Source organism: Ruegeria sp. CDSC025 (genome assembly GCF_059610805.1).
Genome location: NZ_JBXWOJ010000010.1, coordinates 1 through 55,524, shown reverse-complemented (window position 1 = coordinate 55,524; position 55,524 = coordinate 1). Strand labels below are relative to the sequence as shown.

Sequence of the window (55,524 nt, the reverse complement as noted above, 5' to 3'; positions counted from 1 at the left end):
ATCGCTTATATCGAGGTCCCCGACGTGGACGTGGCGGCCAAGCGTGTCGCCACGCTCGGAGGCAAGATCGTTCGTGAGCCATTCGAGGTGCCAGGTGTCGGTCGCAATGCACTCGTCCGCGATCCGCTCGGTGCTCTGGTGGGGATTTCGCTGTCTCGGCACAGCTTCCCTGTTCCGCGGCGGCAGTTCGGCCCTGACGTGTACGTCGGCAACGGGACTGACTTCCCGCTGGCGTTCTATGCAGAGCTTTTTGGATGGCAGGTCTCTCCCGAGCAGGACACGGATTGTCTCGCACTCCTCGGGCCTGGCGGCGATCTTGTTGCACTCCAACATGCCGCGACCTGGCCAACCGGTTCAAATGCAGCTTGGGTCCCGTGCATCAAGGTTGCTTCAGTCTCCGATGCCCGCCGAGCTGCTGAAGCCAAAGGGGCGCGTCCGGCTTCCGTAGATTTGAATGAAACCGTTCAAGCCCATAACCCCATTCTGCGTGATCCAGACGGCACGCTGTTTGTTCTTGGCGTCGGGCAGACACCCACTTTCTAGCAGCGCGCCTCTTCTTCGCGGATGCTGCAGAGCGGATATTTGTTCGTTCTGCCGCATGCGTGACTCAGGGCTCGGACCCGACCCCGATGCAACGCAGCATCCTGTGATATGGTGGTTTGGTCAACGTCGGGTTGTCGTTGTGGGAGGGAATGGCGGATCGGAGGATCAGTCATGGAAACACCAAACTTACCGGCCATTCGTGCGCTTCGCCCGGCTTGGAACAAGGGGCGCATCGTCGGGCAGAAAAGGCCGCTGAAACCAAAACAGTTTTGGGCAATCCGGGTGCGACTTGAACTGGCGGAGAACCATCGCGACCTCGCGCTGTTCAATATGGCCATCGACAGCAAGCTGCGCGGCTGTGACCTGGTGAAGATGAAAGTCGTCGACGTCATGGCGTCTGGTCAGATCAAGGAAAGGGCTTCCGTGTTGCAAAGCAAAACGCAAAAACCGGTACGTTTTGAGATATCCGAGGGCACACGCGCCTCTGTCGAAAAATGGATGGAAGATGAACTCATGGTAGGCTCAGAATACCTTTGGCCCGGCCGCTTCCACGAGCGCCTGCATATATCGACACGCCAGTATGCCCGGATCGTCCGCGACTGGGTCACATCAATCGGTCTGGAGGCGAGCGCATATGGCACGCATTCGATGAGGCGAACAAAGGTGACCCAGATCTACAAGAAGACAGGTAACTTGCGGGCGGTTCAGCTTCTGCTTGGTCATACCAAGATGGACAGCACAGTCAGGTACCTGGGCGTCGAGCTGGAGGACGCACTAGCAATCGCCGAGGCCATTGAAATCTAGCAACTTCGGGCCGTCTTCGCTGGCGGCCCAAAGCTGCCATTCATCGGGTCAGGCCACGCCGCAACGCAGCTTCATCAAACCGGCCATTCGCTGCGCGGGCGAGATCCGTGCGTCGTGATAGGTAAGCACCGCGGACGAAGGGGGCTTTCGCATTATCTCGGACAACGACGCCAGGCAACCCTAAAAACAATCAAGGGATCTATCACGACCGGCCGCCAGAGCGGCGGCGACCTTGACCGACGCCTTCCGGCACAGCCGCGCGCCAAGCTGAGGTGCCCTTGCAGCGGGAACAGATGCGCTCGCCAAAACCTTCACTCCAGAAAGAGGATTTGCAGCGCAAGCAGAACCGTTCCTTGGGCGCATCTGCAAGCGCACGCTTTGGCGGTTCCGAGACGATGAATTCCTTCTTCTTTTGCATCAGTTCCTCGCGTATCGTTGATTCAGGCATTCGCTTCTTCAACCTCATTCGGGCATAGGCGAAGTGGACTGTTGGCATGGCATCCCTTCATTTTCGGCGTTCTGAATTTCAGAGCTGTCCTGCGAAAAAACTTGCGGGGTATCGTCTTTGGAACTTTGGTCAACGAGATCGATATTCTCCCGTGTTGTCCGCGATCCCGAGTAAAGATGGCGCAATTGGGCCTCGGATACCCCGTCGGCCTGCATCACAAGCTGCACCATTGGGTCTGCCAGCATTTCTTCCAGAAAAACATCAGACAGCTCTCTTCCTGAAAGCTTGTCCTTCGCGCGGGCATTGTCGAGATCAATCAATGAAACGGTTAGGCTCCGGGTTAATCCCGGATGGGAAAAGCGTGGATGCAGGTGGACAACAACCGAAGCCTTCCAAGCTTCCGGGTTTTGGTGATCCGGAGGCGAGGCGAGTTCGGTCTCGATTTCATACTCGCCGGCGGGGAGCGTTTCTGCGAAACCGGGCACTGTGAATGGCCCGTCGAAAACTGCGATGGTCTTGCTGAATTGGTCATCCATTGCGGTGGTCCTTTCGATTAAGGGCCAGGTAGGGCTCGTCAGCCCGCTCCGGCGCGACTCTCGGGATTTTTCGAGATTGGCTGAACCGGCCTTTGCCGCCCTGATTGTCGGTTTCCTTATTCGACGGTTCAGCAGGACGGCAGACCTAATAGCCAGGTCATTGAAAGACTTGATCCCAATCGATTTCGGATTTTCCACTGAGACCTCGGTGCGTCGGTCAGACCCGAAAATTCGCACGTAGCCTATCAGTATATGGGGTTTGAAGTGCCGATTTACTACGGCGCGTTGCCAAGCAAATCAGCACACGAGGCTCGGTATCGGACCAAGGAGCGCTATTTGAGAAGTTACAACAACTTCAAATTTAGGCAGGCTTCGCTATCCCCGTTAGTTTTGGCAAGTTTTCCTTGCATAATCGAATTCTCGCGACATCCGGCGCGTTTGTTTCCCCAATAAGAGCGCTGTAGTTCATGCCTATTTTCATTTCGGACCTGACGGGCCCGGTTGGTTTGGCTGAGCCGGTGTGATCGCTTGTTGCGCTGCGATAGATTGTACCTGAGGGAAATTTCAGACTGCTTGCATCGGTATCCCGCTTTCTAACATCAAGGGTCGAACAGGTTCCATGGTCACTTTCCAGTTGCAATCTAAGCATCCCACTGACCGTAGCAAACCAGTGTAAATTGATGAGGGCGGCATTAACGCAATCATACTAAGATGCATCAAGGTTCAGTCCTTCAATGCACGCTTTGGCGAGATCGCGGTTCGGGGAATCGGAACCAGGCATGGTCGCCCAACCCGCATCCATCACGGCGTCGCGTCGCTTGTACGACGTGGCAGCCTGGATCGTCGCGAGCTTTGCTAAACGCTGATTATCCGTGCGGGACATGTCGTGGCAAATTGGCACGAGCGCCGCGATCACCTGGTCCCGCGCCATTTCGCTTGCCAACTTGTTCGCGCTTCCGCCGGTCATCCAGCCGCCCCAAGAGAATCCAACGACGCCGACAAACACCGCGCCGAGCAGTGCGCCATACATACCGGGTTTCAGCCATTCAGGATTGGTCATATCAAGTCCTCCAGCGGAGAAAGCGCCGCTTCGCTATGTTGAATTGTTTCACAACGGGCCTAGTCGCAGGCAATGGCGTGCTCCAGATCCTTTTGTGTTGTCATGTGCATCGTTGTTTGACCGACATGACTCCCTCGACCCCTGACCATTAAGTAGGTCGCAGTGCGTCGGTAAGCCTCAAAGCTGAGGCCCTGCAGCAACTCCTCCTCGAAGAGAATTTCATACGCGCCAGCCGGAAACACGATGTCGCTGTTTCCCAACCTGAAGGCATTGGTGAACGTCACCTTTGACCTGATCGAACGCGTGAGCATCCCATACCTCCGTTGAATTGATCGCTGGATTTCCGGTACCGACCATGGTCGGCCGCATCAGTCCAGATGCCCCGTCAAGTCACAGCACTTAGGGCTATATTATTCCCAACCCATGGGCTTTATGCTGATCGAAGTTAGCACCCATCAGGTTCTTTACTGTCAGGATGTGAGCAACAGCCTCACCCCCAACAACCGGGGCTTGAAGGTGGCGCATTCAGGTAGATGCAAGTCTGTGCGCCTTGCAGCAATCAAGCAATATTGAATGCGGTATCCAACGCGTTGGTCGGTATCTTTGTCCCAACGATTTTTGTCGAGCGCCGCTCCCCTAGTCCGAAAGGAAAAATCATGTCTGTATCAGATGTTCTTCGCCCGGATGGCTCCGACTACGACCCTTTCCTGCTTGCAGAAGTGGGTGAAGACAAAACCGGTGCAACAGTCACGGTTTTGTCAGCCCTTGCGCGTCTCGGGCTCGAGCCTTGGACCGAGGCTCGTGAGCTTGCACTTCTGGGCCGCGATGCAGCGCATGCCCGGCTGAAAGCACATCTTTCAACAGTCAGGGATGTACCCACGCTTGATCATGCGAGCGGCAGTGTGGCGACAAAGTTGGTGGCCTTGTTACCTAAGCGCGTGTCGCATCGCGTTTCGAAATTGCCTGAGACAATAAAGTATACCGGCCCCCGGATCCCGATCTATTGGATGCTGATTTCACTCATGGGCGCTCTGATACTTGCGCGGATCTTTTATCTGGCTCAAGCGGGCTAACCTGCGTCAGTACGAAGGCGCTCCGAAACCCGTTAGGTAACATGTGTCCGCTGTGTATTTGGTTGGCATTTTTTTTGAGTATCTGAGGGGCGCGGGGAACATGGAGTTCCCCAAAAGAGCTGTATGAGTCTCGTGCTTCTTATTCTCAGACCGTCCAGGAAAGGACATTCCAATGAATGATGAAGACCAGAGTCAGGAAAACCACACCGTCAAACACATGGCCTCCGTCAAGGCCGCCTGGGACCAAGCGCCTGAAGGCCCCAAAAAGGCGACGGCATTGAAACACTATCAGGCCGCTGAAAGTGCCCATGAAGCCGAAAATGACGAAGAGGCTCACAAGAAACTCAAGGAAGCCAGTCGGGCGCTGATGTAACGTCACCCGTTAGAGATGTAAGCAGGATCGTCCAAAACCAGATTGTGGGACCCAATCAGGCCAGAAGTGGCCGCTTCTGATCCAGATACGCTGGATCGAAATCCGCCAGTTTAACCAGACCCTCATAGTTATTGAACGTCACAAACCCATCCCGAAATGTAACCAACTCGTCCTCCCTGAGTTTGCGCAGGACGCGGTTGACGTGAATGGCGCTCAATCCCAGTGCATCGGCAAGATGGTACTGTGTGAGCGGGCAGGCATAGCCTTTCTTGCTGCCCATCCCTACAAGCGACAGCCTGACTCCTAGTTCCAGTAGGAAATGTGCCATGCGCGCATCCGCATCACGCCGTCCAAGCCCGACAAGATGTTCGACAACCATCGCTTCGTCGCGTGACACGGCCCATAAAATTGCAGTGGCCAGCCGAGGTGTCTCTGCGAAGGTTTGCAAAAGATCACTCACCAGAACCTCGGCGGCTTCGATATCAACAATCGGCTCAATGCCATGGTCTGACGTGTGCAACAAAACGCTGCGCAGCCCAAGGAAATCCCCTGGAATCTGGAAATCGACGATTTGGCGTGATCCGTCAGGCTGAATCTTATATGAAACAACCCAGCCAGCGGCGAGGATATAGGCAGCCTGTTCCGATTGTCCCTGATGAACAAGATCTCGGCCAGCCTCAAAGGTTCTCCTCCGCTGGTGCAATTGTTCCAAAACTGCCAGTTCCGCCTCTGCCAAGGCAACAAATGCCGAGAGTTTCTGTGTTAGCGGGCTGGTGTTGGTGTTCATCGTTGGATTTCCCCGAGCCTGCAAAGACTCTACGAAGAATTTGGTATTGAGGCTACTTTCGATCAGTCCAAAATACCAAAACTCATGTGACAATAGAAAAACCATCACCACCTCGCCTGGTCACGAATCCAATGACTTTAAAAGGAATGACCCCAATGTCAGACCACCAAGATCCCGCAGGCATGGCTGCACTCTCGATCTGCGAGGCTCTTCTACTTGCCTTGAACGATCTCAATCTTCTTCAGGAACGTGAGATCGTCGGGGTTTTGCGCGATGCTGCCGTGACCCACGAGTGTGCCAATGGTTCGGAATTAGAGCTAGAAACCCATTCGGCAGTCGCCAAATTGATCAACGAGATTATTATCAGCGGTAACTTTTCGCGCCGATCTTAGATCACGCGGCCGGGTACTTGGACGTCCTGTTGTTCGTGTTTCTACCGACGATGCTCCTCGCTGCAATTGCCGGCATGTGGTTCTTTCACATGCAACACCAGTTCGAAAAAACCAGTTGGCAGCGGGAGCATGATTGGAACGTTCAGAATGCGGCGCTTGAAGGTAGTTCAAACTAAGCACTGCCCGGAATGCTGAGCTAGATCACCGGGAAAGTCTGAGTTCACCATGTTCATAATCTGGCCAGCCGTATCCCGTTCTATCGTCTTCTCGAGGTCCTTCGAGGTCATGACGTCCTTGCCAACACCCGGCGCAACACTCTCCGCGATAGCTTGCGCTTCACAAGCCTCGCGCTCTGGGAGGAATCCTAACGCATCGTTATAGTGAGTTATGAATCAATCCGGGTATAGATCAGAAACTTCAGAAACCAAATTGCGAAGCATGCCAAAGCGGCGCTCCAATGGCCTTCGGACACCATGGGCCGGAGTTGCGGCTATTGCCCATGTCTCCATCCCTTCCTGACGACGGGAATCCTGCACGCACCGCCTTGGTTGCAATCTTCGTCTTGCGACAATGGAAATTACTTTTTCTTACTCCCTATCTTGACCGGCTTCTGACCCTTTGAGAAATCGGCCGTCGCCACGATTTTTTCCTTTGCTTTCTTTGGTTTTTTAACTTCGCGGTTGCCGCGCCTCTTGTCACCTTTTGACATCTGAGTTCCTTTCAGGTTGGATTCTCTCAATACGTTTGCATGTCACAGACCAACCGACTGCATTGTGGTGGTCCCGTAGTTGGGTCAAAAGACCTGCGTCACGCCCTCAAGGATCCCAAATCTGACGCAGTTCCAGACCTGTAGGGTTTTTGTGCGACCATCGCCTCGGTTGTGATCAGAAGGCTTGCAATCGACGCCGCATCTTCCAGAGCAACCCGGACAACTTTGGTGGGGTCAATGATCCCCGCTTTCAACATGTCGACATAAGTTTCCGTTTGAGCGTCGAACCCGAAGGATGGGTTTTCGCTTTCGATGATCTTTGCCGCGACGACCGATCCGTCCACGCCGGCATTTTCGACAATCTGGCGCAGCGGTGCCTGGATTGATCGCCGGACGATCCTGATGCCGGCATCCTGGTCGGAGTTGGCACCTTTAAGGGTCGCAAGCGCTTTGTCTGAATGGAGCAGCGCAACACCACCGCCTGGAACAACACCTTCCTGAACCGCTGCGCGAGTGGCGTTCAACGCGTCGTCAACCCGGTCTTTGCGTTCCGTTACCTCAATCTCCGTGGCCCCTCCGACCCGGATGATGGCGACCCCGCCTGCCAGTTTAGCAAGACGATTCTGCAGCTTTTCCCGTTCGTAGTCGGACGTCGTATCTTCGATTTGGGAGCGAATCCGGGCGACCCGTGAAGAGATTGCTGATTTGTCGCCCGCGCCATCAATGACGGTCGTATCATCCTTGGAGATGACGACTTTTTTTGCGGCACCGAGCATGCCCAGCGTGACGGTTTCAAGCTTGGTCCCCAAATCGGTCGAGATCACTTGGCCACCCGTCAGGATCGCGAGATCCTCCAGCATCTCCCTGCGGCTATCCCCAAACCCAGGCGCCTTCACGGCGGCTACTTTCAATCCGCCTCGAAGCTTGTTGACCACAAGCATGGCCAGCGCATCGCCCTCCACGTCCTCGGCAAGAACCAGAAGCTGCTTTTCGGCTTCCATGACTGCTTCGAGCAACGGCACCATGTCGGCAAGAGACGACAACTTGCTCTCGTGGAACAGGATAACGCAGTCTTCCAGCTCTACGCACATCTTGACCACATTTGTTATGAAATATGGGCTAAGGTAACCGCGATCGAAATTCATACCTTCGACCACTTCGGTTTCGGTCTCCAATCCCTTGCTCTCTTCAACCGTGATTACGCCTTCAGTGCCGACCGCAGCCATCGCATGGGCGATCTGACGGCCAATCGCTACATCTCCGTTGGCGGAGATAGCCCCTACCTTCGCAATTTCAGCACTGTCGCCAACCGGTCGGGACAGGTCCTTGATCTTTGCAACGACGACCCGGACAGCTTGTTCAATACCTCGCTTCAGATCCATCGGATTCATGCCAGCGGAAACGGCCTTCATCCCTTCCTTGACGATTGCCTGAGCCAGAACGGTAGCAGTGGTTGTGCCATCGCCAGCCTCTTCGTTGGTGCGGGACGCGACTTCCTTCACCATCTGGGCTCCCATGTTTTCAAAGTGATCCGGAAGCTCGAATTCTTTGGCAACAGTAACGCCATCCTTAGTGATACGCGGGGCACCGTGGGATCTGTCCAAAATGACGTTACGACCTTTGGGACCAAGAGTTATCCTGACGGTGTTCGCCAGCATGTTGATCCCTGTTAGGATTCGGTTGCGCGCATCAGCACTGAATTTGACGTCTTTGGCGGACATGTCGGGAACTCCCTGAGACAAGGATTGGATGATGGTCTGCAGCGTCGGAAAAGACCGACTGGTCCATGGTCTTTTCGTCTTCGTCGAAAAGGCGACGTCGAGTGAATGGCCTCGAAGCACTTTTTTTAGTTTTGCCGAGCAGAACAGCACTGGACGGAGGCGTGCTGATCGAGTGAGTTTCATTCGGGCGGGAGCGGTGGCGGTTTCTTTTTCGGGTCCACTTCAAAGGTCGGGAGCCAAACCACTACCGCGCGGTGTCACAAACATCGAACCGTGTTTTTGGTGACTATGATCGCGTTAATCAAGTCAGCAACGGCCTGATGGCATTTTGTTTCCAATCCTATTGTTGGAGCGTTTTCGTGAGCCGTCGCCGCGGCGCGTAATACCCTCGCGACATGGCGTTCCGGAAGCAATTTTTTGATTATTCAAGGAGAGCGACGGTGCCTCGCTGGTCGAGAGTGCCGCCATTCCTGCAAACTCTGTTGGGTCAGACATCATGGGCGGTTCCTGTTGCGTGAATTCATCAGGATCAGAATTGGGCCCGATGAATTCAAACATCGTTGCAGAATTTTCTGCATGTTGGACTGATTGAAAGCAGCTTCACGGCGAATTTTCTTATGAAATTTTCGTCGCACTTAGAGTACTCAATAAAAACAAGCGAAAACAGGCCTCTCATTCGAAAACTATCTGCAATCGTCGCTCTTTCGGGTGCTGAACGGTTGTTTGCAAACTTTTAAAACGGCCAGAGTTAGCGACATGCTGGACACATTTGTCCAGCGATCACAGCAAACAACCGAAAGCCCGAAGTTGTAGCGCTAGAGAACTGCTTCATTCAGATCATATGGACGACTTCGATGCCATCCGGCTTAGCGGGTGCGGATGCGAAGGATCCGAACACACACATGCGCGGAACACACAGATATGTTTAGTCCATGCGGCAGGAATTCAGCGCAGGGCGCTTTTTCGATTATGCTCGCGCGGCGATCATCGGCGAGTATTTGGGAACATACCTAATCAATGTGGCATGATCTACGCGCATGACCGACTGCTCTGCGGGCTAAGCGGACATAATATGCTCCTTCAACTTGTGCCATCGCCATGGAGTGTAGTCTAATCTTGGGAGCATTGGAGGATGTCACATTGTGGGTGTCGTTGCTTGACCGCCTTTTGAACAAGATCATCCAGGAAGGTGAGCTTGCGGTGACTTGGCCGGATGGGCGTTGTAGCACCTATGGCCGCGGAAAAGGGCCCAGTTCAGCCATAACCCTCCACGACAAAGCGCTTCCGCGCAAATTGGTAATGAACGGCGATCTCGCATTGGGCGAAGCCTATATGGATGAGACTCTAACAATTTCGCAAAACGATTTACGCGGCTTTGTTTCGCTAATTGTGCGCAATGCAAACAACTATGGTGGTGGGCGTTACGGCACGTCGGTTACAGGGCTGCGCAAGTCACTTAGACGTATCGCACAGTATAATCCCGTTCATATCGCGCGCAGAAATGTCGAACATCATTATGACCTTTCCGCTGATCTCTATGAGCTTTTTCTTGACCAGGACCTTCAATATACCTGCGCCTATTTCTCAGACCCGGGGCAAAGCATCGAAGAGGCACAGGAAGCAAAGAAGGCGCACATAGCTAAGAAGCTCTTAATCGAGCCCGGAATGACAGTGATGGATATCGGATGTGGTTGGGGCGGCATGTCCATTACCTTGGCGCGAGACTATGGAGCGAAGGTGGTTGGTGTGACCTTGTCCAAAGTGCAGTTGGAATATGCAAAAAGCAGAGCCGAAGCGGCAGGTGTCGGGAATATGGTCGAATTCCGCCTGATCGACTATCGGGACGTCAACGAAGAATTTGACCGTATCGTTGTGGTCGGAATGATGGAGCATGTTGGTCGGCCCCAATATCCAACTTTTTTTCGCAAGCTGCGTGAGAATCTGAAACCGGATGGCGTCGCATTGGTGCATACAATCGGTCGATCCACCCCACCCGGTCGAACGTCACCATGGATTCACAAATACATTTTTCCCGGCGGATATGCACCATCAATGTCCGAAGCCATGAAGGAGATTGAAAAGCAGGACTTGGTGACCACAGATGTTGAAGTCTGGCGCGGCCACTACACGCGAACGCTTCAATGTTGGCAGGAAAAGTTCGAGGCCAATCTGAAATCGATCCGCGACCTCTACGATGATCGGTTTCTGCGAATGTGGCGATACTATCTGATCGTATCCGAGATGGCCTTTTCGGAACAGGGCATGGTAGTCTTTCAATTTCAGCTAAGCCGAGGTCAGATGGTTGTACCTGTAACCAGGGATTATCTGAGCAAAACGTCTAATCACTCGGGTTGAGGGTCGTGGGAGTCAGCGGTTCTAAGATACGGCGAAGGAGCCTGTGCGGGCATCGAGAACAATAGAACTTAACGTGAAAACATCGAGAAAAAAGGGTTCCGCTTTGGGCTTAGATCGGTCATCGACAGGCAGTACAACTTCACCTTTCTCAGACAAAACCTGACTGTCGCGCACCGGCCCACAGCTGCCTTTCACCGGTTGGTCGAGACACTGCGACCGCGCCCGCATTCCGGTCATTCGCTGCAAGTGCAAATTTTGGCGCTGCACAAACTCACAGGTTGCGGACAATGCAGCCGTTTGATCTACCGCTATTGGGCGGCTCGAAACATCGGAAACAGGGGTGGGGCTTGGTCGGCTTTGATTAGACCCATCTCTTGGAAACCATAGCGCTTATACAGCGATAGATTTGTAGGGTTTGTCGACTCTAAGTAAGCAGGTCTTCCATCTTCGTCACAACGTTTGAGGCAGCATTCAAGCAACGCGGACCCCAACCCTTTTCCTTGGCGAATTGGATCGACCGCAATAAAAGCTAAATGCCAGCAGTCCTCATCGGGATGATAATTGTCCATCTGCCCGAAGGTTTCGAACAACGCATCATGCTTTTCTGATGAGACCGTCTGCTCAAAACAGGCGACAAGCCGTTCTTCGTCAGGGTGAATGCTTGGCGGAAGCCAAAGTGCGCCAGCAGTAAAATCATCGTTTCGAAACGCGCTGCCCTGTTCAAATGCACGCCCTCCAAAGAAGTCCATTACTCGCGGGAAGTGGGTAAGGAAATCGGCAGGTTCAGGATACAACCAGCGCATGAATGGGTCGGCAGAAAATCCTAGAGCAAGTCCGCTTAACAAGCTTTCTGCTTCACTTCGGGTTGATGATCTAAACATGAAATTACCTTTGGTCGTTCCACCTCGATTTTCACGTTTCAGCATGTGGGCCGCAAATACTTGTTGTCAAATGCGCAATTTATTGTCCTGCTCAAGCAACGATGGATGACTGAATTGGGCTGAGGCGTGTGGGGGCAATACAACATTCGGAGGTCGGGCACATTTCACTTGGATGAAGACCGGCCCAAAGCTGACCTCCTTCACCTAGTCAGCATGCTGCGCTGCGGCCCGTCAAACCGGCCGTTCGCTGCATTTGCAAAATCTCAGATCAGGTGAACTCACACTTTGCGGGACAAAGCGCCATTTCGCTTCAGTTGCTCTAATGCCAGCTTTCCACAACCGAATGCAGTTCTCTCAAGCGTCGCGACTGAGGCTGCAATAATCACGTGAACGCAAGTTGATCCGGTTCCACTTAGCGCCATGGTCGTGGCGGGGAGGCCGGGGCCGATCTGGTCCCGCCTCTAACCAACGGCGGCCATCTTCGCGTATTCCCCCGGAGGAGCGCCAACATGACGTGCAAATGCTGTGCTAAACGCACTTGCAGACCCGTACCCTATCATCTCTGATACCTCAGCAATGCCACGGTTGCCTAAGCGCAGCATGTCTTTTGCGAGCGTCATCCGCCAATTCAATAGATAACCCATCGGTGCAATGCCAACGATCCTGCTAAATCGGGTAAAGAAAGCCGACCGCGAAAGGCCAGCTTCCCGTGCGAGTTCAGGAACCGTCCACGGATGATCAGGGGCCGCATGGATCGCACGTAACGCCACTCCGATACGTGCGTCGGTTAGACCACTTATTAATGCAGACATCTCGTTCGGCTGGGATGTGGATCGGAAGGCTTCGATCAGAAGGATCTGCAACAAATGCTCCACGACTGCATCCCGCGCTGGTCGATCAGCGCGCGCCTCGCATTGCACCATCGATGCCAACGTTGCCAAACGATCCTCTCCCTGCACAAGGATCATTTCCGGCAAAAGCGACACCAAAAGCTCTGCATCCGGGCTGCCAAAGCTGCAATGTCCAACCAGCATTTCAACCTCTGCCGGTCCGTCCAAGGTGCCAATCCGTGTGATCCCATCCACTCCGGCAACAGGTTGGCTAACAAGCCCCGTCGGAGGTGGAGGAATAAGACTGGACACAGCAAACGGGGAGATGGCGGGAATGAGAACGAAACTCCCGGCAGTCAAGTTGACAGGCGCATGGCCATCAACCTCCAGCTTGGCCTGCCCGGCCAACAGCATGCAGTAAAACACTTCGTCTACGTCATCACGGCAAACGCGGAACGGACCGGACGCATGCGCCAGTTTTGTAGAGGGCGCCTGTGGGCGCAGAAGCGAGATCACTTCGGAGAGGGGATCCGCCATTTCGGACTCTCAACAATAAAATACGGATTTCTGTTTATAGAAAATCTCTCAATCTTTGACAAGATATGAGGCACCACAACAGAAACCAGAAGGAGACAACACTATGAAAACCGTATTGATCACCGGATGCTCTTCAGGCTTCGGACTTGAGACTGCCCGTCATTTCCTTGATCAAGGTTGGTCGGTTGTCGCAACAATGCGCACACCCGATCCAACCGTGTTGCCTGCCTCAGACCGCCTGCACATTCTGCCGCTGGACGTATCAGATCATGGCAGTATCGCCCGCGCAGTTGAGGCCGCTGGACCAATCGACGCATTGGTCAACAACGCAGGTATCGGATGGCTCGGTGCCTTTGAAGGCACACCAGATGCAACCGTTCGCTCGCTCTTCAAGACGAACGTCTTTGGCACGTTCGAAATGATCCGAGCTGTCTTGCCACAGATGCGCGCCCAAGGCAGCGGCGTCATCGTCAACGTTTCCTCAAGCGTGACGATGAAACCGCTCCCCCTCTTGTCCGCCTATACCGCGAGTAAGGCGGCGGTGAACGCATACACGGAATGTCTCGCGCTGGAACTGGCGCCGTTGGGCATCCGCACGCGGTTGGTTTTGCCTGGACAAGCGCCAAGCACCAGCTTTGGCAGCAATGCACGAGCTCTTATGTCTGAAGCACACGACACGCCCGGCGCCTATCAGGCCTTCATCGATCAAGTGATGGCGTCATTCATGGAAAACGCATCCAAAGAACCGACACATCCTTCCGATGTTGTGGCGGCGGTTTGGAGGGCTGTAACGGATGAGAATTGCCCATTCCGCGTACCCGCAGGCAGTGATGCTGTTGCCCTTGCTGCGTAATTCAAATCGGAAAAGCAGCGGTTTGCGCCGCTGCGTTTCTGCCGACGCCGCCTTGGCTCACGCTGGTTGTGCGCCAAGGCCAACAGCAATGAAGCGTGCAATCTTGTCCAGATCCTGTCGGTGCACGCGCCCGCCAGTCACAATAATCCGCCAGTACAGAATGCTTGCAAGCGCATCATTTGCCAGGTCAATGTCCGCGCACTTAGGCAATTCGCCGCGAGCGATGGCACGCTCGACAATCGTCGCCCCACGAGCCCGGCGCTCATATTGTAGTGTCGTTCGTATCTCTGTGCTCAGCAAACTTGTACGGGCCATTTCGGCATGCAAGTCTGGCAGAATGCGCTTGATCAAAGGGTGCCTCAGAACACGGCGCAAGGAAAGCAGGGTCAGCCGCAGGTCTTCAATCAAGGACCCGGTGTCGGGGATCGGTGTTAGGTTGAGGCCAACGGCGCTGATCACATCAATTGCCATCTCGTGTTTCGAGGACCAGCGCCGATAAAGTGCAGCTTTTCCAACCCCCGCCCGCTTTGCGACACGCTCCAGACTAAGTGTGCCAATCCCTGTGCGCGCCCATTCCTCAAAGAAAGCCCGCGTCAGCGCATCCGTGACCGATGTCCGCATCACCGCCGCCCCGCTGGGCACTCGCGTGGATGGCTCTGCCGTAGAATTTTCGTCGGAACGGTTGCGTTCCATTCATTTACTCCCTATATGGTCGATACGCTACCGTTCCATCGAAAAAGGAGACTTGTCAATGACTGTTGAGCAAACCCGTTTTGAAGGTCTGACTGACATATTGCGGGAAGGCCTTGGCCAGCGGATCGACCCTACCGCCGAAAGCTTTCTCGACATGTTCGCGGAGGACTGCGTGTTTGAGGCGCCTTATGCACCCCCTGGCTTCATCAAGCGCATCGACGGGCGCGACGCGTTGGCGCGCTACTTGAAGGTTTTGCCTGATCTCATTCGCATCGACGACTTTTTTGACCTGCGTGTCAGCGAGATGGCAGACCGCAACAAGGTTGTTCTGGAGTTTTCTGGCAGCGGCGAAGGGCGCACTGGCGCGCCCTACGATCAGAAATGGATCTCCGTCATCGAAACACGGGACGGAAAGATCACCTACTACGCTGACTATTGGGACCCGCGCATCACGCTAGCCGCGACCGGAGATGCCGTGCCCAACCCTGAAGGGAAAGGATTTACCCGTGCGTAACACCATCTTGATCACCGGCGGAACCGGAACAACCGGTCGCCGCATATCCGCACAGCTTGCTGACCGCCGCCTTGCTTATCGCGTCGCAACACGACGTCCCAAAGCGGCGCACGACATTCGCTTTGATTGGAGCGATGAAACCTCATGGGCTGCAGCACTGGAAAGCGTTTCGAGCATTTATCTGGTCGCACCAAGCGGCGTTGCCGTGCCTCTGCCAGCGATGATCCCATTTATGGAATTGGCCATCCGCCAAGGTGTGAAACGATTTGTCCTACTCAGCGCGTCTTCGCTCGAAGCAGGGGGGCCGATGATGGGTGCGGTTCATGCCTGGTTGCGCGATCATGCTCCGGAATGGGTCGTTCTACGCCCGACATGGTTCATGCAGAACTTTTCCGAAGGGCAGCTGCTTGCGCCCATTCGGGATCAAGGCGCAATCCATACCGCGACCGGTCGCGGTCGGGTTGGCTTCATCGACGCCGAAGATATCGCGACGGTCGCCGTCGAAGCGTTGTCTCAGAACGCGTTTGCGTCCGACGATCTCATCCTGACCGGCCCCGCTGTACTAAGTTATGACGACGTGGCGAAAATTCTGACCGAGGTGACAAAGAACCCGGTCACTCATCATAATCTCAGCGAAGCAGAGCTATCGGTACGGTACAGGGCAGCAGGTTTACCAGAAGCCTATGCGACAACGCTTGCAGCCATGGACACAAGTATTGCCGAGGGCTCAGAAGACCGCGTCACCGACAACGTTTTGCGCATTACCGGCCGTCAGCCATCCAGTTTGGCGGATTTCGCGGCCCGTCACAAAGCAGTCTGGCGTGCGCACGTCGAGGCATAGGCCATCCCAAATCATATGGAAAATCGAAATGGAAAACGCGACAAAGAGAACAGCAATTGTCACCGGCGCCTCCCGCGGCATCGGTGCAGCCATAGCGCAGCGACTTGTAGCCGAAGGTTTGAATGTTGTTGTCAACTATGCGGGCAATCAAACCGCTGCCCAAAAGGTCGTTGACGAAATCAAAGCCGCGGGTGGGCACGCCATCTCCGTAAAAGCCGATGTCTCGGACCCAGCCGAAGTCGCGCACCTGTTCGAGGCAGCTCAAGAGAAATTTGGTGGTGTCGATGTACTTGTGAACAATGCTGGCATTATGAAACTTGCCTCTATCGCCCAAAGCGATGACGCACTGTTCGACAGTCAGGTTGCTGTAAACCTTAAAGGGACATTCAACACGTTGCGCGAGGCAGCGGACCGTCTTCGCGACGGAGGTGCTATCATCAATTTCTCCTCAAGCGTTGTGGGGCTAAAGCTTGAGAACTATGGCGTCTATGCAGGCATCAAGGCTGCGGTAGAGGTCATGACATCGATATTCGCCAAAGAGTTGCGGGGTCGCGCGATCACTGTGAACGCAGTCGCGCCCGGACCGACAGCAACGGACCTTTTTCTTGATGGAAAACCCCAAGAGGTCGTGGACCGGATGGCAAAAATGGCCCCGCTTGAGCGACTGGGCACCCCAGAAGACATCGCAAGCGTCGTTGCATTCTTAGCCAAGCCGGATAGTGCTTGGATCAACGGCCAGACCATGCGCGCGAATGGTGGAATTGTGTGAGAATGGCCGCACTTTGACTAACGTTACATTATCACCGTTCAGAAACGCCTCCTGGATGCATGGCTGCATTGCGCTATCGCGCCTTGTGTGGGGTTCGGTTCCGAATATGTAACCAATAGTGTCAGACTAAGTGATCTGACAGACCGGAGATGGTTCAATGAAAAAGATCGACGTAAAACAAGACTATAAACGGTCAAAGTTCCTGATCGTCGCTATGGTGGTACAGATTGTCCTGGTTTGGATTTTTATGGCCATCTATCTGGCGTGGTTGAACTGACCGCCAAGACGGAGATAGTACGGGTTAGGTTCACTTGCACAGTACCGAAACACCGCCAAATCCATCGGATGGCGATGCCTAGAATTTTCCACTTATGCCGCAGCAATATCGGATAGTTCCAAGTCTGCGTCCTTGAGTTGCCGTGCAATAATCTCATTAAATGTTTGAGTTGGGTTGGTCTCAGCGAGCATTCCGACTCTTATCCAAAACTCCGCTTGGGCGTTGATCGACCGGCACATCACCGTGCTGGCCTTACGAATATCCTCATGTAGTCCGTCTTCAATCTTCACGATGCCCATCGTTAGGTCTTCCATTTTATTATACGAAACATATACGAATCGTATATAATCTTCAGATCGACTAAATCCATAGGAAACCAAATGGACAGCTACATCAACCTCCCCGTTGCGCCCCCCGCGCAAGATGCACGCAGGACTGAAAGCATCAAACTTTATGGGGCGGATGCGTTTGATGGGATGCGTCATGCAGGCGGCTTGACTGCGGCATGTTTGGACGGTGTCGCTGACCTCGTAGCTCCCGGAGTTTCGCTATCCGAGATCAACAGCTACGTGCTGGACTTCGCGGCATCGCATAGCGCAGTTCCTGCGACCCTCGGGTACAAGGGCTACAAATACGCCTGCTGCACCTCAGTGAACCACGTGGTTTGCCACGGATTCCCGAAAGAGAAAAAGTTGCGCGACGGTGATATCGTCAATGTCGATGTCACCCTGATCCTTGATGGCTGGCACGGCGATTCAAGCCGGATGTATGCGATCGGCAAGCCGAAACGCGCAGCAGAACGACTGATCCAGGTCACCCACGAAGCGATGATGCTTGGGATCAAAGCAGTACGTCCTGGCGCACGGCTCGGCGACATTGGTCATGCAATCCAATCCCATGCAAAATCGGAACGCTGTTCGGTCGTGCGGGACTTTTGCGGGCATGGCATTGGACAGGTGTTTCACGACTCGCCCAATATCCTTAATTTTGGCAAGGCTGGCGAGGGACCAGTGTTACGTGAAGGGATGATTTTTACCGTCGAACCGATGGTCAACCTGGGTCGAGGGGAGGTCAAAATGCTAGCTGATGATTGGACCGCTGTAACTCGCGATAGATCGCTGTCAGCTCAGTTTGAACACTCGATCGGTGTGACAGCGGATGGCTTCGAGATATTCACGCGATCAGCCAAGGGTCTTCATGCACCCGGCGTTACACTCAAGGAAGCATCTGCTTAGGACGGCCCTTTCCGGACCTTCGGACTACCTTCAAGATGCTGGGCTCGCAGCCCGCTTACCGGACATTCGCTGCAGGCGCATACTTCGACGCTGGTCGAACTTACGGATTGCAAGACGTAACTGCCACCCAACTGGAATAGGTAAATGCCGGGTATCGCGCAATCACGGACATTGCCCTTGGCTCTTTAGGGAGGTCCTGCGGTTAGCGCGGAAGTGTGGTGGCCAGTCTCGGTCCGGCGGCCGGATCGGCATTCATGTGCGGGGGGCGCAGGTTGAGCCAGCGCTGGTCGTTTGACCGGTGGGCCACCAGGCTTTTCAATCCACAGATCAACCCTTCCTCCTGTGCTGCTTTGCGATGGGTTTCCAGTCCCGGTTGCAGCGTGTCTGCTCCGCTCTGGTCACCATCCCGCACAGCTTCATACATGGCCCTGATCGCAGTGATGTTCGAATTGCAGCTTGCCGAAATGCAGCCGCCTGCGCCGAGCGCCATTGCTCTGGCCAGCAGTGTTTCAGAAGCAGGAAAGACGGATAGGCCCGGCGCCGCCCGGATGACGGAGGCGGTATTGTCCCAGTCACCCGAGCTGTCCTTGTAGGCCACCACATGGTCGGGAAAGGCCTCGTTTAACCGGGCGGATAGGGCCGGCGATATCGGCACCCCCGTGTTCTGCGGGATGTTATAGAGGATGATCCGCGGGGCCTTGTCCCCCAGGGTTTCGATCAACTGGCCGTAGTAACGATACAGCCCCTCGTCGTCGGGCGGGTAGAAAAACGGCGGCAGGACCATCGCCGCAGCACAGCCCAGATCAGCCGCATGACGGGTAAGCGTGACGGTATCTTCGAGATTGCATAGCCCGGTGCCCGGCATAAGCTGTTCGGGCGGCACTGTGCCTGATGCAACAAGCTGTTCGAGCACGCCCATGCGTTCACTCATGGTGTTCGAGCTAGCCTCGCCGGTGGTCCCGAAAGGCGAGAGGTAATGTGCACCGCCCTCCAGACAAAACGCGGCATGGTCCAGATAAAGGCCCTCTGCGATGGAAAGGTCATCCTCATAGGGGGTGAGCAGCGGGGTCACGACCCCTGTCAAGCGGGCTTTCAAAGCGTTTCCTTCAATACCCACGGGCCGGGTCCACGATATTGACCAGCCCCTCGCCGCGCATCCAGCGGCCGAGGTTTTGTAGGAATAGTTCGAACGAGGCTTCTTCCCATTCGGCAAAGACTGACGAACAATGCGGTGAGATGATCACATTTTCCAGCGCCCATAGCGGGCTTATCTCGGGCAGGGGTTCGGTCTCGAACACGTCGAGTGCCGCCGCCGCCACATGCCCGACGCTCAGTGCATCGTAGAGGGCGGTCTGATCCACCACGCCGCCACGCGAGACATCGGCGAAGATTACGCCGGGTTTCATCGCCGCGATCTCCTGCGCGCCGATCAACCCGCGCGTTGCGGGGATAAGCGGGGTCGAGACCGCGATGAAATCCGCGTGCGGCAAAAGGTCGTGCAGATCATCCGCCGCGTGCACCTCATCGACATGTTCCATCGGCTCTGGCCGGGCGCGGGTCCCCAGAACCTTCATACCGAAAGCCCTGGCGCGCGCCGCCACCGCCTGACCGGTATGACCCAGCCCGATAATCAGGAGCGTCTTGCCCGCCAGCGGCCTGACTGTGCGGGCATTCCAGACCCGCGCGTCCTTGTCCTGTTGCAGGCCCGAGATATCCAGCGTGAAATGCAAAAATCCGCCGAAGATGTATTCCGCCATCATCCCGGCCGCCACGCCCGCAGCATTTGTAACGGTGGTCTTCTGAGGGTCCCATTGGCCGAAATGGTCAGTACCCGCCCCGCCATTGGCGACCCAGCGCGGGCCACCCGCGCCAAACAGCGCGTCGCGCGGAAAGCCCGGAGTGCCTGCGAAGCGAACCGAGTAAACAATTTCGGGCCGGTAGCTGTCGATCAGGGCGGGAAGCGTTTCGTAACTGTTGCACTCACGATATTCCGCCTGCGGGAACGCGGCGCGCAACCATCGGGCAAGCGGCGCCGTATTGCTGTTATGCAGAACAATACGCGGCGTGTCAGACATGGTTTTCCTCCATAGACGCACGAACAAGTGCTGTCAGTTCACTGAATTTGGCTTCCGGCTGCATCAGCCGCTCGCGCATCTCCCAGAGCGCCGTGACGCGGGGCTCTGGGTGTGCGGCGGTCATCATGCGGAATTTTGCCTCGACCTCGCTCATGTCCATGGGCGCTTCGGGTCCGCCACGCGCGTGCACGTCGCCTGAGGCAAGCCTGCTGCCGTCCTTCAGCGTCACAATGACATCGGACCACCGCCCGGCGGGAAAGCGTTTGCTGTGCCGATCTTCCTCACGCACTGCAATCAGCGCCAGCATTTCGGCCACCTTCGGGTCGCTCAGGGCTGTACCGGTAATGTGCCCCGGCCCGATCCGGCCATGCACCAGCATCACGGCCAGCGCGAAGGGAAGGGAATACTGGGCCTGCGATGTGGTTGCGGGCATGCCGGGGAACAGCGCCGCGGCCTCGGAAAATGTGTTCACCTCGATCCGGGTCACGTCGCCTGCGGAGAAACCGTGATCCCGCATCAGACCGGACAAAGCATCAAGCGCCGCATGCGCCCAGCGGCAGATCGGATAGGGCTTGATGTAGTTGTGCTCGATGGTCCAGACCTTGCCCAGATCAGACCAGCAATCTTCCACCTCATCAGCCTCGACAGTGATAGCAGGCGCACCGGTAAAACCGTCCATCGCCAGCAACGCCGCCATCGCCCCCACCAGCGCGCCCATACCTGACCCATCGTGCAACATCGTCGGATTGGCGATCTCGCGCATCATCTGGCTGCGCGGGCCGTGGTACTCGGCAATCCCGAGCGCCTGGCGCAGCTGGCCGGGATTTGCGCCCAGCAGACGGCACCCCAGCGCCGCCACGCCCAGCGCGTTCCATGACCCGGATGTGTGATAGTCGCTAACTGTTGCATGCAAGGCAAAGGCTGCTCGGGAAGCGACCTCATAGGACATGACGAGCGCAGATAGTGCATCGCGCGCGGAAAGCTCTGGTCGGGCTTCGGCGAAGGCAAACAGTGCGGGCACCACAGCGCAGCCGATATGACCCTTGGTTGGATTGAGGCCATCGTGGGCGTCGAGGTTGTCGATCTGGGTCGCAGCGGCAAAGACGGCACCGGGGATTGAGGCGCGGCGGCCATCGAACATCAAATGGGCCGCGTGTTCCGGGGCACCTGCGCCGTGAAAGGCAAAGGCGTGATCGCGCGCAATCCGTCCCGCCTCCATATGCGCAGCCCCTGCCGCCACGCCGAATGTGTCGATCAGCAGCGTCGCGGCCACGTTAAGCGCGCTTTGCGGCATGTCTTGGCCCGCAAGCACGAATTCGGCGATCCGGTCAAAGTTCATAGCCGTTCCCTTTCCAGTAACTGGCCATATCCCGGCAGGGCTTCGCTGATACCGGCAAGCTGCATGGCCTGAAACATCATCGCCTGGTTCGAGCTGATCACCGGCTTGCGCACTTCAGCCTCCAGACGGCCAATGCTCTCGACACTCCGCATGTCGGTGCAGGACAGCACAATTGCTTCGGCCTCTGGATGGTCGGTGGCAAGGCCCAGGTCGAACACCGCCTGCGGGTCCAGATTGCCCTGTCCGTAGTTGTCCAACGCATCGCTGACCTCGGACCGGGCCACGGTTTCAAAACCGGTCTCGGCCAGAAATCCGACGGCCAAGTCGTTGATCGCAGATACGTAAGGCGAGGCAAAACCGATGCGGTTCACGCCCAGAGTTTGCAGCGCATGCACCAGTGCCCCGGCTGCCGTTACGGTCTCGGCCCCACTATCGGCCTTGATCCGTTCGGCAAGCGCACGGTCGAAGGCCGGGCCATGGGTCAGCGTGGCCGAGGTACAGCCATAGAGGATCACATCCGGGCGCACACCCTGCAACAGGTGCAGCGGTTCATCCAGATCAGCCGCGCCCAGCCCGTGCATCTGGTCCGCATCCGGGATCTCGTTCTGATCATAGCCCCCCATACGGGCAAAATGCATGGACACGCCGTCAGGGCGTAAAAGCGCCATGTCAGGTTCGAGATTTGTATTGGTGAAGGGCACCAGAATGCCGAACCGGGCACGTCCGCGCGATTGTGTCATGTCTTTTCCCCCTCTGCCCTGCGTTCCAGAATCCCGGCGGCGATGTCGATATCTACCGCGACACCGATGGTCGCGCGTAGGCAATCTGCAAGCCCAGCCCCGCCTTGCGGACGCAGAAACACACCCTCCGCACGAAGGGCTTCGTCAGCGCGGTGCGCCTTCTCCGGGCTTGCAAATCGGATCAGGATGAAATTGGTGAAACTCTCTGGCACGTCCAACCCGGCCTGCATCAGCCGTTGGCGCAACCCATCGCGCAGTCTCACCGTTTTCTGACAGGTCGCACGCATATAGCCCTGATCCAAGAGTGCGGCTTTTGCGGCCGCCTGACCGGCAAGCGAGATGTTGTTGGGGTTCATCACCTTGCGGATCTCGCCAGCAATCTCCGCCGGGAACAGCCCCCAACCCACCCGCATACCGGCCAGCCCATATGCCTTGGAGAAGGTGCGCAGTACCACCGTATCGCCATGTTCGACCAGATCGAACATGGGCTCACCCAGATGATCGGCAAATTCGCCGTAGGCTTCGTCGATCACCAGCAGGGTATCGCCCGACAAGCCCTCGCGCAGACGAACAAGGTCTGCGCGTGAGATACGGGTGCCGGTGGGGTTGCCGGGATTGGCAACGAATACGATGCGGGTGTCGGGCCGTACAGCAGCCAGCAGAGCATCGACCGAAACGCGCCCGTCGCATTCAGGGGCCACATCAAAGCGCGCCTGCACCAGCTGCGCGGCTGTTCGGAAGAAGGGATAGGCGTGCTGCGGGGCCAGCACCGCGTTTTGCTCATCGGCAAAAGCCTGCACGAGGCAGGCGATCAGCTCCATCGAACCGTTGCCGCACAGGATACCTTCTGCGGGGATGCCGTGCAGACCAGACAGCGCCAAACGCAATTCGCCCCAGTCCGGATCGGGATAGAGATGCCCTGCCTTCAGCGCTTGCGCACCGGCCTCGATGGCAAGCGGGCTGGGTGGGCGTGGGCTTTCGTTCTGAGACAGCGAGATCAGGCGCTTTACCTCGGGCGCGTTCAGTTGAGCCAGGGCATAGGGCGACATGGAGGCTATATGGGCAACGGGGCTGATCATGGCTTCATCCCATAGACTTCGCGCGCCACCTTCCGGCTTATCAAACCTTCCTCAAGGTCACGCTGAACATCTTCGCGCGGGCGATCCTGCGGATTACCAAAACCGCCACCGCCCGGGGTTTCGAAGATCAGAGTTTCACCTGCCTTCACCCGGACCTCGCCCTTGCCGGGCAGGTCAGGCCCTTCCTGGCCAATGCGGATGCGTCCCGGCGCACCGTTTGCTGCGCCAAACCGCCCGCGTGCGGGGTTCAGAACCCGTTCGACCGAAAGAAACAGCATGAAATCCTCATCTACCGCAGATCGCATCTCGATATGCTGACCCAGCCCGCCGCGTGTCCGCCCGGGCCCACCACTGTCGGGCTTGAGCTCGCGCCGGGTGATCAGAACCGGCGCGACCGCCTCGGTGGTTTCCACCTGCGAGCCCCAGACGCCCGAGGGAAAAGCGGTGGCCGACAGCCCGTCCAGACCAGGCCGTGCGCCAGTTCCGCCGCTGAACACCAATTCCAGCGCGAATTGTGTGCCGCCCTGCGAAACCGCCTCGGGAGTGTGGCGCAGCGGCAGGTTATACATGCAGGATGCGCCCTCGGCAGGCACCTGATCCGGCAGAACCTGTGACAGGCAGCCATAGACCAGATCGGGTGTCATCTGGCCCAGCGTGTGGCGCATGGCCACCGGCGCAGGCGGCTGTGCGTTCAGGATGCAGTTTTTTGGCCCGATGACACGGAAGGGTGCGAGCGAGCCCGCGTTGTTGGGAATATCCGGCCCGATGATGCAGCGAAGGGCAAACACTGAATATGCAGTGGCATAGTTGAGCGGCACGTTGATGCCCTTGTTCGACAGGCCCGATGTGCCGGAGAAATCCAGTGCAACGCGATCCTCGGCAATGGTCAGGGCAGCATGCAGATCAATCTCTTGCTCATATCCGTCCACTTTCAGAACATTGTGCCATGTCCCATTGGGCAATTCCGCGATGGCCTCAATCGTACCGCGATATGAGGTGTCGATGATGTAGTCGGCCAGTTCATCCAGATGGTCGATGCCGAACTCATCCATCATGCCCGCAAGCCGCTCCGCGCCGGCCTCGCAACAGGCGATCAGCGCATAGATGTCGCCCTCGTTGGCGACGGGTTCGCGCGAATTGGCTTTGACGATCTCCATCAGGAGGGAGTTCAACATACCCTCGTCCATCAGTTTGCAGGGCGGGATGAGCAGCCCCTCGTCATAGATATCCGTGCCCTCTGGCCCCATGCCAAGCCCGCCCAGATCGACCAGATGCGAGGTGCAGGAGGTAAAGCCGACCACGCAATCTTTATAAAACACCGGCATCATCAGCAGGAAATCGTTCAGATGCCCCGAGGCAATCCAGGGATCATTAGTCAGATAAATGTCGCCGGGCTTCATATCCTGAAGCTGAAACCGGCTGCGCAGGGTCTTTACCGCCTCGGCCATGGTATTGATATGACCTGGCGTGCCAGTCACGGCCTGGGCGAGCATCCGGCCTTGCAGATCAAAGATGCCGGCGGAAATATCGCCGCATTCGCGCACGATGGGGGAAAAGGCGGCGCGGATCAGCGCCTGACCCTGTTCCTCGACCACGGCCAGAAGCCGGTTCCACATGACCTGCAGGCGGGTGTCGGTGGTGCTCATTGGTCGCCCTCCCGGTTGCGTGTGAGCCAGATATTGCCGCCGCCATCCACGTGCGCCGCGAAATCGGCACTGACGAATGTGGTAGTCTGCGGCTCGATGATCAGGGCGGGGCCATCAAGATGGTCGCCGGGTCTGAGCACCCCGCGCTCATGGATTTCCGCCTCGCGCCATTCACCGGTGACATCGCACAGGACGCGCCGCTGCCCGGACGGTTGCGCGGGCTGTTTCACGAGGATTTCGGGGTAATGCTCCAGCGCTGGCGGTTCGGAAGCAACCTCAAGCGCCCAGTTCAGGATCTCGATCTTCATGCCCGGCACAGCGCGGCTGAACTGGCGGCTGTATTCCTCCTCGAAGGCGCGGCGAAGTGCAGGAATATCCGTCTCTTCCAAAGCCCGGTCAGGCAGCGGGATTTCAATCTCGTGCCCCTGCCCGTGATAACGCATGAAAGCCTGCCGCCGCCGGGTCAGCAGGCCCTCTGGCGCACCTGCCCTCACCACGGCCTCGGCCTCGACGATCATTGCGCCAAAAAAGGCGTTGAGCCCATCCAGATCAAGCGTCTCAAGTGTGCTATAGCGCGAGCGGATGATCTCGAAAGAGACCGGCGCGAACAGGAACCCCACTGCCGAGCCGACCCCGGGATCGCGCGGGATCAAAATGCGGTCAACCTGCGCACGCCGCGCCACCCGGGTGGCATGCAGGGGGCCATTGCCGCCAAAGGCGATCATCAGCCACGCGTTCAGATCCTTGCCCGACTCCACCGCGTGCATTCGCCCTGCGGCGGCCATGTTCTCATCCACGATCTCGCTGACCCCATAGGCGGCCTGTACGGCCTCAAGCTCCAGCGTCTGCCCGACGCCCAAGGCAAGCGCCCTTTCCGCCGCCTCCATGTCGATCCTGAGCCGCCCTTCGGCAAAGCGTCCGGGTTCGATCAGCCCCTGCATCACGTCGGCATCGGTCACCGTCGGCTCGGTTCCGCCCTTGGCAAAGGCGGCGGGTCCGGGCTCGGACCCCGCGCTCTCTGGTCCGACCTGCAGGCGGCCCAACCGATCCACATGGGCGATCGAGCCGCCGCCCGCGCCGATCTCGATCATTTCGATCACCGGGATGCGCACCGGCATGCCCGAGCCCTTGATGAACCTCGCCGCGCGCGCGATTTCGAACTTGCGCGCGGTCTGCGGACGGTATCGGTCGATCAGACACAGCTTGGCCGTCGTGCCCCCCATATCGAAACTCAGCACCTCGCGCTCGCCGGTCTCGGCAGCGATGCGCGCGGCCAGAATGGCCCCTCCAGCAGGGCCGGATTCCACCAGCCGGATCGGCAGACGCGCGGCGGTTTCCATCGTCGTCATGCCACCGCCCGCGGTCATCATCAGGATCGGGCAAGTCAGCCCCTCATTACTGAAACGTGCCTGGAAATCGGTCAGGTAGCTGGCCATCTGAGGCTGGATATAGGCGTTGGCGATGGTGGTTGAGAGCCTGTCGAATTCACGCGCCTCGGGGCTGACCTCATGCGATAGCGAGATCACCAGATTGGGCATTGCCGCCAGCAGAAGATCGCGCAGCCTCAGTTCATGTGCCGGGTTGGCGTAGGCATGCATCAGACAGATCGCTACGGCTTCGGTGCCACAGGCCGCTAGTTCCCCAGCCAGTCGGGCAACGCCCTCCTCATCGAGCGGTTGCAACACCTGCCCACGCGCATCCATCCGCCCTCCGATGGTAAAGGCACGCGAACGCGGCACGATCAGATCAGGTTTGACCAGGTTAATATCATACTGGCTGTAGCGGCGTTCATAGGCGATCTCGAGAATATCGCGGAACCCCTCACTCGTCACCGTGGCCACAACCGACCCGCGCCGCTCGATCAGAGCATTGGTGGCCAGTGTCGTGCCATGGATGAAGCCGCCGATTTGCGACCAGTCTGCCCCTGTCGCGGCCAACACATGTTCGGCACCCGCAAGCGCCCCAAGGGTCGGGTTTTCAGGGGTGGTCGGTGTTTTGGTGGTGGCAAGGATATGCCCCTGCCCATCAACCAGGACTGTGTCAGTGAAAGTGCCACCAATATCGACGGCAAGGCGTAACCCGTTCGTGTTGTGCATGTAGAGAAACCAAAAAAGCGGGAAAGTCAGAAGAGGTGTGGATACCCGGTTCAGCAACTGCTGAATCGGCCAATAGGCAGCTTCACGTCATACCACGAGATCACAGCCGATTGCCCGACGTCCCTGGTTTACCATCATGCATTGCGCCATATTTGGCCGCTCTCGCTCTTTCCAACTTCAGAAAGGCTGCCCGAGCACAGGACGGGCTGTCAACAGAAATGTGAACCTGTCCAGCAGGCACTCGCGATCGCAGTGTTACTTGCAGATGGCAGCAACCAACTCACATATCAGTGTTCGTTCTCAGGAAATTTTCCCATGACTAATGTCCGGTTTCACCAGTATTTCACACCTTCGGGCAAGCTGCAGCATTTGTTATTTTGGGCTCACGGCCGCCGTTAGATCGATCGCAGCATCTTGGCCAGAAAGTGCCACAGCCCCTAGCAAGGACGGCCCCAACCGGACCTTCAGCCTGTAGACTCTATGCTACGGCGCGGCCCGTCGAACCTGCCGTTCGCTGCGAGCGCAAAATCAAAGGCTGCCTGAACTTAGACATGCGGGACAAAGCTGACGTTTGCGGTATGGCTACCAAAGTCCGCTATTGTTCCGGGCAATCAATAAACGATAACTTTGGATGGCGTTACAATAGTCTAGAAATAGCATTGTCTGAATTTTAGAGACGTTTGCCAGTAGGCTTGGCTACATTCTCTGACGAATGAAATCCTTTCGCTTGAAAATAGGCTAAACGCGAAGCGCCATCACCATTTGTTGATACAGCATCCAAAATCTGCCAGCATACTTTAATAATGTCCTACTTCGAACGTTATGTGAGTATTTTTGCGAGTTTGATGTGTACAAAAACTCAAAGCGACTATTGACGATATTGGCGGCAGATGTTGCTGGGTTTACGAAGCTCGTTTCTAAAGATGAAGAGGCTACCCTACATCGTCTCGCAGAGCTTCGTTCGATTATGGACCCGATTATCGAGTCCTATGGAGGCAGGATCGCAAACACGGCAGGCGATAGCGTGCTGGCGTGTTTTGACAATCCGTCCGGCGCGGTAGAAGCAGCTATTTCTATTCAAGAACAACACAATGTCAACAATGCTCAGCTTAGAACAAGCGACCGTATGAGGTACCGGATCGGCATCAATATTGGTGAGGTGGTTCAGCAACCCAACGGTGATTTGTTGGGTCACGGAGTGAATGTAGCATCCCGACTTGAGACGATTTCGGAACCCGGTGGTATCTGTTTAGCTGAAAACGTTATTGAGCAAGTCAAAGGAAGCTTGGATTACCGCTTCACAAAAATAGGCGAGCATTTTGTCAAAAACCTTGATCAACCATTGAAGGTGTACAAAGTAGGTGATGCCACCCTGCCAACCTACGAGAAGGCCGCGCGAAAACTTCAGGCTTGGGTTCGTGGGCAGTACTTTTTGCCCCTCTTGTTCGGGGTTGTATTAATATCTATTGGCTTCTCAGCCTTTGCCCTTCTGTCAAACAAATCCGATGAAGCCAAAAATTTTGACCCTGAATACCTCGAGGACTTTCTGACGTTAGATCCATCTCCCAAAGAATTGCTCGAATTTTTTGATTTGGTAACCGTCGGCGAATACGGGGATTCGACCTACTACGTAATCAGAACGTGGGGCGCAGAATTTGAGATTCTTGAAAAGGTTTCCGAAACCTTGGGTGGACATCTCGTTACCATCACTGACGAAGAAGAAAATGACTTTGTGTATCAACTAACGCTGGAAGATGATGGGCACTGGGCGTTTGAGGGAAACCTCGCTCTGGGACCATTAATTGGTTTGGTGCAGGACCCTGAAGGCGCGGAGCCTGATGGTGGCTGGGGATGGGCAAATAGTGAGCCGATGAAATTCTCCAATTGGAAGCGGGGTAGTCCAGACAACAGCAGCGGCAATCAGGATTTCGGAAATTTTCAAGGCCCTAATGTTCCCAAAACCAGCCCTCTATGGAACGACACAACAATATGGAAGCGTTCGTTCATAGTTGAGGTTCCCAAACTCTAATTCCGAAATGTACCAGTCACACTTTTGCGGAAGGTTCATAAATCAAGCGTGGTGCTTGACTGAATCCAGAACACCTCACTAGCATCAGTAATAAGTATTTTAGTGGAGTATTGGTAATATGCGGCCCTTTTTCGTTTTAATTTTGTTATGTTGTGTTGGGATTTTAAGCGCAAAACCCGTAGTGGCCGATTTCGCAAACGCCCAAAAAAGACTGGAATTCTTCTCCGCGAATAGTTCCTACCGAAAGGCCTGGTGCCCGGAACGCAAGCCTTCCAAATTCACAACCGCACCGATCACTCAACCCTTCAAAACAGCATCCGGCAAAGACCGACCTCCCGCTGTTTTCATGAATGAGCTCGGCGCAGCAAATTCCCATCTACTTCGTACCGGTTCCAAAATGGACGCCAGCAAGATCGCCGATCAGCTTGCAGCCGCCGCTCAAGCAAGAGCATTTGAAAAACAAGGCTTGTATGATGGCGTGAAGATAGACGCAGCCTGGTGGCAAGCGAACATTCTGCTCAACTTGTCGATGGTGTACAGTTCACTAAGCGCAATTCTGGGAAAAAATGACCCAAGAATTGTCGCAATTGCGGATTGGGGAGATCGACTTGCAGCAAGAGCTGGCTCAGTAGGCGGTTTCGAGCAGATGTACGGTAAAGAAGGCCATGCCGCCCGTGCGGCTGGGCTTTTGGCTTGGGGTGCAGAAACAGGTAATCGTAAGGCGTTCAAAAAAGGTGAAAGAGATTTAGCATATCTAGCGCGGCAAATGCGCCCGAATGCCCCTTTGGCCGGTACATTTGACCAAGCTCGTAACAAACGTCCGGCCAAACGACAACTACACTACACGTTTATCACATACGGATACCTCGTGCTTGCGATGGATGCATCGCGGCGTGGCGGTGGAAAAGGCTTTAGGCATAAGAGCCGTCAGACAGATATCCATGGAGCATTGGTATGGCTTGTTCATTCATCCGCCGCGCCGAAAAAACCAGTTGGCTTAAGTGGTCCCCAAGACACCTTTTTCTGGTCTACGCGAAGCGATAGGTACCACAATCTTGCTTGGGCGGAGGCTTATCTTCGCAACTATCCTAACACCGAAGCAGGATTACTTTTGAAAAGAAAGCTCAAAGGTCAACGTTCGCGCGGCGTGTTTGCCGGATGGTATGGTGGCAACCTGACCTGTTCTCTTGGCCCGGGCAGTTAGGCCCAACCAAATATCGTGAGTGCCACTTGCTTACGCTTAAAAATGGGCGCGAAAAAGTGGGGACCTGTCATCACGTGCCATGTTAATTAAATTCATAGTGTAGGTAGTGTGCAAGAAACACCGGCACCAGTGAGCTTGTGGTACCAACCTCTTGGACAACACGGTACAATGTTGATTGGTTTCTTAGTCGTGGCTGTAGACAAAGCCGACGTTCGTGCACCATGCAGTATCAGGCACTATGAGCTCTTCGCGGTCATCGGATGCAACGCAGCATCCGCTTAGCTGTGCGATCGCGCCATCTTCGAGGACGGCCCTTTCCGGACCTTCGGACTACCTTCAAGATGCTGGGCTCGCAGCCCGCTTACCGGACATTCGCTGCAGGCGCATACTTCGACGCTGGTCGAACTTACGGATTGCGGACGAAGCAGTCCTAATCCTTTCTCAGCGAAATTGGCTACTGCTTGGCCAACAAATTCAGGCGTCTTCGCGGTGATGCCGAGAAATTTGCCGAAAGCGGTCATTAAACTCTGCTTAAACCGGTTAAACTGGAAACTGGCTATTTGCCGAAAACGCAGGTAGTAATGGTCACTTTGAACGAACCGTATATTTTGGGGAAGCGAAACCTCCCTTTCTTATCAGCGAAGCCGTAGGTAGCCCAACGCCTAAGCTGTTTCTTTTCGATTTGTTGGCGACTGTCCAAGGCACGATCCGCTCTTGTCCAGCGCAGCTTAGTCAGCGGCTTCAGTTACACAGGGTTCCAAATACAAATTAACTGGAGAGTTTAAATTCTTGACCGCACCAAGTTGAACAGGGCCGGACAAGGCCCCAGTGTGCACTGCGAACCGAGAGTTAGTCGAACGGCTCGAAACCGATAATGCCACCAGCTTGGTATTGGCACTGTCCGGCTGCCTGTATGTCGGGGTCGGTCCAGTCGACAACCCAGTACACTTTGGTCAGGCCATCTTCCGAACTTGCTGGCCATACTGATATGGCAGCGTTTGGGAGATCCGCATACGCATCGACAGTCCACACCTCATCGTGACAGGCCTTCAGCGCCTCGGTTGTTTCACGGTCAAAGGCATATGTCGCCGACGCGCTGATTACAGTCAGGCTGCACGCAGCACCCAGTAGTTGAATTTTTCTGTTCATTGCTGCACTGCGTTCCAATCCACGCCCTCCAATCCTGAAGTATCTATCCCTTTGAGTGCATCGCGCGCATCGATACCATCTGCACCATGGCTGCTGGACATTCCGCCCGCAACTGCCGCACCTATGATGGCTGCTGTCCTCTCATTCTTTGCCTCGGTCTCGCGACAGGTCAGGAAACCATAGTCCCAGCCGGTTTTGTAGTCGCCTCCTGCGGCGTAGGCAGCATCATCGCGCGCGCCCTGCTGAAAGCTATCGCCGCCTGCGCGTTTTCCGCTGGGGCATCCATCATGGTAGCCGGCGACATAGTTTGCCGAATACCCGTGCTGCCGGAGCGTGTCTTCGCTGGACTGTTGCGTCCCACATCCCGCCAGTATCAAACCGGCAAACAGCATCGGTCCTTTTCGTATCATTCCGTTTCTTTCTCTTGTGATTTGTCGTTTTCGATCTCAATACCGATGACTTTTTCAACGTCTTTGAGCAGTTTCGTTGCAATACCATCCTCCTCCGGTGTCAAAGCTTCCGCCAGACGCGCCAGCTCAACTGTCGCCGCGTCAGCAACGCCTGTGTCTGACAGGTCTGCCTTGGCCATTTCGACAAATCCGCGCGGAAACCCGAGCAATGCAAGCAGCTCATTCGATGGATCGCCTGCATACTCCGGCAACTCTCCCAAGAGCTCGATGTAACGCTTTAGGGCTGCACTTTTTGCCGGCGTCATATCCTCAATTGCAATATCGCCGGCAAGCATTGCATCCGTGACCTCGGCTAGCATCTCTGGCACACCGAACGCGCGTTCCGGCCTCAGCGTATATTGTGTATATACGCGGCGGATAACCACCGGATCCAGCAGACCTTCGATAATCGCAGTCGCCATGCTGTCCACGGTTTCGAGGCCTCCGATGGGCCTGATCTCGGCCAGAATTGCCGGGGCCGCAAACAGTTCCAGATCGGCAATGGCTTCAGAGGCAAGGTATGTCACCGCGGCTTTTTGATCTGCAACATCGACAAAGTCAGTGGGCAGGCCATCGTTGGACGTTGAAGTGAAACCTCCAACCATTTGCGTGACGCCCTCAACAAATCCCATAAATCGGTCCCGCCCCTGATCGTACACGCGCGATATGTCAATTGAACGTGTAGGTGTTTGCGGGACGACTGTCGGCAAACGGGAGATAGAAGATCGTAACGCAGTGACCCCTGCACGTGTCGCTTCAAGACGGTCTGCACCGATGTTTTCGGACAGAACGGTCGGATCAAATCGACCGAAAACCTCGTCGGGCTTTTCCGCAGCACCCCACACTAGTTCCTGGTTGCCTTGCGACTTCGCAGCAATTGCATCAAGGACATCCGTGCTCAGGTCGGGTGTATAGCCCCAGACAATGGCATGGGTGTCATAGGTCCCAACCAGAGGAAAGAATTGATCGACACCGTCATGCGGTCGGGCGACGTAGTTAAACCGCCCATAGGCCATGATCGATGCCGTTGACCCTTTTTCCGAGACAAATGCAGGATTGCGCAACTGCTCTGTGGTCCATGCCGTTGACGCCTGATGATTATGGCGCAGACCCAGCGTATGACCGACCTCGTGACTGACAGCATAGCGCAAAATCCGGCCTTGTAACTCTTCCGGCAAGGGTAAAGACCCAGCCAGCGGATCAAGGTCTGACATCAGCAGAAAATAATATTCCGAAAACACGTTCATCACGTCTGGCCATACCAGAATATGCGCAGAGATAATTTCGCCGGTGCGCGGATCATGGACATTCGGACCCAATGCGTTTGCCACGGGCTGAGCAATCCAACGGACGACATTATACCGAGCGTCATTGACCGACCAATCCGGATCTTCTTGAGGGGTGGGCGCGTCTTTCGCGATAATTGCATTTGTGAACCCGGCCGCTTCAAAGGCTGGTTGCCAGTCTTCGATTGCCGCGCGAACATAAGGGCGCCACCGCTGCGGAATTTCTGGTGACAGATAGTAGACCAAAGGTTCGATTGGATCAGAGGGCAAAGGCGCATCAGGGTCAGCGTGAACCAAACGGTGCCGCAAGGCAAGTTGCGTTTTTTCGGCAACTGCACCGGTTGCAGTTTCAAACTGTAGAACTTCGCTGGAAAAGTAACCTACACGCGGGTCAAACCGCCGCCGTTCCATAGGTTCTTCTGGAAGGAGCGCAATTGTATGTGCAACTTCAATTGATACCGCGCGGTCTTGCCCGGACTGATCCTGAGCCATGAAAGTCAGATGCGACTTGAGAAAAATGTTCTCGGGGAATGTGCTGGCATGCGAGATGTAGGATCGTTTAGGATCGACACCGATTGGCGTGAGGCCCGTTGAGGCGATTTGCCCCTTGGCCGACACATCTGGAATGTCGGACGAAAATGCTTCGGTTACATCGACCAACATGTATCCGTCTTCATCTTCCGCCATGATTTCAAAGGCCAGCAGAACGGGCCCGATCTGGGCGTTGGCGATGGCAATGTCTATTGGCCGTATCTTTAGATCAGGCGAAACCGCGCCTAATTGGTCCGTAATCCGCACTGATCCTGAGGACAAGGAACGGACCAATAACCGGCTGCCTTGTCGCTCTAGTTTGACCGCATGGGTCGCAATTTCTGTCCCCAGAAGCGCTACTGCATCGGCAGGATATCGCGCCACTTCCGCGCTCCAGAACAGGGTTCGGTCTAAGACTTCGGGAGGCACTGCCAAAAGATACGACCCATCTTTTTCATAAATCGTTGCCGCTCCTTCGCTGACCACAGCACCTGCGATCAAGCTTTGGAAGTCAGGCTCACCCTCGGCAACCGCACCGGTCGACAGGACATGCAATGATACTACAAGAATTACAAAGAGCCTCATGTTTGATTTCTCCAGTCACGACAACTGCATGTCGAAGCCCAAAGATTAAGGCGAACTCCTGCAAGTGCAATCAGGTATTCAGCAGCACTTGAGTTTATGTCGCCCCACGTATTATTCCGGTTCCGCAGCAAACGCCGCCCGAAGTGCAGCAGCCAAATCCAGTGGCTCCTCTTCCATTCTGGGAACCAGAACGTTGCGAACGACTTCGTTCAAAGCTCTGTCGGCCGCTCCGGCAATCGGATCTTCATGGTTGATGTATTCTTCGAGGGCCTCCACGGCACTGAGCACTGCGCTCGGGACATTGCCCACTCCTTGCAGCAGCGAACTGATCCCAAGATGCTCCACTTGGTTTGAGTTCGACGTTGTCCCGACAAATCTCGAATTGAACCCCTCAACACCCCAGACTTGACTGGGGGTTTGACCTGTTCCGGTCGCATATTGATGAATGTGCGGCACGCTGAAATGCCCTACAAATCCATGGCTCCAAAGGGGTTTGTGGGTGATCGGATTATAGCGGTGCGTGCCCGTCAAAAGCGCCTGCCATATCAGCACCGTCGCTTGACCATCTGTTTTAGCGTGAGCTTCACGTTCCGCCCGCGCATTTTCCGGCAAAGCGCGGACGTAGTCGCCCGCAAGCGGCAGCAATGCCAACGCCCCTTCCAAAGCGTTGGGCCGGTTATTTACAAACGCGCCATAGGCGTCCGTCAAAAGGTCAACGTGGATACCACCTGCTTCCGAAGCAAGTGCGGTCGTGAGTGAATAAACAGTCCAACCGGCGTCAATGAGCGCAGGCGTACTGACATCCCACAAAGTTGGAGGCAAAGCCTGGCCCCGTTCCATACTTCGGGTCGTTAGCGTCTCAATGGCATCCGCATAGACGAACAAGGTGGTAGCGCTAACCTCATTTGCTTCAAGTCGGGCTAAATGATCGTCAACACCCAAGTCACTCAACGCACCTGTGGGGTGGAGCCCGACATCCAACAAACGCTGCTCGATGCTCGCCAAGTCTACTTCCCGCCCAGTATCGAACAGTGTTTCTGACGGCGCGTCTATCGGTTCAATTGACAAAACTTTGCGGTTCACCAGCCATATTGCCAAAGACGAGATACATAGGCCCAAGCACGCCAGAGCGATGATCTGCCATTTCATTCGAGCCCTCCTTTTTATGTTTAGGGTCAAAAGCCGGGGACAATGCAGACATAGTTCATCAGTAGCTCTCGGCACTCAATGATCCATTCGAGATTACACTTCGTGTGCGGCACTAATTCCTCTTTGATCCGCATGAGTTAATTGTTCGGGCCGGACAAGTGGACATCGTCATCTCGAGGGACATCAATACAGCCGAAGTCGATTTCGAACCGGAGAAAAATGCGGTCGTCCGAGAATTTGCGCTGTACTGCAGTCTATTCCCGCGCTACATTCATTCGTAACACCAAACACCGCCGACGTTGGTAAATCTTTGCTCTTCGGAAGCAGCAATGCCACGCCCGGACTTTGATCAAATGTCAAGATTGAGCCGAAATGAACGACACAGCCCGCACAACCGAAGTCGGGAAAAGTCCCTCCCACGACATCAATGAATAAAATCGCGCTGCTCAGCGGATAAATGTCCGCTTTTCTTGCTGCGATGCAGCCGATTGCTTTGGTCGGTTTTATTGCCGGAGTTGCGAAAGCCGCGACTTCAATCCGACGGCTTTGGGCTCGCACCGGACCTTCTCTGCGGCTTGCACCAACTTGCGGTTAGAGCCCTTATCAGACATTCGACATCGCCTAAGTGTTCGCTCATGCAGCGGGCCGCTAGCCGCGCATTCCGGACGTTCAGAACGAGGTGGCAAAAAGCAGGTGAGCGGACAAAGCCGCCTTGTGCACCTGCAGCTATTGCTGGTGCAGCATCGGTTTGCAACTGCGGCACGCTCGCCGCTGCCTTGCAGGCGAAGTCGCCGGACCGGACGTTTCAAGGTCGGCGCTGTTGACGTGTTTGCTCAATCTCAATGCCCAGTGATTTGTGCTTAGGCCGCCGAACCCTCGTTCGGAGCTCTTAGCCTTGAGACAGACTTTGGCATCGCGGCATCTTTGGCAACACCTTGGGGCCAGGTCACCAACAGGATTGCGCAGCCGGAGATGCCGTTGTCCTCGATAACTGGCGCGACAGAAGCCGCAGTTGCCGTCAGGTGTCTCTGGCTTGGCTTGGATACAACAACGCAGATATCGACTGGCGTGTCGCGCGGCAAGCCTTCCGCAATCCATTGCGCGAACATCCGACCGGCCTAGCGCACGGACATGTAAAGTGCGGTTGTCATGCCTGGCCCTGACAATCGCGTGCTGTCTGGGGTCGGATCATCGGCGGCCCCGGTACCGGTCGCCAGAACAAGGGTATTGGCAACGGCCCGTTCGGTCAGGCTGCGCGTCAATCCAGCACCAGCGGCGCAAGCGGCGGTGACACCCGGCACCATTTTGACGGGAATACCAGCGGCCCACGCCGTTTTGATCTCCTCAGTCGCGCGTCCAAATATTCCCGAGTCCCCGGATTTCAGGCGCACAACCCGGCGTCCTTTTCGCGCTTCGGCCACGACCAGCGCGTTGATGCTATCTTGCGGCTAGGCGTGACCTCGCAGCAAATTTCCTTTCGAAGCTCAAGTCAGTCATTGCGGCCTTCGGCTTCGAACACTTCGGCGATCTCTTTCTGAGTGAGATCCGCCTTGCGTCCTCCGGCAATGTTCACCTTCAACTGCGGCCGCGTTTGACCGCCAAGCGCTGTGAGAGCAGCGACGGTCGCCAAGTATCTGTCACGCAGAGGCAATTCCGGGCGGGCAAATTGCAGGCCGTAGGCAAAACCCACCAAGCCCTCGGCCATATCGGGCAATAGGTGTCCGTATCTTTCGTTCAGAGCATTTTCCATTCCAGGGTTCAGCCGTTCGGAAAGCTCCCGTCCTATGTCGGTTGTGGTTTGAGTCACGCCAAAGGCCTTCTTGATATGTCAGGTTCCGGTATTTGCGATCTGGTCGCGATTTTTATCATGGGCATCGCTGAATTCACGCACCAGGAAGTCAACGAACGCCCGTGTCTTCGGGGCCAGATTGCGCCGATCGGCAAACATCACGACGATGTCCGTGCTGGCCGGGGAATATTCGGGAATGACATGCACCAACTCGCCCGAGAAGAACCGCGGGTTCGCCATGTAGCAGGGCAATCGGGCGATCCCGATGCCAGCAAGTGCGGCGCGAAAGATCACGTCGGTGCTGTTGCCCTCGAAAGTCCCTTGTGCGTCAAAGCTGTCGTCACCGTCGTGCCACGTATTGCGACTGCTGCTGCCCGCGATCCGAAGGCAATCGTGATCGGCCAGATCTGCGAAACACTTCGGCGTTTCTCGGCGCTTCAGATAGGCAGGCGCGGCACAAAGCACCCGGCGGCTTTGCATGATGCGGCGAACAACGATGTCGGGATCCTTGCGCTGTTCAGAAAAGCAGATGGCAACGTCGAACCCTTCGCTTTGCAGATCGATTTCACGATCCGTCAAATCCAGCGAAATCTGGATGTCTGGGTTTTGCGCCATGAGGTCCGGCAAGGCGGGAATCAGCTGCGACTTTCCAAACGCGACGGTCGAGGCGATTTTCAGCTTGCTGCGCGGTGTGCCATCCATGTTCAGGATAAGCGCCTCGGCCTCTTTGAACTTTTCGGCCATCGCCTTGCATTTCTGATAGAGTTCATGGCCTTCCTCGGTCGGCGACACACCCGTCCGGGTCCGGTTTAGCAAGCGACAATGAACATGATCCTCAAGCAAACCAATCTGCTTGCTGACCGCCGAAGGGGTCTGCCCCATGGATCGCGCGGCGGCCGAGATGCTCCCACGCTCGACCACAGTCGCAAAAATCAACATTTGCGCTGAAATATCCATGTCTCACCACCTGCCTGTTCCACATTGGCACAGGGCCTATGCCAATTTCGGAAATTGTGAGCGCCACCAAACACTCCTATCTCTGCAGTGCGGCACAAATACCGCACCGCAGCAATAGACGAGGCGCGAACATGGCAATCACACGCTCAAGCAGTTGGCTGGACGCCGTTCTGGACGTCAGCCGCTTAATAATTCATCAAAATTGGGACGGTTTTCGCGACGCGCAGGCCAAACGGAAGATCTATCGCGACACCTACCACGAGCTTTCGATGCTCACCGACCGCGATCTGGCAGATCTGGGAATTCCCCGCAACGGCATCCAAAAACTGGCACTGGAGGCGGCTTATGGCGTTTAGTGTCCACTCAACCGCGACGATCCGACCTGACAAAGCCAACTTGGGCACGTTGTCCAACGCGATTTACAGATTTGCGGCAAGGTCCACAGCAACGGCGAAATCCGTTCTGAAGGCAATACATGCAGCCCGGATGAAGTCGGTTTTGGCGAACATGAGCGATCGGCAATTGGCCGCGATCGGCATCACGCGCTCCGAGATTCCGCAGTACGCGGAACGGCTCATGGCGCAGGAAACAGACGGAAAAAGCCAAGACCAATGCGGCGGGCCCCAATCCGAGGATTGCTTGCAAACTTGAACACGAATTGCTGGTCCTCGCTCCTCCCAGAGTAAGCCAGCAAATGCAGCGGCGACGAAAAATATCAACAGGGACCGCCAATGCTTTTGGGCCAGCACCTTCACCTCCTCCCGAAGATGCTGGCCCAATCCACGTCTGCAATCGGAGCGACAAGGCGATTGTCCATCTCAGACATCATCAAAACTTTGCCATTCGCCGACTCTATCCAGCTGACCAAAACGAGATCTGCGATCACTTTCGACGGCTCGACGCCGAGTCTCGGCGCGCGCGGTTCTGTGGGACTTTCAGCGACGAGAGTCTGACGACCTAAGTTCAGAGCATTCCTCATTATGACAGCATTCTCTGCGGCGCGTTTGCAAAAGGGCGTCGGAGGGGCGCCGCCGAACTCCGCGGTGACGACCAGACCGGATCTACAAAGACGGAAGCCGCCTTTTCTGTCGAACCTGATTGGCAAAACATCGGAATTGGTGATGCGCTGTTCGAGCGCATTATCGCAATCGCGCGGAAGTGGGGCATCAGTTCAATTGAATTGATGTGCCTGCGAGAGAACCGCCGCATGAGGCATCTTGCAGCAAAGCACAATGCTCGGCTGTGCATCGATCAGGGCGTTGCTAAAGCCGTTTTGCATCCAAACTGGTCATCACCCTCCTCCCAAGCCGCAGAAGTCGTTGGTGAAGTCAGGGGATTTCGCTTGTTCATTTGAGTGGGGGGAGAAACAAACGTTCCGAAACGTTGCGTTAGCACATACTCGAATACTCTCAAAGTCCCGCAAAGTGGACCAAGCACCGTTCTTGCCGGCTAGGCTCTCATCAAATGCCCGAAAGAGATCTAAGGTGCGACGCGACCTCGTCCGAACCGTGGCCGGCTTTCAGGCAGGCAAATACCACCGGCAGATCGCCCCGCATTCTCGCGGCGTCTCGGCGCATGACGTCCAAAGATGCCCCCACATGAGGGGCAAGGTCGGTTTTATTGATGACTAGGATGTCTGACCTGGTGATTGCGGGGCCACCCTTGCGTGGGATTTCCTCGCCTGCGGCCACGTCGATCACATAGATTGTCAGGTCCGCCAACTCCGGGCTGAAGGTGGCCGATAGGTTGTCGCCACCGGATTCGATCAGGACGACCTCGACGTCGGGGTGACGCAGCCGCATCTCGGCCACGGCAGCCAGGTTGATCGACGCGTCTTCGCGAATCGCCGTATGAGGACAGCCGCCGGTTTCCACTCCAATCACGCGATCCGAAGGCAGGATTTGCATGCGCATCAGAGCTTCGGCGTCTTCTTGTGTGTAGATGTCGTTGGTGATGACGCCGATCGAGTGATCGTCTTTCAATAGTTCGGCAAGCCTCGCGGTCAGGGTCGTCTTTCCTGCACCGACCGGGCCGCCGATACCGATGCGCAAAGGGCCGTTGAGTTGTGTCATGATTGGAAGAGCCTCGGTTCAAGAGTTTCGTGGGCCATCGCGGAGATGTCTGAGAAAAAGGCGTTGCCAAAAACGTCCGAGGTGTCCGCATTTCTGGTGTCTTCGGCGACCTGAAGGCAAAAGGGCTGCAAGTTCAGGATCACCCGTTGACCGGCCGTCTGCCCGATGGGGCTCAGGCGGATGGCCGAGGAGGTCAGGTTTGCGACAAAGGCCTGCAGATAGAGAACGGCAGTCGTATCGATATCCAGCTCTGCCAATCTAGCGGCGCGACCGACGGCAACGGGCAACAGCATGTCAGGCAGCGCCAAACCCCAGACAGCATTAACCGTCGCAACAAAGGCAGCGCCCTGCCTTTCAGCTTCGCGCAGACGCTCTTCGGCGATAGCAAAGGATCGTGCTTTCGCGTCCATCTCCAATGGGTCGTCGGCAGCATAAGCCAGCCGCATCCAGATCGCATCAGCGCGGCCTGAGCCATCACTTAGGCAATCTCTCAGCCAGTCTTCCAAACTGGTCGCGTCGGCAATCCAACCCTCGTTGATCGCTGTTTCAAGTCCGTGCGAATAGGCGAAGGCCCCCACTGGAAACGCGGGCGACAGCCATTGGGTCAGCGTCAGTAAGTGCGCATCAATGGGCGTGGGCATGGGCCGAGTGTCCGTGATCGTGCGCATGGGTGCGCCCGTGACCATAGGCGCCGCCTTCCGGAGTGAAGGGTTCGGTGACTTGGGTCACCGTGGCACCGAGGTGGCTCAGCATATGAGCGATGACGGGATCATCCTGGATCAAAAGGCGGGTCGCCTCGATCTGACAAGGTGTGTGGCGGTTGCCGATGTGCCAGGCGAGGCGGGGCAGGTCTTGCCCGGAAACGGCCAAGAGGTTTTCGGGTGCCGCCGTCACTTTGACCAGACGTCCATCGCCCAGTTCCAGCACGTCGCCATCGTTCAGGGATACGGTCTGTTCGAAGTCTGCGACAAAGGACCAGCCTTCGGTCGTTGTCAGTTTCTTTCGCCGGAAAAATCGGGCGTCATACGTCAACGCGCAGTCCGCCACCGCATTGTCTGATGTGCCAGCGGGATGGAGCGTTTGTGCAATGGGAATATCGGTCATGAGGCCTCAGTACAGAAAATACCGCTGCGCCATGGGCAGCTCGGTTGCAGGTTGGCAGGTCAGCAATTCGCCATCAGCCCGCACCTCATAGGTTTCGGGGTGCACCTCGACCTCGGGCATGGCGTCGTTCAGGACAAGATCCGCTTTGCCGATACCGCGCGTGTTCTCCACCGGCAAACTTGTCTTGGCCAATCCAAGCGCATCTCCCAGTCCTTCGGAGTGTGCCGCCTCGGAAACAAAGGTCACGGCATTGGCTTCCAGCGACCGGCCAAAGGCCCCGAACATCGGGCGGGTATAGACCGGCTGCGGTGTCGGGATCGAAGCGTTTGGATCGCCCATCTGCGCACACACAATGCTGCCGCCCATAAGGATCATCTCAGGCTTCACACCGAAAAACGCCGGGTTCCATAGGACCAGATCGGCGCGTTTGCCTTCTTCGATCGAACCGATGTGCTTTGACAGCCCGTGCGCAATGGCCGGGTTGATCGTGTATTTCGCGATATAGCGACGGACGCGGAAATTGTCGTTGTCGCCGACCTCCTCGGCCAAGGCGCCCCGCTGTTTCTTCATCTTGTCAGCGGTTTGCCAGGTGCGAATGATCACTTCGCCCACACGCCCCATGGCCTGGCTGTCTGAAGCGATGATCGAGAACGCCCCCATGTCGTGCAGGATGTCTTCGGCGGCGATGGTCTCGCGCCGGATGCGGCTTTCGGCGAAAGCCACATCCTCTGGGATGGATTTGTCCAGGTGATGGCAGACCATCAGCATGTCCAGATGTTCGTCCACTGTATTGACCGTAAAAGGTCGGGTCGGGTTGGTCGACGACGGCAGAACATGAGCCTCGCCACAGATCTTGATGATGTCAGGGGCATGGCCGCCCCCTGCGCCTTCGGTGTGGAAGGCGTGGATGGTGCGGCCCTTTATGGCGGCGATGGTGTTTTCGACAAAGCCGGATTCGTTCAGCGTGTCGGTGTGGATCATCACCTGAACGTCCATGGCGTCCGCCACAGATAGGCAACAGTCGATAGCGCCGGGCGTCGTGCCCCAATCCTCATGCAGCTTCAACGCGCAGGCACCGCCCTTGACCTGTTCCTCTAAAGCGGCGGGGAGCGACGCATTCCCCTTTCCCGCAAAGGCGAGGTTCATCGGAAACGCATCCGCCGCCTGCAGCATCCGCCCAATGTGCCACGGTCCCGGTGTGCAGGTCGTGGCCAGCGTGCCATGGGCCGGGCCAGTGCCGCCGCCCAGCATTGTGGTTAGACCAGAATACAGAGCATCCTCGATCTGTTGCGGGCAGATGAAATGAATGTGGCTGTCGAACCCACCGGCCGTCAGGATCTTGCCTTCGCCAGCGATGGCTTCAGTGCCAGGGCCGACGATGATGTCGACGCCGGGTTGTGTGTCTGGGTTGCCCGCCTTGCCGATCTTGTGGATCTTGCCGTCTTTCAAACCGACGTCCGCTTTGTAGATGCCGGTTGCGTCCACGATCAGCGCGTTGGTGATGACGGTATCCACCGCACCCTCGGCGCGCGTGGTCTGCGCCTGACCCATCCCGTCGCGGATCACCTTGCCGCCGCCGAATTTGACTTCTTCGCCGTAGGGGCCTGTCAGGTCCTTTTCCACTTCAATGATCAGGTCAGTATCGGCCAGCCGCAGCTTGTCGCCGGTGGTGGGGCCGAACATGGCGGCGTAGTCAGAGCGGGGGATTTGGGTGGGCATCAGAGATCTCCCATCACAAGCTGGTTGAACCCGAAGACACGCCGTGCGCCGCCAATCAGGATCAGTTGCACCTCGCGCCGTTGACCGGGTTCAAACCGCACGGCTGTCCCGGCTGCGATATCCAGACGCATGCCGCGTGCGGCGTCGCGGTCGAAATCGAGCGCCGCGTTGGCCTCGCCGAAATGGTAGTGTGAGCCGACCTGTACCGGTCGGTCGCCCGTATTGGCGACCATTAGCGTGATCGGCTCCGCCCCTGCGTTCAGAGTGACCTCACCCTCCGCCGGAAAGAGTTCGCCGGGGATCATTGGCGTCTCCGAACCCGGACTGCCTTGCGCTTGGCCATGAAGGCCGCCGCGCCAATCAACAGCAATGCGACGGGTACGGCCCAATCTGCTGAATGCCCATGCGGCAGGCTGGCAGGATGGGCCAAGGCGGGGGAAGCCAGAAACAAAGCGGGAATAGCGTAACGCATGAGAGACTCCTATCGGATGGGATTGTGGACGGTGACTAGCTTGGTGCCGTCCGGAAAGGTGGCTTCGACCTGCACTTCGTGGATCATCTCGGGAATGCCGGCCATGCAGTCGTCGCGGGTGATGACCTCGGCGCCTACCTCCATCATGTCGGCGACCGAGCTGCCATCGCGAGCGCCTTCGACGACCGTGTCGGTGATCAGCGCGATGGCCTCGGGGTGGTTCAACTTGACGCCACGGGCAAGGCGCTTGCGGGCCACTTCGGCAGCCATGGCGATCAGCAGTTTGTCTTTTTCGCGGGGGCTGAGTTGCATGGGTCAGAGTCTCCAGGATTTCGGCAGGGTGGTTTCGGTCAGGCGTTCCAGCACCGGCACCAGCCATTGGCGCAACAGATAGGAATCGGCGGCAAGAAGTCGGATGGTCAAAAGATCGGGCGCGACAAGGCTTGCGCCGCCGGTCTTTGGCAAAAGTTGCCGGACAATAGGCAAAAGCGCCTCGGCACGCGGGCCGAAGTAAAGGGCGCTGGCAAGGGCGGTCATGCCGCCTGCGATGGCCGGACGGTCAAGACTGGCGCTGATTGATCCGGTCAGGTTAATGCGGTCCCAATAGATCGGGCGACCATCGTGGCGCAGGGTGATCCGGTCGCGAAAACTGCCCGAGATACGGGTTTCGCCCATGGCGCGGCGACCGAAGACGACGGGTTCGACCAGCACGGCCTCGGCTCCGTCGGTGACGTCCACGTCAAGGCGACGGTTGAGACAACCACCGTCAAACATGATCAACTCTTGCGGCAACCAATGCAGTACCGCGCCCATGGCGACAGACAGGCGCGTGCTGACACACGCAGCGCCAGATGTGCTGCGATAGGCACGTTCTGCGGCTTGGGTTGTCAGGATCAGGTGGCTGTCCGGCCCGGCGCTGGCCGAAGCCTCAAACCGGTCGCCGCCTGTTAATCCGCCCGAAGTGTTCAGCACAATGGCTTCGACGGCATCCTTGCGACGCGGAAAAGCCACCTTGCTAGCGCCCGAGGTTCTGAAGCGGTCTATGCCCGTACGTCCGTCACGGCATTTGGTCGACAAGGTCATGGCACCGATGGATCTCGGGGCGGTGTTCGCCTCTCGTGATGCCAGATGTGGTTGACCCATGCGTTTGTCGCCCCCGGTACTCGACCCGCATGGTTCACCATGCAGATTGGGGGGTGATCCACCGCTGCGCGCCGGGAAAAAGACCAATCCCGGAGTTCTGCCTATTTGCTGTGCGAAAGTGACCCCGCTCGCCCAGAAGTTCAGCAATGATGAGATGCCGACACGGAAATGCCTGAATGACGTGTCGAACGGGTGACAGGGACTTCGTCTGTTAAGTGTGCGTTAGCCATAAGGCGGCAGAAAGCTTGATTGCTGACTCTTAGGTCGTTCATGATCGGATCATGAGCAGTTTGAAAACCTTTCTGGTCCTGCTTCTTATCCTGCCGAAGCAAAGTCCGGCGGCAGATGATCCCCTGATGTCTTCATTCGCGGCATGTGCAGGACGGTTCTCGGCCGAGTTGGAACATGCCTGGCTTATGAATGATGACCGCACGGATCAGATCGCGCATCGCCGGGCGCAGTTCATCGACCTTCTGAACACGACGGTGCCCGACGATCAACGACGTCATGCCCTTCACCTGCGTATCGACGCCAAGATGGCGCATGCGAAATTGCTGTCCGCCGCCAGATTCTCACACGATGCGGATCGCTCCAAATGGGCGGTGCGGCGTGCCCGGGCCGAGATCGTCTATTGCACAGGATTCTTGCTTGAAAGCTGAAGCGCCCAAAGATTTGGCGTTTCTTTCGCACAATAAAATGGCGAACCCGCGAAAGTCTGCGCAATTTTTGACGGATTGACGCCAGGGGCCGTTTTCCAACCCCCGCTGATCTCGCAGTCGCAGCAATTTCCATGGAACGACTTCTTCCGGGATCACACAAATCCCGTTGAACGTGCGATGGTGCTGGCCTTGCAATTCCAAAACACCACCGCACTCCGCAATTAGATTGCGTGGGGGGCATATGGGGGATCACACCCTTGAAAGCAACGCTTCCCCGCGCAGTGCCTGAAGGAAAACTGCGATGAAAAAGACACTTCTTAGTTCTGCTGCCGTCCTGGCCGCTTCGATGCTGCCGGCCATGGCGCAAGACTGCCCGATCAAGGTGGGAGTGCTGCACTCCCTGTCCGGAACCATGGCGATTTCAGAAACAACACTAAAAGACACGATGGAAATGCTGATCGAACAGCAAAACGCCAAAGGCGGCGTTCTGGGCTGCGAGTTGGAGGCCGTCGTGGTCGACCCGGCGTCGGACTGGCCGCTCTTTGCCGAAAAAGCGCGCGAGCTGATTTCGGTACACGAGGTTGACGTGATTTTCGGCAACTGGACATCCGTGTCGCGGAAATCGGTTCTACCTGTGATCGAAGAGTTGAACGGACTTCTGTTCTATCCGGTTCAATATGAAGGCGAGGAATCCTCAAAAAACGTCTTCTACACCGGTGCCGCCCCCAACCAGCAGGCAATCCCGGCGACGGATTACTTTCTGGAAGAACTTGGCGTTGAGAAATTCGCGCTTCTGGGCACCGACTATGTTTACCCCCGGACGACGAACAACATCCTGGAAAGCTATCTTCAGCAGAAGGGCATCGCCGAGGACGACATCTTCGTCAACTACACGCCCTTTGGTCATTCTGACTGGTCCAAGATCGTCTCGGACGTCGTGGCTCTTGGTGCGGATGGCAAGAAAGTCGGCGTGATTTCAACGATCAACGGCGACGCAAACGTGGGCTTCTACAAGGAACTCGCGGCTGCTGGCATCAGCGCCGACGACATTCCCGTCGTGGCCTTCTCGGTCGGCGAGGAAGAATTGTCGGGTCTCGACACCTCCAACCTTGTTGGTCACCTCGCAGCCTGGAATTACTTCCAGTCAGCAGACACCGATGCCAACGCCGAATGGGTCGAAGCCTGGAAAGCCCGCATGGGCGACGAGCGTGTGACGAATGACCCGATGGAGGCGCATTACATCGGCTTCAACATGTGGGTGAATGCGGCGACCGAAGCAGGTACCACCGATGTCGATGCCGTGCGCTCCGCCTTGTACGGGCAGGAATTCCCGAACCTGACTGGTGGCACCGCTGTCATGCTGCCGAACCACCACTTGGCCAAGCCGGTTCTGATCGGCGAGATCACCGAGGATGGTCAGTTCGACATCATCAGCCAGACGGAGGAAGTGCCGGGCGATGCCTGGACGGATTTCCTGCCGGAATCGGCGGTGCTGAAATCCGATTGGGCGGAACTCGATTGCGGGATGTACAACACCGAAACGTCGTCCTGCGTTCAGATCAAGTCGAACTACTAAGCATGGTGGGTTGAAATCCCACCCTACGGGTGCGGCGCATGTCGCCCCCAGAACGCCTTACGGGGGCTAAACTATCCATGTCGCTTATACGTCGGTTCAACATCGGTTTCATGTCGGTGCTTCTGTGCGCTCTTGCCTTGCCACTTTCGGCGCAGAACGCCGAGGCACCGATCCAGCAACTTTTGCAAGAACATGGCGAAATCATCGCCAAATCCTCGCGCAAGACCATCGGTCCTGCCATCGACGCGCTTGCCGCCAGTGGTCTGGCCGAGGCCCAGGTCGTGCTGGAACGCTGGCAAAACAAAGAGATGTGGCGCGACAAGGACACCGGGCTTTTCGTCTATGGCGAAGCCTCGGACAAGGATTTGACGGCGTTCGACTTTGCCGATGGCGCGGAACTTGGCACTTTCGTTGCCCGTGACTTCAAACAGTTGAAACCCAACAGCGGCATTCGCGGCATGATCGGCGCGGCCCTGGTGCAATTCCAACTATCTGGGTCCTTTGCCGAAAAGATGCAGGCCCTGAATGCGATCGAGCGTGACTCGGAGGCGTCCCATCTTGTGGCCCTGACCAAAGTTCTGCCCGACGAAACGGACCAGTCTGTGCAAAGTCGCATGGAACGCCTTCAGGGACTTTTGACAATCCGCTTCGGCGCGACCGACGAGGAGAGGATTGCTGCCATCCAGCAGTTTGACGGCGATCTTGGTGTCGATGTCCGGGCCGTATTGAACCCGCTTTTGGCCGTGAAGGTCGAGGCTTCGGCACAAGCACCCGAGGGCGATGACATCGCCCGCATCCTGACCGTCGGCAGCGACGACCTGCCGCGCGAGTCCGCCTATGACCTTCTGGTTGCCGCCGATCTGGCGAAGCCCCGGATCAACCGGTACGACAAGCGGAACGCGCTTTTGGCCAACATCTCGGAGGGATCGGTCGCGGGGGTTCAGGTGGCGACGCTGAACAGCGAAGACGCACGCGACCTTGCTTATGAAGCTTTGGCCGAACAGGGCGTGGTAAACCCTGTGGCCACCGAAGCCGAGGTGGATGAAACCCTGGCAGGCTTCACGTTCTACGAACGCTACAGCGGCTCGCCTTCAGTGGCCGTTGCCGCGGCGGCGGTGCTGACGGGCATCGAAAACAAGGTGGCATTCAACCAGGCATTTGACCTTGGCCTTGACGCCCTGTCGCTCGCTTCGATCTACTTTCTTGCCGCCATCGGTCTTGCTATCACCTTTGGCGTGATGCGCGTGATCAACATGGCCCATGGCGAGTTCATCATGATGGGCGCCTACACCGGCTACGTCGTCCAGCAGATCATCCCGGATTACACGATTTCCATTATCGTCGCCTTGCCGCTGGCCTTTGCCGTCACCTTCGGCGCAGGGGTCACGATGGAACGGCTAGTGATCCGCCACCTCTACCATCGCCCGCTGGAGACGCTTCTGGCGACTTTCGGGATTTCCATTGCCCTGCAACAGATCGCCAAGAACATCTTCGGCACGCAAGCGCGGCCCCTCACCTCGCCCGGCTGGCTGGACGGATCGCTGGTGTTCAATGACATCGTGTCGATCAGCTATATCCGGATCGCAATTTTCGTTTTGGCGCTTTTGTTCATGGCGCTATTCCTTTTCGTCATGAACCGCACTCGATTGGGGCTGGAAGTGCGGGCGGTGACGCAGAACCCCCGCATGGCGGCCTCGATGGGGATCAACCCTGACAGGATCAACATGCTAACCTTCGGCTTCGGCTCGGGTATTGCCGGGATTGCGGGTGTGGCGATTGGGCTTTACGCCAAAGTGACCAGCGAGATGGGCGCGGACTATATCGTGCAAAGCTTCATGACCGTGGTCGTGGGCGGCGTTGGCAACATCTGGGGCACGCTTCTGGGCGCGACCATGGTTGGCTCGCTGCAAAAAGGGATCGAATGGCTGAACCCCTCGAACACACTGGCCGCACAGACCTATATGATCCTCTTCATCATCCTCTTCATCCAATTCCGGCCGCGGGGGATCATCGCGCTTAAAGGCCGGGCGGCGGAGGCATGAGCATGGCGGAACTGACAGCAGGCCCTGTGCGTCGCACACCTTTCGTGGTGCGTTATCCGTCGGTGCTTATCTTTCTGGCCTGTCTGGGGCTGTTCACCCTGGGCGTGACGATCCTGTCCGAAGGGTTCGGTATCGGCGTCATCTCGACCAGTTTCGTCAAGACCCTGGGCAAGACCCTGTGCCTCTGCCTCGTCGCGCTGGCGATGGATCTGGTCTGGGGCTATTGCGGTATCCTGTCCCTTGGGCATATGGCCTTCTTCGGAATGGGCGGTTACGCGATAGGCATGTGGCTGATGTACGAGCGGACGCGTCTGATCGTCGTCGAGAGCCTCGCCGCCGGAGGGCTGCCGCCAACGCCCGAAGAGGTCTCCAGCGGGATCGCTGGCCAGATCTTCGGTGTCGTCGGAGCCTCGGAATTTCCGCCGATCTGGGCCTTTGCCCATTCACTGCCGCTGCAACTGGCCGCCGTCGTACTGGCGCCGGGGCTTCTGGCGCTGGTCTTTGGCTGGCTGGCCTTCCGCAGCCGGGTGACAGGTGTGTACTTGTCGATCCTGACTCAAGCGATGACGCTGGCGCTGTCACTGTACCTGTTCCAAAACGACAGCGGATTGCGCGGCAACAACGGTCTGTCAGGCCTGCAGAACCTGCCGGGGTTGGAGAGCACTAGTCAGGCCATCGTTTCGGTCTGGTTCCTTTGGGCCTCGGCCCTGGCCCTGGGACTTGGATACGTGCTGGCGACTTGGATGGTATCGGGCAAGTTCGGCTCGGTCCTCAGGGGCATTCGGGACGACGAAGCGCGGGTGCGCTTCCTTGGCTATCCAGTCGAGGCGTTCAAGCTGTTTGTCTTCACCGTATCGGCCGTGCTCGCTGGCATTGCAGGCGCAATCTACTACCCACAGGCGGGCATCATCAACCCGGCGGAACTGGCGCCGATTGCCTCGATCTATCTGGCGGTCTGGGTGGCCATCGGCGGGCGTGGGCGATTGTACGGAGCCGTGATCGGCGCGGCTTTCGTCTCGCTCTTGTCGACCTGGTTTACCGGCGGGCAAGCCCCTGACCTGAACATCGCCGGGTATCGCATTCAATGGGTCGATTGGTGGACCGTCCTGTTGGGGCTGTCCTTCGTGGCGGTTACGCTTTTCGCACCGAAAGGCATTGGAGGGCTGTTCGACACCTTGGCAGCGCGTCGCAACCCCAATCGGCATGGGCGCGACCTGGGGCCGGGCCACGGTTCTTTGAGAGAAAAGGAGGCAGATGCATGAGCGCGCTTCTTGAAGTCTCGGGCGTGTCGGTCAGCTTTGACGGGTTCAAGGCGCTGAACAACCTGTCGTTCAGCATTGACAGGGCCGAATTGCGGGCGGTCATCGGCCCGAACGGCGCGGGCAAGACCACCTTCATGGATGTGGTGACCGGCAAAACCCGGCCTGACGAGGGCCATGTGCTTTGGGGCGAACCGCCCGTGTCCTTGCTGGGCAAATCGGAAAGCAAGATCGCCATGGAAGGGGTCGGGCGCAAGTTCCAGCGACCCACGGTGTTTGAGGATCAGACAGTTCAAGACAACCTGATGATGGCGCTGAAAAAGTCGCGGTCGCCGTTGGCCGTGCTGCTGTTCAAACCCGAAACATCGGACTTTGCCCGGGTCGAAGAACTGGCGGACGTCATTGGGCTGGACGCGGTTCTGTCACGGAAATCTGGCGAGCTGTCCCACGGGCAAAAGCAATGGTTGGAGATCGGGATGCTCTTGGCACAGGAACCGAAGCTGTTGCTGGTGGACGAACCTGCGGCAGGCATGACGACCGCAGAACGTCAGAAGACCACGCAAATTTTGCGGGACGCGGCGAAGACCCGCGCTGTCGTCGTAGTGGAACACGACATGGATTTCGTACGGCGTTTGGATTGCAAAGTGAGCGTGCTGCACGAAGGCTCGGTTCTGGCCGAAGGCTCGATCGATCACGTCACCAAGAACCAGCAAGTCATCGAGGTGTACCTTGGCCGATAGTTTCCTCAGCATCCGCGATCTGACGCTGCACTATGGCGGCAGCCAAATTCTGAACGGCGTGGATTTCGACGCGGCCCAGGGCGAGGTCACCTGCTTGATGGGCACTAATGGCGTAGGCAAGACGTCGCTGTTAAAGGCGCTGGCGGGCACCCATCCCCGGTCGGGGGGCGACTATGATCTGGACGGCCAAAGCATCGGAAAGCTGAAGGCCTTTGACCTTGCGCGGAAGGGCGTTGCCTATGTGCCCCAGGGGCGCGAGATCTTTCCGTTTTTGACGGTGCAGGAAAACCTTGAGACGGGATTTGCCTGCCTGCCAAGTGGCGAACGCAAGGTGAAGGACGAGATTTTTGATCTGTTCCCCATTCTGAAGAAGTTCCTGCAACGGCGGGGCGGTGACCTTTCAGGCGGCCAGCAACAGCAACTGGCGATCGCGCGCGCGCTGGTGTCGAACCCGAAAGTGCTTCTTCTGGATGAACCGACCGAAGGTATCCAGCCGAACGTCATCCAGCAGATCGGCGGCACCATCCGCATTCTGAAGGAACGCGGGAACATCGCGATCGTCCTAGTCGAACAGTATCTGTCCTTCGCCTATGATCTTGGGGATGCCTTCGTCGTGATGGAGCGCGGTGCCGTCAAACTGAGCGCGCGAAAGCCGGAACTATCACTCGAAAAGCTGACCGCAAGCACGTCTTTGTAGTACGCAATGGCAGGGTGATCTGTATACTAATCTTCCCTTCATAACCGGTTTCGCCGCTTCAAGGCCGTAAGTCTGTTCCAAACCGGCGAACGGCAAGTGCCATTCGCCGACGCGGGTCAGATTTCAATCTGCTTCGCAATAGTGAGAGCATCTTCCAACTCAACGCCAAGGTAACGCAATGTACTGTCAATCTTAGTGTGACCCAGCAAAAGCTGCACTGCACGGAGATTCTCTGTCTTACGGTAAATCTCCGCTGCTTTGGTTCGGCGGAGTGAATGGGTTCCGTAACCGCTCGGTTCCAATCCAATCGCTGTCACCCAATCCCGGACAAGCCGACCAAACTGACGCGTTGAGATATGGGGTCGCTCGAGGAAACGGCTCGGAAACATGAAGCTACAGCCCATCATCTCTGGCGACTTGACCCAAGCATGAACCGTATCCCGTGTGTTTTCCGTCAGTTCGAATTGTACTGGTTTCTTGGTTTTGCTCTGGACCACTGAAACCCGTTCTCAAGCACGGATCGCCCAGACTTGCTTGGGAAACAAGGGGCGTTTCTGGCCGATGATCCGCCCCTTGTTCCATGCTCTGCGCTTTGGGGTGACTGCGGGAAGTTGAACTCTAGGCATAATGTGCCCTCCAATCCGCCCTCCGCACCCAATCATCGGCACCACGCCAACGAGACAATTGTACAATCGAATCGGATGCCTGCTGTCCGAAGCCCACTCTACTTGAGTTCTCGGTGCATGCATTGAACCGCTTTGAGTTCGTTGGCGGACATAGGTTGTGATGCACCCCAGAACAGAATCAAGGCGCGTCAGCCCCACCGTGGAAGCACCGGTCCGGTGGGCCGACGCTTGCACGGATTTTCACGGATCACTGCTTTAGTCTACATCCTGTGAATCCGGGCGCACATTCTTGCTATGCAATATTTGAATGGCCGAATTCAGCGCTGCGCCGTGATACAAGAATTTGTGCGTGCCCAGAATTTTCCGTGTTGCGAGCGCACGCAGCGAAAAAATCCAAGGTACAGGTTGGGCTCACTGCCGCCATTCTCCGCGGTGGTCATCGATTGGTGGTAAGAGCCCTTACCTGCCGTCGACCGAGCTTCGGACTTTTGCATGTGCGGCACGTAGCGAACCGCACATTCCGGACGTTCAGACCCGAGCGGCAAATGGTAGGTGAGCGGACTAAGCCGCCACTCGCCGCACCGTCCACTAAGAAGCGCTCCGCGAACTTTGCGGACCCTGGAACAGCCTTTGACACAACAATTTGGAACGCCGCAGTTAACCGCGTGCACACCAGCATTGATTTCGAAAAGGTCCCAATGCCATCATCTTCTAAAAGTAGGAGGGGATTAGATTGTGGAAACCAATCATATTTGCTTTTTTGATTGTCTTGACTGGTGCCGCAGCGGCTATGTCGCACGATGTGCGGGATCCAGCGACTTTGCAAAAACCGCTTATTCAGGACTTGCTAACCGAGTCGCTCAAAAGCACTGAGGGCTTGGAGGTTGTCGTGAGCCATGTTGCCCTACCACCAAACCTCACTTTACCAATGCATTGGCATCCCGGTGAAGAATTTGCCTACATTCTGCAGGGCAGCGTCACCCTCATCCTAGACGGCGAAGGCGAACAAGAAGCTTTTTCAGGTGACGTAGGCGTCGTTCCGTTGAAGAAAGTGCACACCGCTCGCTCAGGGGACGAAGGGGCAACCATTTTGGTGTTCCGTGTCCATGAGGAGGGCCAGCCAGGCAGAGTTTTGGTCAGCGACTGATTTTCAAGACAAAGGCGAAACATCCTTTACCGAATGCATGGTTGTCGGAACCGGGGGGGTGCCGTTTGCCTTCACACTTGCAACCCTGCTTTTTTCCACCCGCTGCGCCAGCGATCAGCGCAGGTTGGAATAGAGAATAATGGTAAACGTGTTGTCTCGGTTATCGAAGCCGCATTCGGAGCGATTTCGTTCAATTTGACAGCCGCTGTTTTTGCCGCATCTATGTCATCGAGCTCAGCAAGCGAGGCAATCAGCATCAGGTGGCTCATCAGGAAGGTTGCACGCACAGACAAGGCTTCGCGACAGGCCTGCGCGGCTTCCTCATAACGTCCCAAGTGAAACAAGGCGGCACCCTGCCCCATGAAAGCGGCGTGCCGCAATGGATCACCCGGGCTGAGTTCGACAGACCGGACTGCATGTTCCAGCGCCTTGTCAGGGCGATTCAGCAAATAAAGATTTGCAGCGGCGAGCATGTGGACCGTCGCCGCGTTGGGATTTTCCGACAATGCTTCCTTAAAGGCTGTCCGCGCGCGGGACAGGTCTTGTGCCAGCATAGAGATCGAATGTGCGGCATAAGCCTTTGCAATGCCGTCCGCGCGATCGCTCCGCAGCACCTGCTCTGCGGCCGCGACAGCTGACTTGGGTCCCTGATCTACAGGTTCCAAACCTTGCACAAGACGTTGGATATGAAGCCATGCTAGCAAGCCCGCTGCGGAGGCGTATTCCGGATCTCGATCCAAAGCCAGTTTTGTCAGTCGTATTGCCTCTATGTTGTCTTGGTCAGTCAGCAAGTGGAAATGTGATAATGCTCGGAGGTAGAGCTCGTATGCCTGTAAGTCCTTGGTGGGTTTTGCACGCGCACGATTTGTTTCAGCGTGCCGCACCGATGGTTCAATAGCTGTAACTACGTCTTCGGTGACTTGATCTTGAAGATCAAAGATGTCGTCGAGCACACCGTCAAAGCGGTCCGCCCACAAATGGCTCCCATTTTCGGTATCTATGAGCTGTCCCGTGATGCGGACGCGCTGCCCGGAACGCCGAACGGAGCCTTCCAGTACATACCGAACCCCTAAGTCGCGGCCCATGTCGCGGATGTCCGTGCTTTTCCCCTTATAAGCAAAAGAAGAGTTTCGTGCGACGACCATCAACCAACGAAACCGAGATAGCTCAGTTATGATGTCTTCCGTTATGCCATCGGCAAAGAACTCCTGCTCCGGATCACCCGACATATTGTCGAATGGGAGCACTGCGATTCCCGGCCTCACATCCGCTTTGATCGCGAGATTGGCTTTCGTACCCTTTGGCCAACACCAGATTCCAACATGCCGCGTGATGTTTTTCAGTTCGGTTTGCTCTCCGCCGTCGAATAATCCCGCATCGTTACGGTCAAGGCTGTTATGTGACGTATCTGAAAAGAGCACTTGTCCCGGCTTCGCGAGAGCCTCCAGACGCGCCGCAACATTGATGCCGTCGCCGAAAATGTCATCGCCATCGGTTACCACTTCCCCTGTGTGAACCCCGATGCGCAGTTTGATGTGGTCAGGTCTGTGGGCGGACTGAACTGCAATCGCGCAAGCTGCTGCTTCAGATGGTGATTGAAACTCGACGATCCAGCCGTCGCCCATGCTTTTGATCAGTGAACCATTGGTATCTTCCACGATCGGGAGAAACGTGTCCTCGCGGAAGGTCTTTAATGCAGCGACTGTGCCAGTACGGTCCTGATCCATCAGCGCGGAATAGCCCACAATGTCGGCGGCCAATACCGTCGTGAGACGTCTTCCCATTCACCCCTCCTCTTTGCAATGAAGTTAGCTCGGTGGGTTGCTTCTGTCAGCCCATTCGTCAGATTTTGAAAAGCCGTAGGCTCCAGACTCATTGATTTACAGCCAGAATAGGACTGTAGCAGCGAGAGCGATGGCCGAGAGGAATACCTT

59 protein-coding genes and 1 pseudogene (1 of these 60 only partly in view) are annotated in these 55,524 nt (G+C 56.5%); 23 read left to right on the top strand and 37 right to left on the bottom strand.

The window, feature by feature from the left end:
* Both AC2FH8_RS14635 and AC2FH8_RS14630 read left to right on the top strand, forming a co-directional pair.
* Positions 1-543 carry the 3' portion of a VOC family protein gene (locus tag AC2FH8_RS14635; RefSeq protein WP_496690102.1) on the top strand. Its footprint begins 225 nt before the window's first position, so the window shows 543 of its 768 coding nt (coding positions 226-768); the start codon falls outside the window, past its left edge; the stop codon is at positions 541-543.
* Between the two features lie 171 nt (positions 544-714).
* Positions 715-1,347: a tyrosine-type recombinase/integrase gene (locus AC2FH8_RS14630; RefSeq protein ID WP_496690101.1), complete on the top strand. Its 633-nt coding sequence runs from the start codon at positions 715-717 to the stop codon at positions 1,345-1,347.
* A gap of 202 nt (positions 1,348-1,549) precedes the next feature.
* Here AC2FH8_RS14630 and AC2FH8_RS14625 read toward each other — a convergent pair whose 3' ends face one another.
* The 4 genes from AC2FH8_RS14625 to AC2FH8_RS14610 all read right to left on the bottom strand — a co-directional run bounded on the left by AC2FH8_RS14625 (position 1,550) and on the right by AC2FH8_RS14610 (position 3,702).
* Complete coding sequence (locus AC2FH8_RS14625) at positions 1,550-1,795, bottom strand: hypothetical protein (protein WP_496690100.1); 246 nt, start codon at positions 1,793-1,795, stop codon at positions 1,550-1,552.
* A gap of 14 nt (positions 1,796-1,809) precedes the next feature.
* The gene (locus AC2FH8_RS14620; protein ID WP_496690099.1) at positions 1,810-2,529 is read right to left on the bottom strand and encodes a hypothetical protein; all 720 of its coding nucleotides are present in this window, start codon (positions 2,527-2,529) and stop codon (positions 1,810-1,812) included.
* A gap of 508 nt (positions 2,530-3,037) precedes the next feature.
* Complete coding sequence (locus tag AC2FH8_RS14615) at positions 3,038-3,391, bottom strand: hypothetical protein (RefSeq protein WP_176865328.1); 354 nt, start codon at positions 3,389-3,391, stop codon at positions 3,038-3,040.
* Between the two features lie 59 nt (positions 3,392-3,450).
* Positions 3,451-3,702, bottom strand: a complete 252-nt coding sequence (locus AC2FH8_RS14610; protein WP_496690098.1) for a hypothetical protein — start codon at positions 3,700-3,702, stop codon at positions 3,451-3,453.
* A 345-nt stretch (positions 3,703-4,047) separates the two neighbouring features.
* Between AC2FH8_RS14610 and AC2FH8_RS14605 the strand changes: the two genes are divergently transcribed.
* Both AC2FH8_RS14605 and AC2FH8_RS14600 read left to right on the top strand, forming a co-directional pair.
* Positions 4,048-4,464: a hypothetical protein gene (locus AC2FH8_RS14605; protein WP_496690097.1), complete on the top strand. Its 417-nt coding sequence runs from the start codon at positions 4,048-4,050 to the stop codon at positions 4,462-4,464.
* A gap of 172 nt (positions 4,465-4,636) precedes the next feature.
* Positions 4,637-4,837, top strand: coding sequence for a hypothetical protein (locus AC2FH8_RS14600; RefSeq protein WP_496690096.1), 201 nt, complete (start codon positions 4,637-4,639; stop codon positions 4,835-4,837).
* A 55-nt stretch (positions 4,838-4,892) separates the two neighbouring features.
* Here the strand turns inward: AC2FH8_RS14600 and AC2FH8_RS14595 are convergent, their stop codons facing one another.
* On the bottom strand, positions 4,893-5,624 hold the full coding sequence (locus AC2FH8_RS14595) for a Crp/Fnr family transcriptional regulator (protein WP_496690095.1): 732 nt from the start codon (positions 5,622-5,624) through the stop codon (positions 4,893-4,895).
* A 155-nt stretch (positions 5,625-5,779) separates the two neighbouring features.
* Here AC2FH8_RS14595 and AC2FH8_RS14590 point away from each other — a divergent pair, with 155 nt between their 5' ends.
* Positions 5,780-6,016, top strand: a complete 237-nt coding sequence (locus AC2FH8_RS14590; RefSeq protein WP_496690094.1) for a hypothetical protein — start codon at positions 5,780-5,782, stop codon at positions 6,014-6,016.
* Between the two features lie 577 nt (positions 6,017-6,593).
* Here AC2FH8_RS14590 and AC2FH8_RS14585 read toward each other — a convergent pair.
* The 3 genes from AC2FH8_RS14585 to AC2FH8_RS14575 all read right to left on the bottom strand — a co-directional run bounded on the left by AC2FH8_RS14585 (position 6,594) and on the right by AC2FH8_RS14575 (position 9,004).
* Positions 6,594-6,725, bottom strand: a complete 132-nt coding sequence (locus tag AC2FH8_RS14585; protein WP_268952749.1) for a hypothetical protein — start codon at positions 6,723-6,725, stop codon at positions 6,594-6,596.
* 98 nt (positions 6,726-6,823) lie between these two features.
* A complete protein-coding gene (gene groL, locus AC2FH8_RS14580) occupies positions 6,824-8,446 on the bottom strand; it encodes a chaperonin GroEL (protein WP_496690093.1) in 1,623 nt (540 codons plus the stop codon).
* A gap of 306 nt (positions 8,447-8,752) precedes the next feature.
* Positions 8,753-9,004, bottom strand: coding sequence for a hypothetical protein (locus AC2FH8_RS14575; protein ID WP_496690092.1), 252 nt, complete (start codon positions 9,002-9,004; stop codon positions 8,753-8,755).
* 540 nt (positions 9,005-9,544) lie between these two features.
* On the opposite strand from AC2FH8_RS14575, the gene AC2FH8_RS14570 reads away from it, so the two are divergent.
* A complete protein-coding gene (locus AC2FH8_RS14570) occupies positions 9,545-10,801 on the top strand; it encodes a class I SAM-dependent methyltransferase (RefSeq protein WP_496690091.1) in 1,257 nt (418 codons plus the stop codon).
* Positions 10,802-11,109: 308 nt separating this feature from the next.
* Here the strand turns inward: AC2FH8_RS14570 and AC2FH8_RS14565 are convergent, their stop codons facing one another.
* Positions 11,110-11,727, bottom strand: coding sequence for a GNAT family N-acetyltransferase (locus tag AC2FH8_RS14565; protein WP_480596544.1), 618 nt, complete (start codon positions 11,725-11,727; stop codon positions 11,110-11,112).
* Positions 11,728-12,143: 416 nt separating this feature from the next.
* A complete protein-coding gene (locus AC2FH8_RS14560; protein WP_170510884.1) occupies positions 12,144-13,049 on the bottom strand; it encodes an AraC family transcriptional regulator in 906 nt (301 codons plus the stop codon).
* 103 nt (positions 13,050-13,152) lie between these two features.
* Between AC2FH8_RS14560 and AC2FH8_RS14555 the strand changes: the two genes are divergently transcribed.
* Positions 13,153-13,902 carry an SDR family oxidoreductase gene (locus AC2FH8_RS14555; protein WP_496690090.1) on the top strand — a complete coding sequence of 250 codons (750 nt, stop codon included), beginning with the start codon at positions 13,153-13,155 and terminating at the stop codon, positions 13,900-13,902.
* A 57-nt stretch (positions 13,903-13,959) separates the two neighbouring features.
* Here AC2FH8_RS14555 and AC2FH8_RS14550 read toward each other — a convergent pair whose 3' ends face one another.
* Positions 13,960-14,595 (bottom strand): TetR/AcrR family transcriptional regulator, encoded by a 636-nt coding sequence (locus AC2FH8_RS14550; RefSeq protein ID WP_170510879.1) that lies wholly within the window; start codon positions 14,593-14,595, stop codon positions 13,960-13,962.
* A gap of 58 nt (positions 14,596-14,653) precedes the next feature.
* Between AC2FH8_RS14550 and AC2FH8_RS14545 the strand changes: the two genes are divergently transcribed.
* The 3 genes from AC2FH8_RS14545 to AC2FH8_RS14535 are packed head-to-tail and all read left to right on the top strand — an operon-like array spanning position 14,654 to position 16,719.
* The gene (locus AC2FH8_RS14545; RefSeq protein WP_170510876.1) at positions 14,654-15,109 is read left to right on the top strand and encodes a nuclear transport factor 2 family protein; all 456 of its coding nucleotides are present in this window, start codon (positions 14,654-14,656) and stop codon (positions 15,107-15,109) included.
* Positions 15,102-15,950, top strand: coding sequence for an ergot alkaloid biosynthesis protein (locus AC2FH8_RS14540; RefSeq protein ID WP_170510873.1), 849 nt, complete (start codon positions 15,102-15,104; stop codon positions 15,948-15,950). The genes AC2FH8_RS14545 and AC2FH8_RS14540 overlap by 8 nt, the downstream gene beginning before the upstream one ends.
* Before the next feature lie 28 nt (positions 15,951-15,978).
* On the top strand, positions 15,979-16,719 hold the full coding sequence (locus AC2FH8_RS14535; RefSeq protein ID WP_170647749.1) for an SDR family oxidoreductase: 741 nt from the start codon (positions 15,979-15,981) through the stop codon (positions 16,717-16,719).
* A 369-nt stretch (positions 16,720-17,088) separates the two neighbouring features.
* On the opposite strand, the gene AC2FH8_RS14530 is transcribed toward AC2FH8_RS14535, so the two are convergent.
* The gene (locus tag AC2FH8_RS14530; RefSeq protein ID WP_170510867.1) at positions 17,089-17,295 is read right to left on the bottom strand and encodes a ParD-like family protein; all 207 of its coding nucleotides are present in this window, start codon (positions 17,293-17,295) and stop codon (positions 17,089-17,091) included.
* Positions 17,296-17,376: 81 nt separating this feature from the next.
* Here AC2FH8_RS14530 and map point away from each other — a divergent pair, with 81 nt between their 5' ends.
* Positions 17,377-18,231: a type I methionyl aminopeptidase gene (gene map / locus AC2FH8_RS14525; RefSeq protein ID WP_170510864.1), complete on the top strand. Its 855-nt coding sequence runs from the start codon at positions 17,377-17,379 to the stop codon at positions 18,229-18,231.
* A gap of 202 nt (positions 18,232-18,433) precedes the next feature.
* Here map and AC2FH8_RS14520 read toward each other — a convergent pair whose 3' ends face one another.
* From AC2FH8_RS14520 to AC2FH8_RS14490, 7 genes are read right to left on the bottom strand one after another with little or no spacing between them, the layout of a single operon-like run.
* Positions 18,434-19,303, bottom strand: coding sequence for a dihydrodipicolinate synthase family protein (locus AC2FH8_RS14520; RefSeq protein ID WP_299799533.1), 870 nt, complete (start codon positions 19,301-19,303; stop codon positions 18,434-18,436).
* 34 nt (positions 19,304-19,337) lie between these two features.
* Positions 19,338-20,306, bottom strand: a complete 969-nt coding sequence (locus tag AC2FH8_RS14515) for a D-2-hydroxyacid dehydrogenase (RefSeq protein WP_281995180.1) — start codon at positions 20,304-20,306, stop codon at positions 19,338-19,340.
* Positions 20,299-21,645 carry an MmgE/PrpD family protein gene (locus tag AC2FH8_RS14510; RefSeq protein WP_496690089.1) on the bottom strand — a complete coding sequence of 449 codons (1,347 nt, stop codon included), beginning with the start codon at positions 21,643-21,645 and terminating at the stop codon, positions 20,299-20,301. Before AC2FH8_RS14510 ends, AC2FH8_RS14515 begins: the two co-directional genes overlap by 8 nt.
* Positions 21,642-22,385, bottom strand: a complete 744-nt coding sequence (locus tag AC2FH8_RS14505) for a maleate cis-trans isomerase family protein (RefSeq protein WP_496690088.1) — start codon at positions 22,383-22,385, stop codon at positions 21,642-21,644. Before AC2FH8_RS14505 ends, AC2FH8_RS14510 begins: the two co-directional genes overlap by 4 nt.
* The gene (locus tag AC2FH8_RS14500; protein WP_281995177.1) at positions 22,382-23,464 is read right to left on the bottom strand and encodes a pyridoxal phosphate-dependent aminotransferase; all 1,083 of its coding nucleotides are present in this window, start codon (positions 23,462-23,464) and stop codon (positions 22,382-22,384) included. The genes AC2FH8_RS14505 and AC2FH8_RS14500 overlap by 4 nt, the downstream gene beginning before the upstream one ends.
* A complete protein-coding gene (locus tag AC2FH8_RS14495) occupies positions 23,461-25,110 on the bottom strand; it encodes a hydantoinase B/oxoprolinase family protein (protein ID WP_281995176.1) in 1,650 nt (549 codons plus the stop codon). The genes AC2FH8_RS14500 and AC2FH8_RS14495 overlap by 4 nt, the downstream gene beginning before the upstream one ends.
* Positions 25,107-27,206, bottom strand: coding sequence for a hydantoinase/oxoprolinase family protein (locus AC2FH8_RS14490; RefSeq protein WP_281995175.1), 2,100 nt, complete (start codon positions 27,204-27,206; stop codon positions 25,107-25,109). Before AC2FH8_RS14490 ends, AC2FH8_RS14495 begins: the two co-directional genes overlap by 4 nt.
* Positions 27,207-28,053: 847 nt before the next feature.
* On the opposite strand from AC2FH8_RS14490, the gene AC2FH8_RS14485 reads away from it, so the two are divergent.
* Entirely contained in the window at positions 28,054-29,235 is a 1,182-nt protein-coding gene (locus tag AC2FH8_RS14485) for an adenylate/guanylate cyclase domain-containing protein (RefSeq protein WP_496690087.1), read from the top strand.
* A gap of 181 nt (positions 29,236-29,416) precedes the next feature.
* Positions 29,417-30,439 carry a hypothetical protein gene (locus AC2FH8_RS14480; protein ID WP_496690086.1) on the top strand — a complete coding sequence of 341 codons (1,023 nt, stop codon included), beginning with the start codon at positions 29,417-29,419 and terminating at the stop codon, positions 30,437-30,439.
* Between the two features lie 849 nt (positions 30,440-31,288).
* Here AC2FH8_RS14480 and AC2FH8_RS14475 read toward each other — a convergent pair.
* From AC2FH8_RS14475 to AC2FH8_RS14440, 8 genes are all read right to left on the bottom strand, one after another.
* Positions 31,289-31,588 (bottom strand): hypothetical protein, encoded by a 300-nt coding sequence (locus tag AC2FH8_RS14475; RefSeq protein ID WP_496690085.1) that lies wholly within the window; start codon positions 31,586-31,588, stop codon positions 31,289-31,291.
* Positions 31,585-31,998 (bottom strand): hypothetical protein, encoded by a 414-nt coding sequence (locus tag AC2FH8_RS14470; RefSeq protein ID WP_281995173.1) that lies wholly within the window; start codon positions 31,996-31,998, stop codon positions 31,585-31,587. Before AC2FH8_RS14470 ends, AC2FH8_RS14475 begins: the two co-directional genes overlap by 4 nt.
* Positions 31,995-34,439 (bottom strand): zinc-dependent metalloprotease, encoded by a 2,445-nt coding sequence (locus AC2FH8_RS14465; RefSeq protein ID WP_496690084.1) that lies wholly within the window; start codon positions 34,437-34,439, stop codon positions 31,995-31,997. Before AC2FH8_RS14465 ends, AC2FH8_RS14470 begins: the two co-directional genes overlap by 4 nt.
* Positions 34,440-34,550: 111 nt before the next feature.
* Positions 34,551-35,522: a hypothetical protein gene (locus AC2FH8_RS14460; RefSeq protein ID WP_496690083.1), complete on the bottom strand. Its 972-nt coding sequence runs from the start codon at positions 35,520-35,522 to the stop codon at positions 34,551-34,553.
* A gap of 249 nt (positions 35,523-35,771) precedes the next feature.
* Positions 35,772-36,146, bottom strand: a complete 375-nt coding sequence (locus AC2FH8_RS14455; RefSeq protein WP_496690082.1) for a hypothetical protein — start codon at positions 36,144-36,146, stop codon at positions 35,772-35,774.
* Between the two features lie 560 nt (positions 36,147-36,706).
* Positions 36,707-37,024: a uroporphyrinogen-III C-methyltransferase gene (locus AC2FH8_RS14450; protein ID WP_282027651.1), complete on the bottom strand. Its 318-nt coding sequence runs from the start codon at positions 37,022-37,024 to the stop codon at positions 36,707-36,709.
* A 53-nt stretch (positions 37,025-37,077) separates the two neighbouring features.
* Complete coding sequence (locus AC2FH8_RS14445) at positions 37,078-37,338, bottom strand: carboxymuconolactone decarboxylase family protein (RefSeq protein WP_496690081.1); 261 nt, start codon at positions 37,336-37,338, stop codon at positions 37,078-37,080.
* A 78-nt stretch (positions 37,339-37,416) separates the two neighbouring features.
* The gene (locus tag AC2FH8_RS14440) at positions 37,417-38,334 is read right to left on the bottom strand and encodes a LysR family transcriptional regulator (protein WP_496690080.1); all 918 of its coding nucleotides are present in this window, start codon (positions 38,332-38,334) and stop codon (positions 37,417-37,419) included.
* A 131-nt stretch (positions 38,335-38,465) separates the two neighbouring features.
* Here AC2FH8_RS14440 and AC2FH8_RS14435 point away from each other — a divergent pair, with 131 nt between their 5' ends.
* The 3 genes from AC2FH8_RS14435 (at position 38,466) to AC2FH8_RS14425 (ending at position 39,688) form a co-directional block, all read left to right on the top strand.
* Positions 38,466-38,690, top strand: coding sequence for a YjiS-like domain-containing protein (locus AC2FH8_RS14435; protein WP_496690079.1), 225 nt, complete (start codon positions 38,466-38,468; stop codon positions 38,688-38,690).
* A complete protein-coding gene (locus tag AC2FH8_RS14430; protein WP_496690078.1) occupies positions 38,680-38,985 on the top strand; it encodes a DUF1127 domain-containing protein in 306 nt (101 codons plus the stop codon). The genes AC2FH8_RS14435 and AC2FH8_RS14430 overlap by 11 nt, the downstream gene beginning before the upstream one ends.
* A 319-nt stretch (positions 38,986-39,304) precedes the next feature.
* Positions 39,305-39,688 carry a GNAT family N-acetyltransferase gene (locus tag AC2FH8_RS14425; RefSeq protein ID WP_425595874.1) on the top strand — a complete coding sequence of 128 codons (384 nt, stop codon included), beginning with the start codon at positions 39,305-39,307 and terminating at the stop codon, positions 39,686-39,688.
* Positions 39,689-39,794: 106 nt separating this feature from the next.
* On the opposite strand, the gene ureG is transcribed toward AC2FH8_RS14425, so the two are convergent.
* The 8 genes from ureG to AC2FH8_RS14385 are packed head-to-tail and all read right to left on the bottom strand — an operon-like array spanning position 39,795 to position 44,844.
* Positions 39,795-40,406: an urease accessory protein UreG gene (gene ureG / locus AC2FH8_RS14420; RefSeq protein ID WP_271952430.1), complete on the bottom strand. Its 612-nt coding sequence runs from the start codon at positions 40,404-40,406 to the stop codon at positions 39,795-39,797.
* The gene (locus tag AC2FH8_RS14415) at positions 40,403-41,047 is read right to left on the bottom strand and encodes an urease accessory protein UreF (protein WP_496690077.1); all 645 of its coding nucleotides are present in this window, start codon (positions 41,045-41,047) and stop codon (positions 40,403-40,405) included. The genes ureG and AC2FH8_RS14415 overlap by 4 nt, the downstream gene beginning before the upstream one ends.
* Positions 41,031-41,510: an urease accessory protein UreE gene (locus AC2FH8_RS14410; RefSeq protein ID WP_271952427.1), complete on the bottom strand. Its 480-nt coding sequence runs from the start codon at positions 41,508-41,510 to the stop codon at positions 41,031-41,033. Before AC2FH8_RS14410 ends, AC2FH8_RS14415 begins: the two co-directional genes overlap by 17 nt.
* A gap of 6 nt (positions 41,511-41,516) precedes the next feature.
* Complete coding sequence (gene ureC, locus AC2FH8_RS14405) at positions 41,517-43,229, bottom strand: urease subunit alpha (RefSeq protein WP_281995609.1); 1,713 nt, start codon at positions 43,227-43,229, stop codon at positions 41,517-41,519.
* On the bottom strand, positions 43,229-43,534 hold the full coding sequence (locus AC2FH8_RS14400; RefSeq protein ID WP_496690076.1) for an urease subunit beta: 306 nt from the start codon (positions 43,532-43,534) through the stop codon (positions 43,229-43,231). The genes ureC and AC2FH8_RS14400 overlap by 1 nt, the downstream gene beginning before the upstream one ends.
* A complete protein-coding gene (locus AC2FH8_RS14395; RefSeq protein WP_271952425.1) occupies positions 43,531-43,701 on the bottom strand; it encodes a hypothetical protein in 171 nt (56 codons plus the stop codon). The genes AC2FH8_RS14400 and AC2FH8_RS14395 overlap by 4 nt, the downstream gene beginning before the upstream one ends.
* Before the next feature lie 9 nt (positions 43,702-43,710).
* Positions 43,711-44,013 carry an urease subunit gamma gene (locus AC2FH8_RS14390; RefSeq protein WP_271952423.1) on the bottom strand — a complete coding sequence of 101 codons (303 nt, stop codon included), beginning with the start codon at positions 44,011-44,013 and terminating at the stop codon, positions 43,711-43,713.
* A gap of 3 nt (positions 44,014-44,016) precedes the next feature.
* Positions 44,017-44,844: an urease accessory protein UreD gene (locus AC2FH8_RS14385; protein ID WP_496690075.1), complete on the bottom strand. Its 828-nt coding sequence runs from the start codon at positions 44,842-44,844 to the stop codon at positions 44,017-44,019.
* A 281-nt stretch (positions 44,845-45,125) separates the two neighbouring features.
* On the opposite strand from AC2FH8_RS14385, the gene AC2FH8_RS14380 reads away from it, so the two are divergent.
* The 6 genes from AC2FH8_RS14380 (at position 45,126) to urtE (ending at position 51,817) form a co-directional block, all read left to right on the top strand.
* Positions 45,126-45,503, top strand: a complete 378-nt coding sequence (locus AC2FH8_RS14380; RefSeq protein ID WP_142639066.1) for a hypothetical protein — start codon at positions 45,126-45,128, stop codon at positions 45,501-45,503.
* Positions 45,504-45,804: 301 nt separating this feature from the next.
* Positions 45,805-47,079 (top strand): urea ABC transporter substrate-binding protein, encoded by a 1,275-nt coding sequence (gene urtA, locus AC2FH8_RS14375; RefSeq protein ID WP_496690074.1) that lies wholly within the window; start codon positions 45,805-45,807, stop codon positions 47,077-47,079.
* Between the two features lie 77 nt (positions 47,080-47,156).
* Positions 47,157-49,121, top strand: coding sequence for an urea ABC transporter permease subunit UrtB (gene urtB, locus AC2FH8_RS14370; protein WP_496690073.1), 1,965 nt, complete (start codon positions 47,157-47,159; stop codon positions 49,119-49,121).
* Between the two features lie 2 nt (positions 49,122-49,123).
* On the top strand, positions 49,124-50,383 hold the full coding sequence (gene urtC, locus AC2FH8_RS14365) for an urea ABC transporter permease subunit UrtC (RefSeq protein ID WP_496690072.1): 1,260 nt from the start codon (positions 49,124-49,126) through the stop codon (positions 50,381-50,383).
* Complete coding sequence (urtD, locus tag AC2FH8_RS14360) at positions 50,380-51,120, top strand: urea ABC transporter ATP-binding protein UrtD (RefSeq protein WP_496690071.1); 741 nt, start codon at positions 50,380-50,382, stop codon at positions 51,118-51,120. Before urtC ends, urtD begins: the two co-directional genes overlap by 4 nt.
* On the top strand, positions 51,110-51,817 hold the full coding sequence (gene urtE, locus AC2FH8_RS14355) for an urea ABC transporter ATP-binding subunit UrtE (RefSeq protein ID WP_142639074.1): 708 nt from the start codon (positions 51,110-51,112) through the stop codon (positions 51,815-51,817). The genes urtD and urtE overlap by 11 nt, the downstream gene beginning before the upstream one ends.
* Before the next feature lie 116 nt (positions 51,818-51,933).
* Here urtE and AC2FH8_RS14350 read toward each other — a convergent pair.
* Positions 51,934-52,443, bottom strand: a pseudogene (locus AC2FH8_RS14350) (tyrosine-type recombinase/integrase).
* A gap of 733 nt (positions 52,444-53,176) precedes the next feature.
* Here AC2FH8_RS14350 and AC2FH8_RS14345 point away from each other — a divergent pair.
* Positions 53,177-53,590, top strand: a complete 414-nt coding sequence (locus AC2FH8_RS14345; protein WP_496690070.1) for a cupin domain-containing protein — start codon at positions 53,177-53,179, stop codon at positions 53,588-53,590.
* 71 nt (positions 53,591-53,661) lie between these two features.
* Here the strand turns inward: AC2FH8_RS14345 and AC2FH8_RS14340 are convergent, their stop codons facing one another.
* Complete coding sequence (locus AC2FH8_RS14340) at positions 53,662-55,350, bottom strand: adenylate/guanylate cyclase domain-containing protein (RefSeq protein WP_496690069.1); 1,689 nt, start codon at positions 55,348-55,350, stop codon at positions 53,662-53,664.
* Between the last annotated feature and the right edge of the window lie 174 nt (positions 55,351-55,524).

Excerpts from the sequence above, each read along its gene's own strand:
- AC2FH8_RS14595 (WP_496690095.1), bottom strand. The coding sequence starts at position 5,624 with ATGAACACCAACACCAGCCCGCTAACACAGAAACTCTCGGCATTTGTT.
- AC2FH8_RS14590 (WP_496690094.1), top strand. The coding sequence starts at position 5,780 with ATGTCAGACCACCAAGATCCCGCAGGCATGGCTGCACTCTCGATCTGC.
- AC2FH8_RS14410 (WP_271952427.1), bottom strand. The coding sequence starts at position 41,510 with ATGACCGATATTCCCATTGCACAAACGCTCCATCCCGCTGGCACATCA.
- urtB (WP_496690073.1), top strand. The coding sequence starts at position 47,157 with ATGTCGCTTATACGTCGGTTCAACATCGGTTTCATGTCGGTGCTTCTG.
- AC2FH8_RS14530 (WP_170510867.1), bottom strand. The coding sequence starts at position 17,295 with ATGGGCATCGTGAAGATTGAAGACGGACTACATGAGGATATTCGTAAG.
- AC2FH8_RS14515 (WP_281995180.1), bottom strand. The coding sequence starts at position 20,306 with ATGTCTGACACGCCGCGTATTGTTCTGCATAACAGCAATACGGCGCCG.
- AC2FH8_RS14415 (WP_496690077.1), bottom strand. The coding sequence starts at position 41,047 with ATGCCCACGCCCATTGATGCGCACTTACTGACGCTGACCCAATGGCTG.
- AC2FH8_RS14615 (WP_176865328.1), bottom strand. The coding sequence starts at position 3,391 with ATGACCAATCCTGAATGGCTGAAACCCGGTATGTATGGCGCACTGCTC.
- AC2FH8_RS14585 (WP_268952749.1), bottom strand. The coding sequence starts at position 6,725 with ATGTCAAAAGGTGACAAGAGGCGCGGCAACCGCGAAGTTAAAAAACCA.
- AC2FH8_RS14550 (WP_170510879.1), bottom strand. The coding sequence starts at position 14,595 with ATGGAACGCAACCGTTCCGACGAAAATTCTACGGCAGAGCCATCCACG.
- AC2FH8_RS14505 (WP_496690088.1), bottom strand. The coding sequence starts at position 22,385 with ATGACACAATCGCGCGGACGTGCCCGGTTCGGCATTCTGGTGCCCTTC.
- AC2FH8_RS14430 (WP_496690078.1), top strand. The coding sequence starts at position 38,680 with ATGGCGTTTAGTGTCCACTCAACCGCGACGATCCGACCTGACAAAGCC.
- AC2FH8_RS14400 (WP_496690076.1), bottom strand. The coding sequence starts at position 43,534 with ATGATCCCCGGCGAACTCTTTCCGGCGGAGGGTGAGGTCACTCTGAAC.
- AC2FH8_RS14470 (WP_281995173.1), bottom strand. The coding sequence starts at position 31,998 with ATGATACGAAAAGGACCGATGCTGTTTGCCGGTTTGATACTGGCGGGA.
- urtA (WP_496690074.1), top strand. The coding sequence starts at position 45,805 with ATGAAAAAGACACTTCTTAGTTCTGCTGCCGTCCTGGCCGCTTCGATG.
- AC2FH8_RS14440 (WP_496690080.1), bottom strand. The coding sequence starts at position 38,334 with ATGGATATTTCAGCGCAAATGTTGATTTTTGCGACTGTGGTCGAGCGT.
- AC2FH8_RS14435 (WP_496690079.1), top strand. The coding sequence starts at position 38,466 with ATGGCAATCACACGCTCAAGCAGTTGGCTGGACGCCGTTCTGGACGTC.
- AC2FH8_RS14445 (WP_496690081.1), bottom strand. The coding sequence starts at position 37,338 with ATGGAAAATGCTCTGAACGAAAGATACGGACACCTATTGCCCGATATG.
- map (WP_170510864.1), top strand. The coding sequence starts at position 17,377 with ATGGACAGCTACATCAACCTCCCCGTTGCGCCCCCCGCGCAAGATGCA.
- AC2FH8_RS14610 (WP_496690098.1), bottom strand. The coding sequence starts at position 3,702 with ATGCTCACGCGTTCGATCAGGTCAAAGGTGACGTTCACCAATGCCTTC.
- AC2FH8_RS14500 (WP_281995177.1), bottom strand. The coding sequence starts at position 23,464 with ATGATCAGCCCCGTTGCCCATATAGCCTCCATGTCGCCCTATGCCCTG.
- AC2FH8_RS14490 (WP_281995175.1), bottom strand. The coding sequence starts at position 27,206 with ATGCACAACACGAACGGGTTACGCCTTGCCGTCGATATTGGTGGCACT.
- AC2FH8_RS14625 (WP_496690100.1), bottom strand. The coding sequence starts at position 1,795 with ATGCCTGAATCAACGATACGCGAGGAACTGATGCAAAAGAAGAAGGAA.
- AC2FH8_RS14510 (WP_496690089.1), bottom strand. The coding sequence starts at position 21,645 with ATGAACTTTGACCGGATCGCCGAATTCGTGCTTGCGGGCCAAGACATG.
- ureC (WP_281995609.1), bottom strand. The coding sequence starts at position 43,229 with ATGCCCACCCAAATCCCCCGCTCTGACTACGCCGCCATGTTCGGCCCC.
- AC2FH8_RS14380 (WP_142639066.1), top strand. The coding sequence starts at position 45,126 with ATGAGCAGTTTGAAAACCTTTCTGGTCCTGCTTCTTATCCTGCCGAAG.
- AC2FH8_RS14570 (WP_496690091.1), top strand. The coding sequence starts at position 9,545 with ATGGAGTGTAGTCTAATCTTGGGAGCATTGGAGGATGTCACATTGTGG.
- AC2FH8_RS14605 (WP_496690097.1), top strand. The coding sequence starts at position 4,048 with ATGTCTGTATCAGATGTTCTTCGCCCGGATGGCTCCGACTACGACCCT.
- urtC (WP_496690072.1), top strand. The coding sequence starts at position 49,124 with ATGGCGGAACTGACAGCAGGCCCTGTGCGTCGCACACCTTTCGTGGTG.
- AC2FH8_RS14390 (WP_271952423.1), bottom strand. The coding sequence starts at position 44,013 with ATGCAACTCAGCCCCCGCGAAAAAGACAAACTGCTGATCGCCATGGCT.
- AC2FH8_RS14560 (WP_170510884.1), bottom strand. The coding sequence starts at position 13,049 with ATGGCGGATCCCCTCTCCGAAGTGATCTCGCTTCTGCGCCCACAGGCG.
- AC2FH8_RS14475 (WP_496690085.1), bottom strand. The coding sequence starts at position 31,588 with ATGAACAGAAAAATTCAACTACTGGGTGCTGCGTGCAGCCTGACTGTA.
- AC2FH8_RS14565 (WP_480596544.1), bottom strand. The coding sequence starts at position 11,727 with ATGCTGAAACGTGAAAATCGAGGTGGAACGACCAAAGGTAATTTCATG.
- ureG (WP_271952430.1), bottom strand. The coding sequence starts at position 40,406 with ATGACACAACTCAACGGCCCTTTGCGCATCGGTATCGGCGGCCCGGTC.
- AC2FH8_RS14465 (WP_496690084.1), bottom strand. The coding sequence starts at position 34,439 with ATGAGGCTCTTTGTAATTCTTGTAGTATCATTGCATGTCCTGTCGACC.
- AC2FH8_RS14545 (WP_170510876.1), top strand. The coding sequence starts at position 14,654 with ATGACTGTTGAGCAAACCCGTTTTGAAGGTCTGACTGACATATTGCGG.
- AC2FH8_RS14385 (WP_496690075.1), bottom strand. The coding sequence starts at position 44,844 with ATGGGTCAACCACATCTGGCATCACGAGAGGCGAACACCGCCCCGAGA.
- AC2FH8_RS14395 (WP_271952425.1), bottom strand. The coding sequence starts at position 43,701 with ATGCGTTACGCTATTCCCGCTTTGTTTCTGGCTTCCCCCGCCTTGGCC.
- AC2FH8_RS14535 (WP_170647749.1), top strand. The coding sequence starts at position 15,979 with ATGGAAAACGCGACAAAGAGAACAGCAATTGTCACCGGCGCCTCCCGC.
- AC2FH8_RS14555 (WP_496690090.1), top strand. The coding sequence starts at position 13,153 with ATGAAAACCGTATTGATCACCGGATGCTCTTCAGGCTTCGGACTTGAG.
- AC2FH8_RS14495 (WP_281995176.1), bottom strand. The coding sequence starts at position 25,110 with ATGAGCACCACCGACACCCGCCTGCAGGTCATGTGGAACCGGCTTCTG.
- groL (WP_496690093.1), bottom strand. The coding sequence starts at position 8,446 with ATGTCCGCCAAAGACGTCAAATTCAGTGCTGATGCGCGCAACCGAATC.
- AC2FH8_RS14575 (WP_496690092.1), bottom strand. The coding sequence starts at position 9,004 with ATGTTTGAATTCATCGGGCCCAATTCTGATCCTGATGAATTCACGCAA.
- urtD (WP_496690071.1), top strand. The coding sequence starts at position 50,380 with ATGAGCGCGCTTCTTGAAGTCTCGGGCGTGTCGGTCAGCTTTGACGGG.
- AC2FH8_RS14630 (WP_496690101.1), top strand. The coding sequence starts at position 715 with ATGGAAACACCAAACTTACCGGCCATTCGTGCGCTTCGCCCGGCTTGG.
- AC2FH8_RS14600 (WP_496690096.1), top strand. The coding sequence starts at position 4,637 with ATGAATGATGAAGACCAGAGTCAGGAAAACCACACCGTCAAACACATG.